Origin of the sequence: Lactobacillus crispatus (assembly GCF_018987235.1) — a bacterium.
Lineage (GTDB): Bacteria > Bacillota > Bacilli > Lactobacillales > Lactobacillaceae > Lactobacillus > Lactobacillus crispatus.
In genome coordinates, this window is the sequence record NZ_CP072197.1 from 1,903,157 (window position 1) to 1,960,827 (window position 57,671).

General features: G+C 37.2%; 58 protein-coding genes, 3 pseudogenes and 1 other annotated feature. Of the genes and pseudogenes, 18 read left to right on the forward strand and 43 right to left on the reverse strand.

Features of this window, described 5'->3' with window-relative positions:
• Positions 1–23: 23 nt before the first annotated feature.
• The 11 genes from J6L97_RS09215 to pnuC form a co-directional block, all read right to left on the reverse strand.
• On the reverse strand, positions 24–1,319 hold the full coding sequence (locus tag J6L97_RS09215; protein WP_057726833.1) for an MBL fold metallo-hydrolase: 1,296 nt from the start codon (positions 1,317–1,319) through the stop codon (positions 24–26).
• Positions 1,303–2,127, reverse strand: coding sequence for a carbohydrate ABC transporter permease (locus tag J6L97_RS09220; RefSeq protein WP_005720697.1), 825 nt, complete (start codon positions 2,125–2,127; stop codon positions 1,303–1,305). The genes J6L97_RS09215 and J6L97_RS09220 overlap by 17 nt, the downstream gene beginning before the upstream one ends.
• A gap of 3 nt (positions 2,128–2,130) precedes the next feature.
• Positions 2,131–2,997 carry a carbohydrate ABC transporter permease gene (locus J6L97_RS09225; protein ID WP_005720695.1) on the reverse strand — a complete coding sequence of 289 codons (867 nt, stop codon included), beginning with the start codon at positions 2,995–2,997 and terminating at the stop codon, positions 2,131–2,133.
• Positions 2,997–4,085, reverse strand: coding sequence for an ABC transporter ATP-binding protein (locus J6L97_RS09230; protein WP_005726585.1), 1,089 nt, complete (start codon positions 4,083–4,085; stop codon positions 2,997–2,999). Before J6L97_RS09230 ends, J6L97_RS09225 begins: the two co-directional genes overlap by 1 nt.
• A gap of 255 nt (positions 4,086–4,340) precedes the next feature.
• Positions 4,341–5,768 (reverse strand): C69 family dipeptidase, encoded by a 1,428-nt coding sequence (locus J6L97_RS09235; RefSeq protein WP_057726832.1) that lies wholly within the window; start codon positions 5,766–5,768, stop codon positions 4,341–4,343.
• 56 nt (positions 5,769–5,824) lie between these two features.
• Positions 5,825–6,679 carry a DNA/RNA non-specific endonuclease gene (locus tag J6L97_RS09240; protein WP_005720689.1) on the reverse strand — a complete coding sequence of 285 codons (855 nt, stop codon included), beginning with the start codon at positions 6,677–6,679 and terminating at the stop codon, positions 5,825–5,827.
• 9 nt (positions 6,680–6,688) lie between these two features.
• On the reverse strand, positions 6,689–7,645 hold the full coding sequence (locus tag J6L97_RS09245; RefSeq protein ID WP_013086811.1) for an exonuclease domain-containing protein: 957 nt from the start codon (positions 7,643–7,645) through the stop codon (positions 6,689–6,691).
• A 15-nt stretch (positions 7,646–7,660) separates the two neighbouring features.
• Complete coding sequence (locus J6L97_RS09250) at positions 7,661–8,482, reverse strand: SIR2 family NAD-dependent protein deacylase (RefSeq protein ID WP_057726831.1); 822 nt, start codon at positions 8,480–8,482, stop codon at positions 7,661–7,663.
• 1 nt (position 8,483) lies between these two features.
• Positions 8,484–9,131, reverse strand: a complete 648-nt coding sequence (locus tag J6L97_RS09255) for a DUF421 domain-containing protein (protein WP_005720683.1) — start codon at positions 9,129–9,131, stop codon at positions 8,484–8,486.
• Entirely contained in the window at positions 9,131–9,580 is a 450-nt protein-coding gene (locus J6L97_RS09260) for a DUF3290 domain-containing protein (RefSeq protein WP_023488319.1), read from the reverse strand. Before J6L97_RS09260 ends, J6L97_RS09255 begins: the two co-directional genes overlap by 1 nt.
• A gap of 103 nt (positions 9,581–9,683) precedes the next feature.
• Positions 9,684–10,424 (reverse strand): nicotinamide riboside transporter PnuC, encoded by a 741-nt coding sequence (gene pnuC / locus J6L97_RS09265; RefSeq protein WP_013086814.1) that lies wholly within the window; start codon positions 10,422–10,424, stop codon positions 9,684–9,686.
• Between the two features lie 254 nt (positions 10,425–10,678).
• Here pnuC and J6L97_RS09270 point away from each other — a divergent pair, with 254 nt between their 5' ends.
• Positions 10,679–10,990, forward strand: coding sequence for a hypothetical protein (locus tag J6L97_RS09270; RefSeq protein ID WP_057726734.1), 312 nt, complete (start codon positions 10,679–10,681; stop codon positions 10,988–10,990).
• Positions 10,991–11,033: 43 nt separating this feature from the next.
• Here the strand turns inward: J6L97_RS09270 and J6L97_RS09275 are convergent, their stop codons facing one another.
• Both J6L97_RS09275 and J6L97_RS09280 read right to left on the reverse strand, forming a co-directional pair.
• The gene (locus J6L97_RS09275) at positions 11,034–11,774 is read right to left on the reverse strand and encodes a PAS domain-containing protein (RefSeq protein ID WP_054832838.1); all 741 of its coding nucleotides are present in this window, start codon (positions 11,772–11,774) and stop codon (positions 11,034–11,036) included.
• Positions 11,775–11,922: 148 nt separating this feature from the next.
• The gene (locus tag J6L97_RS09280) at positions 11,923–13,527 is read right to left on the reverse strand and encodes an ATP-binding cassette domain-containing protein (protein WP_057726735.1); all 1,605 of its coding nucleotides are present in this window, start codon (positions 13,525–13,527) and stop codon (positions 11,923–11,925) included.
• A 121-nt stretch (positions 13,528–13,648) separates the two neighbouring features.
• Here J6L97_RS09280 and J6L97_RS09285 point away from each other — a divergent pair, with 121 nt between their 5' ends.
• The 5 genes from J6L97_RS09285 to J6L97_RS09305 all read left to right on the forward strand — a co-directional run bounded on the left by J6L97_RS09285 (position 13,649) and on the right by J6L97_RS09305 (position 17,960).
• Positions 13,649–14,566: a prolyl aminopeptidase gene (locus J6L97_RS09285; RefSeq protein ID WP_005722412.1), complete on the forward strand. Its 918-nt coding sequence runs from the start codon at positions 13,649–13,651 to the stop codon at positions 14,564–14,566.
• Between the two features lie 57 nt (positions 14,567–14,623).
• Positions 14,624–15,343, forward strand: coding sequence for a response regulator transcription factor (locus J6L97_RS09290; RefSeq protein ID WP_057726736.1), 720 nt, complete (start codon positions 14,624–14,626; stop codon positions 15,341–15,343).
• Positions 15,330–16,664 (forward strand): sensor histidine kinase, encoded by a 1,335-nt coding sequence (locus J6L97_RS09295; protein WP_191088330.1) that lies wholly within the window; start codon positions 15,330–15,332, stop codon positions 16,662–16,664. Before J6L97_RS09290 ends, J6L97_RS09295 begins: the two co-directional genes overlap by 14 nt.
• A 118-nt stretch (positions 16,665–16,782) precedes the next feature.
• Complete coding sequence (locus J6L97_RS09300; protein WP_013086824.1) at positions 16,783–17,331, forward strand: PepSY domain-containing protein; 549 nt, start codon at positions 16,783–16,785, stop codon at positions 17,329–17,331.
• A 17-nt stretch (positions 17,332–17,348) separates the two neighbouring features.
• Positions 17,349–17,960, forward strand: a complete 612-nt coding sequence (locus tag J6L97_RS09305; RefSeq protein WP_057726738.1) for a PepSY domain-containing protein — start codon at positions 17,349–17,351, stop codon at positions 17,958–17,960.
• A 61-nt stretch (positions 17,961–18,021) separates the two neighbouring features.
• Here J6L97_RS09305 and J6L97_RS09310 read toward each other — a convergent pair whose 3' ends face one another.
• The 3 genes from J6L97_RS09310 to J6L97_RS09320 all read right to left on the reverse strand — a co-directional run bounded on the left by J6L97_RS09310 (position 18,022) and on the right by J6L97_RS09320 (position 20,738).
• Complete coding sequence (locus J6L97_RS09310; protein WP_057726739.1) at positions 18,022–18,546, reverse strand: GNAT family N-acetyltransferase; 525 nt, start codon at positions 18,544–18,546, stop codon at positions 18,022–18,024.
• Complete coding sequence (locus tag J6L97_RS09315; protein WP_005723920.1) at positions 18,546–19,001, reverse strand: MarR family winged helix-turn-helix transcriptional regulator; 456 nt, start codon at positions 18,999–19,001, stop codon at positions 18,546–18,548. Before J6L97_RS09315 ends, J6L97_RS09310 begins: the two co-directional genes overlap by 1 nt.
• Before the next feature lie 90 nt (positions 19,002–19,091).
• Complete coding sequence (locus J6L97_RS09320; protein ID WP_057726740.1) at positions 19,092–20,738, reverse strand: peptide ABC transporter substrate-binding protein; 1,647 nt, start codon at positions 20,736–20,738, stop codon at positions 19,092–19,094.
• 300 nt (positions 20,739–21,038) lie between these two features.
• Here J6L97_RS09320 and J6L97_RS09325 point away from each other — a divergent pair, with 300 nt between their 5' ends.
• Together J6L97_RS09325 and J6L97_RS09330 are read left to right on the forward strand one after the other, a co-directional pair.
• Complete coding sequence (locus J6L97_RS09325) at positions 21,039–21,434, forward strand: DUF1304 domain-containing protein (RefSeq protein ID WP_013086828.1); 396 nt, start codon at positions 21,039–21,041, stop codon at positions 21,432–21,434.
• Between the two features lie 126 nt (positions 21,435–21,560).
• On the forward strand, positions 21,561–22,148 hold the full coding sequence (locus J6L97_RS09330; RefSeq protein ID WP_057726741.1) for a PepSY domain-containing protein: 588 nt from the start codon (positions 21,561–21,563) through the stop codon (positions 22,146–22,148).
• Here J6L97_RS09330 and J6L97_RS09335 read toward each other — a convergent pair.
• The 3 genes from J6L97_RS09335 to coaA all read right to left on the reverse strand — a co-directional run bounded on the left by J6L97_RS09335 (position 22,126) and on the right by coaA (position 23,994).
• A complete protein-coding gene (locus J6L97_RS09335) occupies positions 22,126–22,338 on the reverse strand; it encodes a hypothetical protein (RefSeq protein ID WP_068813322.1) in 213 nt (70 codons plus the stop codon). The genes J6L97_RS09330 and J6L97_RS09335 overlap by 23 nt on opposite strands.
• Before the next feature lie 48 nt (positions 22,339–22,386).
• Positions 22,387–22,962, reverse strand: a complete 576-nt coding sequence (gene efp, locus J6L97_RS09340) for an elongation factor P (protein WP_005723909.1) — start codon at positions 22,960–22,962, stop codon at positions 22,387–22,389.
• Positions 22,963–23,079: 117 nt separating this feature from the next.
• Positions 23,080–23,994: a type I pantothenate kinase gene (gene coaA, locus J6L97_RS09345; protein ID WP_013086830.1), complete on the reverse strand. Its 915-nt coding sequence runs from the start codon at positions 23,992–23,994 to the stop codon at positions 23,080–23,082.
• A gap of 59 nt (positions 23,995–24,053) precedes the next feature.
• Between coaA and J6L97_RS09350 the strand changes: the two genes are divergently transcribed.
• Positions 24,054–24,611 (forward strand): SGNH/GDSL hydrolase family protein, encoded by a 558-nt coding sequence (locus J6L97_RS09350; protein ID WP_057726742.1) that lies wholly within the window; start codon positions 24,054–24,056, stop codon positions 24,609–24,611.
• On the opposite strand, the gene J6L97_RS09355 is transcribed toward J6L97_RS09350, so the two are convergent.
• From J6L97_RS09355 to helD, 5 genes are all read right to left on the reverse strand, one after another.
• Positions 24,608–25,057, reverse strand: a complete 450-nt coding sequence (locus J6L97_RS09355; protein WP_054832839.1) for a GNAT family N-acetyltransferase — start codon at positions 25,055–25,057, stop codon at positions 24,608–24,610. The genes J6L97_RS09350 and J6L97_RS09355 overlap by 4 nt on opposite strands.
• A 1-nt stretch (position 25,058) precedes the next feature.
• Positions 25,059–25,874 (reverse strand): amino acid ABC transporter substrate-binding protein, encoded by an 816-nt coding sequence (locus J6L97_RS09360; RefSeq protein WP_057726743.1) that lies wholly within the window; start codon positions 25,872–25,874, stop codon positions 25,059–25,061.
• Positions 25,875–25,877: 3 nt separating this feature from the next.
• Positions 25,878–26,498, reverse strand: a complete 621-nt coding sequence (locus J6L97_RS09365) for an amino acid ABC transporter ATP-binding protein (protein WP_023488342.1) — start codon at positions 26,496–26,498, stop codon at positions 25,878–25,880.
• Between the two features lie 13 nt (positions 26,499–26,511).
• Positions 26,512–27,159 carry an amino acid ABC transporter permease gene (locus J6L97_RS09370; protein WP_057726744.1) on the reverse strand — a complete coding sequence of 216 codons (648 nt, stop codon included), beginning with the start codon at positions 27,157–27,159 and terminating at the stop codon, positions 26,512–26,514.
• 158 nt (positions 27,160–27,317) lie between these two features.
• Positions 27,318–27,550, reverse strand: a binding site (T-box leader).
• 42 nt (positions 27,551–27,592) lie between these two features.
• Entirely contained in the window at positions 27,593–29,899 is a 2,307-nt protein-coding gene (gene helD / locus J6L97_RS09375) for an RNA polymerase recycling motor HelD (protein WP_057726745.1), read from the reverse strand.
• Positions 29,900–30,051: 152 nt separating this feature from the next.
• Between helD and J6L97_RS09380 the strand changes: the two genes are divergently transcribed.
• Complete coding sequence (locus tag J6L97_RS09380; RefSeq protein ID WP_005727351.1) at positions 30,052–30,744, forward strand: M57 family metalloprotease; 693 nt, start codon at positions 30,052–30,054, stop codon at positions 30,742–30,744.
• A 60-nt stretch (positions 30,745–30,804) separates the two neighbouring features.
• Positions 30,805–31,455, forward strand: a complete 651-nt coding sequence (locus tag J6L97_RS09385; RefSeq protein ID WP_005718274.1) for a histidine phosphatase family protein — start codon at positions 30,805–30,807, stop codon at positions 31,453–31,455.
• A gap of 142 nt (positions 31,456–31,597) precedes the next feature.
• Here J6L97_RS09385 and J6L97_RS09390 read toward each other — a convergent pair whose 3' ends face one another.
• Positions 31,598–32,869: a TcaA 3rd/4th domain-containing protein gene (locus J6L97_RS09390; protein WP_005718273.1), complete on the reverse strand. Its 1,272-nt coding sequence runs from the start codon at positions 32,867–32,869 to the stop codon at positions 31,598–31,600.
• 140 nt (positions 32,870–33,009) lie between these two features.
• On the opposite strand from J6L97_RS09390, the gene J6L97_RS09395 reads away from it, so the two are divergent.
• Both J6L97_RS09395 and J6L97_RS09400 read left to right on the forward strand, forming a co-directional pair.
• A complete protein-coding gene (locus J6L97_RS09395) occupies positions 33,010–33,696 on the forward strand; it encodes a DUF4145 domain-containing protein (protein ID WP_057726746.1) in 687 nt (228 codons plus the stop codon).
• 179 nt (positions 33,697–33,875) lie between these two features.
• Positions 33,876–36,527 (forward strand): calcium-translocating P-type ATPase, PMCA-type, encoded by a 2,652-nt coding sequence (locus tag J6L97_RS09400; protein WP_057726747.1) that lies wholly within the window; start codon positions 33,876–33,878, stop codon positions 36,525–36,527.
• Between the two features lie 49 nt (positions 36,528–36,576).
• Here the strand turns inward: J6L97_RS09400 and J6L97_RS09405 are convergent, their stop codons facing one another.
• A complete protein-coding gene (locus J6L97_RS09405; protein WP_223876343.1) occupies positions 36,577–36,741 on the reverse strand; it encodes a PTS sugar transporter subunit IIA in 165 nt (54 codons plus the stop codon).
• 105 nt (positions 36,742–36,846) lie between these two features.
• Between J6L97_RS09405 and J6L97_RS09410 the strand changes: the two genes are divergently transcribed.
• Positions 36,847–37,704 (forward strand): IS982 family transposase, encoded by an 858-nt coding sequence (locus J6L97_RS09410; protein ID WP_216786108.1) that lies wholly within the window; start codon positions 36,847–36,849, stop codon positions 37,702–37,704.
• A gap of 10 nt (positions 37,705–37,714) precedes the next feature.
• On the opposite strand, the pseudogene J6L97_RS09415 reads toward J6L97_RS09410, so the two are convergent.
• The 5 genes and pseudogenes from J6L97_RS09415 to J6L97_RS09435 all read right to left on the reverse strand — a co-directional run.
• Positions 37,715–37,948, reverse strand: a pseudogene (locus J6L97_RS09415) (PTS sugar transporter subunit IIA); the annotation flags it as partial.
• A 55-nt stretch (positions 37,949–38,003) separates the two neighbouring features.
• Positions 38,004–38,297, reverse strand: a complete 294-nt coding sequence (locus J6L97_RS09420) for a hypothetical protein (RefSeq protein WP_057727029.1) — start codon at positions 38,295–38,297, stop codon at positions 38,004–38,006.
• Between the two features lie 286 nt (positions 38,298–38,583).
• The gene (locus J6L97_RS09425) at positions 38,584–39,576 is read right to left on the reverse strand and encodes an asparaginase (RefSeq protein WP_023488349.1); all 993 of its coding nucleotides are present in this window, start codon (positions 39,574–39,576) and stop codon (positions 38,584–38,586) included.
• A gap of 11 nt (positions 39,577–39,587) precedes the next feature.
• Positions 39,588–40,361, reverse strand: coding sequence for a MurR/RpiR family transcriptional regulator (locus J6L97_RS09430; protein WP_023488350.1), 774 nt, complete (start codon positions 40,359–40,361; stop codon positions 39,588–39,590).
• A 131-nt stretch (positions 40,362–40,492) separates the two neighbouring features.
• Complete coding sequence (locus J6L97_RS09435; protein WP_005718261.1) at positions 40,493–41,830, reverse strand: family 4 glycosyl hydrolase; 1,338 nt, start codon at positions 41,828–41,830, stop codon at positions 40,493–40,495.
• A gap of 819 nt (positions 41,831–42,649) precedes the next feature.
• Here J6L97_RS09435 and J6L97_RS09440 point away from each other — a divergent pair.
• The gene (locus tag J6L97_RS09440) at positions 42,650–43,483 is read left to right on the forward strand and encodes an SEC10/PgrA surface exclusion domain-containing protein (RefSeq protein WP_013086843.1); all 834 of its coding nucleotides are present in this window, start codon (positions 42,650–42,652) and stop codon (positions 43,481–43,483) included.
• A 457-nt stretch (positions 43,484–43,940) separates the two neighbouring features.
• The gene (locus J6L97_RS09445) at positions 43,941–44,192 is read left to right on the forward strand and encodes a TetR/AcrR family transcriptional regulator (RefSeq protein ID WP_225907785.1); all 252 of its coding nucleotides are present in this window, start codon (positions 43,941–43,943) and stop codon (positions 44,190–44,192) included.
• A 38-nt stretch (positions 44,193–44,230) separates the two neighbouring features.
• Here the strand turns inward: J6L97_RS09445 and J6L97_RS09450 are convergent, their stop codons facing one another.
• The 12 genes and pseudogenes from J6L97_RS09450 to J6L97_RS09505 all read right to left on the reverse strand — a co-directional run bounded on the left by J6L97_RS09450 (position 44,231) and on the right by J6L97_RS09505 (position 55,747).
• Positions 44,231–45,409, reverse strand: a complete 1,179-nt coding sequence (locus J6L97_RS09450; RefSeq protein ID WP_005728142.1) for an IS256 family transposase — start codon at positions 45,407–45,409, stop codon at positions 44,231–44,233.
• Positions 45,410–45,888: 479 nt separating this feature from the next.
• Positions 45,889–46,422, reverse strand: a complete 534-nt coding sequence (gene hpt, locus J6L97_RS09455; protein ID WP_023488353.1) for a hypoxanthine phosphoribosyltransferase — start codon at positions 46,420–46,422, stop codon at positions 45,889–45,891.
• A gap of 238 nt (positions 46,423–46,660) precedes the next feature.
• A complete protein-coding gene (locus J6L97_RS09460; RefSeq protein WP_035443364.1) occupies positions 46,661–47,224 on the reverse strand; it encodes a GNAT family N-acetyltransferase in 564 nt (187 codons plus the stop codon).
• Between the two features lie 20 nt (positions 47,225–47,244).
• The gene (locus tag J6L97_RS09465; RefSeq protein ID WP_057726983.1) at positions 47,245–49,398 is read right to left on the reverse strand and encodes a hypothetical protein; all 2,154 of its coding nucleotides are present in this window, start codon (positions 49,396–49,398) and stop codon (positions 47,245–47,247) included.
• A 120-nt stretch (positions 49,399–49,518) separates the two neighbouring features.
• Positions 49,519–49,995, reverse strand: a pseudogene (locus J6L97_RS09470) (SDR family oxidoreductase); the annotation flags it as partial.
• 13 nt (positions 49,996–50,008) lie between these two features.
• Positions 50,009–50,260 (reverse strand): annotated as a pseudogene (locus J6L97_RS09475) (MerR family transcriptional regulator); the annotation flags it as partial.
• A gap of 99 nt (positions 50,261–50,359) precedes the next feature.
• Entirely contained in the window at positions 50,360–50,665 is a 306-nt protein-coding gene (locus J6L97_RS09480; RefSeq protein WP_013086867.1) for a type II toxin-antitoxin system YafQ family toxin, read from the reverse strand.
• Positions 50,665–50,934, reverse strand: coding sequence for a type II toxin-antitoxin system RelB/DinJ family antitoxin (locus J6L97_RS09485; protein ID WP_013086868.1), 270 nt, complete (start codon positions 50,932–50,934; stop codon positions 50,665–50,667). The genes J6L97_RS09480 and J6L97_RS09485 overlap by 1 nt, the downstream gene beginning before the upstream one ends.
• A gap of 327 nt (positions 50,935–51,261) precedes the next feature.
• Positions 51,262–51,657, reverse strand: a complete 396-nt coding sequence (locus J6L97_RS09490) for a type II toxin-antitoxin system HicB family antitoxin (RefSeq protein ID WP_013086869.1) — start codon at positions 51,655–51,657, stop codon at positions 51,262–51,264.
• Between the two features lie 22 nt (positions 51,658–51,679).
• The gene (locus J6L97_RS09495) at positions 51,680–51,901 is read right to left on the reverse strand and encodes a type II toxin-antitoxin system HicA family toxin (RefSeq protein ID WP_041811057.1); all 222 of its coding nucleotides are present in this window, start codon (positions 51,899–51,901) and stop codon (positions 51,680–51,682) included.
• 130 nt (positions 51,902–52,031) lie between these two features.
• A complete protein-coding gene (locus J6L97_RS09500; RefSeq protein WP_057726984.1) occupies positions 52,032–53,999 on the reverse strand; it encodes a glycoside hydrolase family 68 protein in 1,968 nt (655 codons plus the stop codon).
• A gap of 569 nt (positions 54,000–54,568) precedes the next feature.
• Positions 54,569–55,747 carry an IS256 family transposase gene (locus J6L97_RS09505; RefSeq protein ID WP_005728142.1) on the reverse strand — a complete coding sequence of 393 codons (1,179 nt, stop codon included), beginning with the start codon at positions 55,745–55,747 and terminating at the stop codon, positions 54,569–54,571.
• Positions 55,748–55,818: 71 nt separating this feature from the next.
• Here J6L97_RS09505 and J6L97_RS09510 point away from each other — a divergent pair, with 71 nt between their 5' ends.
• Positions 55,819–56,364, forward strand: a complete 546-nt coding sequence (locus J6L97_RS09510; protein ID WP_057727093.1) for a DNA adenine methylase — start codon at positions 55,819–55,821, stop codon at positions 56,362–56,364.
• Between the two features lie 121 nt (positions 56,365–56,485).
• A complete protein-coding gene (locus J6L97_RS09515; protein ID WP_005728142.1) occupies positions 56,486–57,664 on the forward strand; it encodes an IS256 family transposase in 1,179 nt (392 codons plus the stop codon).
• Positions 57,665–57,671: the final 7 nt, after the last annotated feature.

Genomic DNA, 57,671 nt, shown 5'->3' on the forward strand with positions numbered 1-57,671 from the left:
AACAACAATATATTTTTGATTCACTAAAGCGTGATTGTTTGACCACGTTTAGGTAAAATCCGTTCTCCATATGGGTTCTCTTCCAGCTCCGGATGCAATGTGTGCACCGGTACTAAAACAGCTGGTTGAACCCCAGCAATGATTTCCTTGAGTTCTTTTTCATCGGCATGGCCTGAACAGCGCAACGCCTTATACTCAATATCATTGTTAGCTAAAGCCTCTACAAATGGTTTGTAGGCAGGATCAAAATCCCCTAATGGCTCAGCATTTGAGTGGATATACAAACCACCCTTTTGCAGCTTATCATAATCGGTGACAACTTGCCACATGTATTTATGATTATCTGCTAAAAGCTCATCATAGCTAACTTCTAGCTCTGGCTTAAGGTCAGCATAGTGCTCCTCATTAGGCATGTAATAGTAAGGATAGTCTTCATCCAAACTTTCCTTAATCAAATGGGCACGCTGAGCATGTAAAATGACCTTTCTTGGTGAATCGGCAATGATTCGCAATAATCGTTCAACATTAGTAGGATAAGTATTAAAAGTGATTTGGCGTTCAGGATTAGCCTTTTGCAGGCGCACGATTTCTTCAGTTAGTTCTACTTCATTCTTAGGGCCAGTAAACTCTTCACTGTTTTCATCATGCTTTTCTTCTGGCCAAGAAACACCAGTGCCTTCAATAATCAGCATATCGCTATTTTTAGCTGCCTGCATAAAGTCCCGCACCCAATCTGGATGATAACCATGCAAGCGAATGTCGCCAGTATAGGCGATTTGCTTATCCGGTGTCTTAACTAATAGACCAGTAGCACCGTAAGCGTCATGATCACTAGGATATATTTCCAGGATAATATCGCCCACCTTAATTGGTTTCTTGTATTCTGCCGCGATGATTGGACGAGTATAAGTCCGATCATGACCTGCAGCAGGAAGCAAGAAGTCGCCCTTTTCATTCAAGGCTGGCAATAAATGAGCTGTAATTGGACCTGCATAAAGTGGAATTTCTGGGGCCAAAAAGTTCATTGCCTTACTGTGATCCAAATGTAGGTGTGAAATATAGGCCGCCGCATGCTCCCAGCGGTCAGTATCAATTGGCTTACCCGTCAATTTAGGATCGTAAAAATTAGGCACATCCCCGATTAATTTATTTTTAATCAGAGTTTGATAACTTTCATCTGGCAATTTTAACTCTGGCCGATAAACTTCCCCCAAGTCAAACAATACATGCGACTTGTTATAGGCCACTTCAATCATCGGTCCACCAATTGTGGTTAAACCATTATAAAAAGTTACTGTCGTTTTATCCTTTAAGGTCATTGCGCACTACTCCTCGAATAATTTGCTTTCTAAAGATGAAGTACAAAATCAAGATTGGCAAAACAGTCAATGTGGCAGCAGCAAGTTGAAGTTGAGTTTCACTACCTGCATCAGATGCAAATGAAGTTAAACCATTGTTCAACAATCTCATGCTGTCTTCGTTAGTTACCAATAATGGCCAGAGGAATGAATTCCAACCAGAAATGAAACTTAATAAAGCAACGGTGAACAAGCCACCTTTAGACATTGGCACCAAAATTTTCCAAATATATTCCCAATCACTCGCTCCGTCAATCATCGCAGCTTTATAAATTGTCTGTGAGATTGAACCGAAGTAGCTTTGCAAGTAGTACATGTAGAAAATTGAAGTTAAAAATGGCAATACCAAACCAATATAAGTGTTCAACAAGCCCATTCTGGCAATGGTATTGTAGTTAGTAAAGATAATCGCTTCACCTGGCACCATCAATAACGATAAAAGTACCATTTGAACAACGCCTTTACCCTTGAACTTCAAGTTAACCATGGCAAAAGCACCAAGCAAGGCGTTAAACAAACTTACAATTGTCGTTACACTAGCTGTGATAAAAGTGTTTAGGAAGTAACGAGCAAATGGAGCTTGGGCGAATACTTTGGCATAGTTTGACCATTCAAAATGCTTAGGAATGATTGTTGGTGGAATAGTGGTTGTTTCTCTAAAACTCATTAATCCACCCAAAATCATGTAGATGAATGGAAAGACAGTAATGATTGCGAAAATCGCTAAAATAATATAAGCAATCAAAGTGCCCCAACGAATCTTCTTCATCCTTTACTGTCCTCCAATCTTCTTCATCATCTTGCGTTGCAAGAATGTGACAAACATAATGATGATAAATAAGACAACCGTTGCGGCCATCGCTACACCTGGAGTACCAACAATTTGGAACTTGTTATAGATGTAGAACACTGCAGTTGTAGCTGAGTTACCAACACCTGCTTGTCCATTGAATAAGGCATAAACAGATGTATAAATCTTAAATGCAGCAATGATATTCATTGTTAATAAGAAGGCGATCGTTGGCACAAGCTGCGGCATTGTAATACGCCAGAACTTTTCAGTACCAGTTGCGCCATACATATCCGCAATTGTGTAGTAATTAGGGTCAATGTTTCTCAAAGCCCCCATCAAGATAACGATGTTAAAAGCTAAAGAAGTCCAAACACCAAAGATGATAATTGTCGTCAATGACATCGCTGGATCATCAATCCAGTTTGGTGTTGGCAAGTGAACTGCCTTGAGCAAGAAGTTAAGCAAACCATAGTCACCGTTAAAAATATAACGGAATACGATACCAATAGCGATAGTTGACGTAACATATGGCATAAAGAAAGTCGTTTCAAAGAATGACTTATGCTTTATCCTGCTGAAAATAAACCAGGCCAACATGATTGAAATAGCCAAAGCAACTGGCACAGAAATTAGGGCATACAAAATAGTATTCTTGATTGCCCGCCAAAATTCTGGATCACTAAAGATATATTGATAATTGCTGAAGCCGCTCCAATTCAGATTAATTAACGAGCCGCTTTGAAAACTCATTACAAAGGCCCGCAAAATTGGATAAATACTAAAGAAAGTAACAAAGATAATTGTTGGCGCTAAAAAGAGCCACGCCTTTTTCTGATTGCTCTTCATTAGTAGACACGCTCTCCTTCCTTAGTAAACAGGAATACTCGATCAAGACGCATCTTCAAATTGATATTATCACCAGGCTTAATTGGTGTCTCAAGGTTGACTAATGAACGAGCTTGTACCCCATCATGGGTAAACTTCAAAATTCGTTCACGACCGATTAATTCGACATCATCAACCTTAGCTGAAACTGCACCATCTTCTTCGACTGGCAAAATATTTTCTGGACGAACGGATAAAACGTACTCGCCGTCAGTTAAGTCACGTTTAAAACGATCCTTGTCTAAATCGTCCACGTTAATTTCAAAATCTGAGCCAGTAATCTTGCCGCCATTAACCTTTACATTAAAGTTATCAATCACAGGATTACCAACAAAATTAGCAACAAAGTAGTTATTTGGTTCAAGATAGAAGTTTTGTCCTAAGTCATCTTGTTGGATCACACCATTATTAAAGAGAATAATCTTATCACCGATTGACAAGGCTTCTTCTTGATCGTGAGTAACAAACAAGGTGGTAATACCCACACTTTTAACTAAAGCACGAATTTCTTCACGAATCTTCAACCGTAAACGTGCATCCAAGTTACTCAATGGTTCATCCATCAGCAGAATCTTAGGTTGTTGCACTAAAGCACGGGCAATAGCTACACGCTGCTGTTGACCACCAGATAAATTGCCCGGCTTTTGATCAGCAAGTTCGGTAATCTGGGTCGTTGCCATATATTTTTCAGCAATCTTCCTCGCCTCATCCTTAGGCATCTTTTGCTTGCCCACAGTCAGAGGAAACATTACATTCTGAAGTACAGTCATATGTGGATATAAGGCATAGTTCTGGAAAACATAGCCGATCTGACGATCCTTAGGTGCTACGTTAACAACTGACTTGCCATCAAAAAGGATGTCACCGCTAGTTGGATTAAGCAAACCAGCTAGCATATTTAAGATGGTTGTTTTACCACAACCAGATGGGCCAAGCAAACATACAAGGTCACCTTTTTTTACGGAAAAGCTAACATCCTTGATTGCTTCATGACCGTTATCATAAACCTTTTTAAGGTTCTTTACTTCCACGAATTTCTCATCATTCATAAGTTTCACGCACCACTATATATTGATTTAAATTTTTAAATTTCTCTATTAATTCTAAGCTAAATATACGAAAATAACAAATAATTTTCATTTGAAATTCGGGGTTTCAACGACTTTGTGAAATGCTTCTCAGCAAGTATTCGGCTTTTGTTCGCATTTACTTTTATTTTTCACTTATTTCTTTTTTAAAATTCGGGTTTACTAAATATTGTGGTAGGTACCAAAAAAGCCATGAATTAGTCATGGCTTTTTGTATCATAAGTTATCTCCACGTTCAAATTGATATTTTGAACTATTCAAGGCTTGACGAACCAACTTGCTCATCAAGCTCTTAGTCTTTTTGGTAATCACACCAGCAGTTTCATCATTAGCGCTAGTTAAATATTTAATAAGCTCTCTGCCTTCCATATTTTTAGCTTTTTCATCAATAAGATCAATTCGGCCAATACCGTAGCTTTGACAATCATCACGATAGGCGTTTACCTCATAAATATATTGGTGATAGCGTGGTTCAACAAGCACTTGTAAAGTTTTATACAACCAGTAAGCACTACTATCTGGATCAACGATATGATCTGCCACCTTATAGTTAAGTGGTGTATCCTCAATATTGGTGTAGAAAGGAACATATGGTGAATATGCATAAAAGCCCATATTAATCCATTGAATTGCAGCCATCTTGGCAGGAACATCATTTCTAATTTGCAAGATGCTTGATTCTTGGTTTCTGTCTAAAGCAATAGAACGGAACATCTTTTGTTCTTTTTCTGAACCAGATGAAAAAGTGTCCATTGGATCGTATGGTGTACCGTTATAGTGACTAGTTAAAAATCTTTGCACATCTTCAACACCAATCTTCTTTTCGGGAACGCGCGTAAATGGCATTTCTTGACTAGTTGGGTCTTGTTCAATGCTTGGATTAAACAACTTCTGTCCATACCAAGTTCTTGGAGTATTGTAAAAAGCATCAGCTTCATCCTTAGTACCAAAAATATCTCTGAAAGAAAAGCTACCGTCAGTACTATTGTTTAAATGATTCTTTTCTACGAATTCTCGAATACCAGCTGAATACATAAAGTTATCTGGATCATCAAAGTCAACATTTTGAATCACCATGATGTTAGGACAAATTGCGTAAGAATCATCAGGAACACGAGCCGCAACCCATTGGTGACCCGCGCCAGTTTCCAGATACCAAACTTCCTTGTTGTCTGAAAAGGCAATACCGTTGCTTTCACCGGTACCATATTTTTCGATTAATTGCCCTAAGCGCTTAACACCTTCACGAGCAGTCTTCACGAATGGCAAAGTAATATAAACCATTGAGTCTTCGTTGATTCCATTTGCTACTAAAGGATCATGTCCTAAGCAGCGAGCATTAGTAGCTTCAGTTTCAGTGGCTGACATGGCAACGTTATATTCGTTAATGCCTTGCTCGTCCCAGCGACCTTCTGAATCATCAGCAGTAGGGACAGCAGTCCATTTGCAGCCATCGCCCTCAAGGTGCATCTTAAAGCCGTTATATTTTGATACATAATCTTCATCATAATGACGGGCTGGGTTTACCACAAAAACTTTTTCGTTAATGCCACCATAACCGTCTTCGTCACGCGCAATCATGGTTGATCCATCGATTGAAGCGTCCTTACCAACTAGCATTGCAGTACAGTTATCTTTTTTCATTATTGTTTATACTTCCTTTTTTATTTCAGTAATAATTTTTCATATTATTAATTCTACTACTCATTAACCTGCATTTGCCGATCAACTTTTGCTCGACCGTTATTATAGTTAAAAACATAACCGGGCTGCACGTTATAGAGATAGACATTGAAGTTTAAACTGCCATCAGTTGAAACGGCCTGCAAATTCACGCCGCGGGCCATTAACTCATTACCACGAAAAACAGCAGTTGCTTGATAAATTACACGCTTATTCTGCCGCAGTGCTCTCCTAACCTTAGCCTCAAAAATAGTCTGAATCTTTTGGTTAGAATAAGCGGATTGCGTAAATAAATTCTTAGGATTATTTTGGTCCCCTGATTGATTGCGTGGATCATAATTGCCGCTTTGATCAATTCCAGCTGAGACTGAATAGGCAATCAAGTGGCCCCGATTATAGATTTGGGTACCGTTACGGTGATTATAGTGCCAGCCAGTCGGTTCAACATATTGCCTTACTCGCAAGCTATCATTAGCCACATTGCGCTTTTCCAAAAAGGCTGTATTAGAGCGCGATGTTCGATTCAATGAATCAAGGTTAGAGTAAATCACCCGATTTATCTTCCATGCGCCTTTGACCAAAGTCGACTTATCATGGTTGACTTCGGTATAAGCGCGACTGCCACTCTTAAAATTCAAATTAGCTAATTTTTGATAATCAGTTGGCGATAGACCTCCATAATTGGTCTTGGCTTTTGATGCATCGCTAATTGTATTAGTTACATGTTCATCATTATTGCCAGTAAAGTCACGCAAAAACTGGCTGCCATTTGGATCGCTGCCAGCTTTAGTAAAAACTCCCCATAAAATCGCGATTAAGACAATTAATGATGAAACAACCGTTCCTTGTTTTTTTCGTCTTCTTCGTGTCATCTTTTTCCTCTAACTACGAGCCCAATCATCAAGCATGCTTAAGAAAAAGGTCTCCGAGAAACGTTTAATCTTAGCACCATTTTTGATCAAATCACGTGCTGCATTCAAATCCTGATTATCTTTTCTAAAGAAATCTTGATCACCCATGATTAAGTAATTAGTCGTTGCTAACACTGAATTGTCAACTTGGCCGCCCATATTGTTGATCATCTTGCCCGCTTCAGCTTCGTTCATATGAATATTGCCAGACAAAACGATATTCTTATTTTGAACCGGATTGTGCCAACCTAAGTCAACATAATCCAATTCGCCAGTAGTTAGGTCGATATTCTTAATCTTGCTTTGTGCCTTTTCCAATAAATCATCAGTAAAGTGCTGGGCAAAGTCATCATAAACCTTGATCGTATCAAGAGAATCCTGCAAACCGTGGTGAGCCTCAACTTGAGCAATTCCAGCCCGCTGCATGCAGTCAAGCAGACGGTTATGGCGCTCGCGTGGATAATATGTCCGCGCCAAACGCAATACGTCAACGTAATCATTATCAAGCACTGGTAAGCCATATTTTTGACTTAAATCATACAAAAAGTTCAAGTCAAAATTGACGTTATACCCAATGATAACGTCATCACCAATAAACTCACGAAATTCACGAATAGCCTGCTCAGCCGGAATCCCTTCCTTCACAATTTGCTCTTCAGTAATTCCATTTAGCTTAGTAATAAAAGCAGGAACAGAATTATTCTTGGAAAACTTCACCAAATTAGTATATTGATCAACAATTTGACCGTTACGTACCTTAACCCCACCTAATTCAGTAATTCGATCGCGGTAAGGATATAAGCCCGTTGTTTCAATATCAAGCATTGTATAATTGGTCAAAAAGTCAGGCTTTTCCTGTCCTTTTTTACGCAACTTGTCTTGCGCACCGGTTACATGTAAAATTCCATTTTTTATGTAAATACTCATTCTTCACCTATTTAATTATTTAATCAAATTCATCAGCATCTCGTGCGAATTGCTATCAAAACCCATTGCTCGTTTCTTAAGATCAGCTGGAAAATCTGCATCAGCTAAATCAGCGGCAATATAATGCCAATTAGGAAATTGCTGCACTAGCTTTACCATTGGATCAAGTAATTGAGGACTGGTCTCATCTACGCCTAATTCCAAAATTACGACATTCTTGTCCTCGGCTCCCGTTAGAAACCAACGAAAACGCGTATTAGCATCGGTATCAGGGAAGAAGTTAGCATTCAGCGGCATATGCAATTCCATTGGGCTATTGCAGTCCTCGCACTTTGGTACTAAATCTGTCGTTACGTTGCCGTTCTTAATTGCCGTCATAAAGCGTTCTACTACTTCACGGTTATCCTTTTGACCATGATTAATCCCGCTAGAACACTGCATTTTAGTCCAATCACCAAAGGCATTGAAAATTCGATTTTCATTAAAGCCTGCATTTTCAAAAAAGTGCCCGAATGTACTGGTCGCAATAAAATATTTTTTATCACGAATTAGCTTTTTTAGAGCAAGCATCGTCTCACTAGGCTCATATTGTAAGGAATATTCGTTGATTAGCTCACTCCAAAAAGCCCATTGCTCGCTCCAAGTATCAAACCTCTTATCTAATGCATCCCCAATTGTATGCACATCATACTTATCTGCAATTTTGCCAAATTGATCATCAAAGCCTTCTTCACTTAGGATATCTAGTCCCTCTTCTTTTGCCATGCCATTACCAGCCGTTACGATCACCGTGTTAGCATTTTTCAGCCATTTTTTTGCTGTCACTAAATCTGCCATTTTATCTCTTTCCCTTTGAATAACCTGTCAAGCGTAATTGTCCATTAATGTATTCTCCTAAGAAAACATCACTGATACTATTATAACCTGCCTCTTCAACTTGTTGCTGTAACCAAGCTTCGCTTTTGTGAATCAACTCTAAGACATCAATATTAGCCTGACCATCACTAATTATTGGGAAACGAATGTTAGCTTCATCATTTTCAATAATAGTTAATTGCCCGTTTTGCTCAAAGATACAATTCTTAATCTTTTCAACAGAGTAGATACCTCGACTGCGCAATTTAAACATTAATTCATTAGCGGAGATTCCTGCCTTCATGCAGTTGCCAACTAGCACCTTACCATTTTTGATTACCTGAACGGGTTTACCATCGATAATCCCTCTAATCCAATTATTGTGATCACGGCTGAATTTCAAAATAAAAACAACCAACGTCCAAACGATTAGAACTAGGAAAAACTGAAGAATTGTAATACTAGGATTGTAAATCAAGCCACCAATAATTCCACCTAAAACATAATTCTGCAATTGATCTAATGCAGTCGTAGGAGCCAGATTAGACTTACCAAAGACATTGATTTGAATGATTAAAGTTAAGATACCGAGAGCAAACTTAATGAATAATTGTGTGTAATCTAGCTGCATTATTTTATTACCTCTACTTTATGATCAATTACATGGGCTTGCGTTAATGTGTAAGTATTGCGATCATCATTAAGGTTTAACTGATAATCAATATTTTTAGAATCAATCCTTACGATCATGCCATTAGTTAAAACAGTTGAACTAACTAAAACATCAGAAGTCGAAACATTTTCATCTTTAGCAATCGATTTGATGAATGGCACGATTTGAATCGCCTGTGATTTTTGCGTATTAAGTTGCACATATTTTTCATATTGCGTACCGGCAAACAAAAGCAAAAATAATAAGGCAATAATACCCAAATCGCGATACTTGGTTGCAAAACGGTTATGTAAATATAGCAAAGCAAAAATTATCATTGCTAACGCCGCCACCAACATCAAAGCATATAATACTGCCTGATTAGTATTCTGGTTATTTTGAATATATTTCATTGTATAAAAGGTCATGCTCTACCTCACCCTTCATATTTTTCTTTCATTCTAACACAGAAAAAAAGTAGCACTTTCGTACTACTTTTACTAGAAATTATTCACTTTTCACTATTATTAATTATTTTTGAATTTCTTTTAATCCAGCTTTGCGACGGCCCATGTTAAACCATGGTGAAACAGTGAAGGCTAACACATCATTAATTACATAGATTAATGAATTAATTGCCATGGCTAAGTTTGCATCACCTTGAGCATAAGTTACGCCCCAAAGAATCAACTGGAAGACGCCACTAGCAGTCCACCAAAAGTATTGATTGTTGTAACGCATAAAGCACATGATCCCAGCAGTTAATGAAATAGCAAAACTAATAGCATCAATCCAAGGACGAGGATCATTGGTAAATTTACCAATCAAAAAGCCGGATACAACATAAACAAGTAAAGTTCCAACAATAGCAATAAGCCATTCCTTTGAACCAAATTTTCTCAAATGATTCTTAGTATCGTCATTCCATGATCTAACGGCAATGATAACTGGTAAATCTAAAGTTGCAATATAGGCAATCTGTTCAAAAATGGAAAGATAATTCTTAGCTGACCAACCTGCATAGATAAAACAAGCAGCTGAAATCAACCCCAACCAACCATTAATTGCCTTAGTAGCGTTAATTGCCAATACACAAAGTGTACCCAAAAGCGTACCAATAAAAGTAATCAAAGTTACGCTTGTAATTTTGCCTTGAATCAGCAAAGCTAATTGAAATCCAAACGCAAAAAACCATAAACAGTAATTTTGAACTGGCCAGCCTTTCAATTGATTAAATAGCCAAACAAAATAATTTTCGTGTTTTCTTTCCATCCTATTCAACATTCCCCTTTTTTATTTTAGGTCGCAAAATACAAGATCTTGTGCCTTATCCGTGCTATGCAAAAAAGCACATCGATATCTATCCTAATAGAAAGATAAATTTTATACAAGATTGAATTCAACCAAATATTGTGTTATTAGCATAAGCTATATCTATATGTTGTAGTCAAAATTAAAAAGTAGCTTAAAACTATGTTTTTTAGTAAAATGACACTATGTCACAAAAATGATAGAGGTGTATATATATGCTAAAAAACAAACTAATTTATGTTCCTCAAAAAATATTCCAACAAATTCTTCCTACTAAGGCAACTAACACTCCAAACTACCAATTGCCTATCAACTATTACGATCCTGAAGGCAACATGGTTGGCACTTATTCTGGAATTAACCTGGCGGCAAATGAAACTATCACTCACCACCAGCTCAAAAGATTTATCAACATTCATCTTCCTGAAAATTACGAAGTTTTTCCTTACTTTGCTTATCCTAAGGAGAATATCACCTGTGAAAATCTGCCTGATGAAATAATGATCGCAGTCAGATTATCTAATTAAAAAAGGCGACTCGATTGAGTCGCTTTTTTCATTGCAATTGATATTAATGTTGCGAAGCACCAGTTGTAGTATCTGGTTCTTCGTGCTTTTCTTCTTTAACTTCTGCAGCTTTAGTTGATGCACCAGTTGCGGCGTCTGGATCAGAATTTCTACGGTAAGTTGCACCAGTAGTTGCATCATCATCTACTACCAATTTTTGACCAGTAGTCTCACAGAAGTACTTAACTAATGGATACAGGTCTTGGACCCATTCATAAATACCAGCATAGTTGCCTTGGTCGTCTTCTACACGCTTATAATAGTGCAAAACCAATTTCTTTAAATTACCTGTTGGCACTGGCATATAAACATCATCATGACCTTCATGCTTGGTCCGCAAAGCATGAACCACCTTTTTAGCATCTGGAATAACATCGCGGACATCTGGGTGAACTGCTCCCATCGTATCACCAACTTGATCTGGCGTACGTTTAGCCAGCATCTTCTTGTTAGGATCAGTTGGACGGTTATACCACAAAAATTGGTTGTTATCGTCAACAAACGTCATTTCACCGATAGTATTTCTTAACATCCAATTAAGTTGATTAACAGTTAACAAACCTGCATCAAGTTTGACATAATCATCGCCTTCTGCAGCATGAACTTTCTTAGCGGCTTTATCTAACCAATCAGGATCATTTTTATCAATTCCCTCAACTGTATATTTAGACTTGCCCTTTGCATCAAAATCTTCTTTTAAGTATTCATCGGCATTCATATCTTTAAGCCATTTTGGTTCAGCCATAGTAAAACCTCCTCGTATGAACTCTGTTAACCTAATTATATGATGTAAGTGGTTTCAGTTCAACGATTTTAATATATTTTATAAAATATTTTCGCTAGCTAAATTATATATTATTTTATATAAAAAGAGCTGATCAACGATCAACTCTTTACATCTTTGTCTCAATTGTATGAGTGTCCAAATGAATGATCACGTCAAACATCGCTTTTTCTTCTGGTGAAATCTTATGAGCCACCTCAATAACAGCAATACGTGGATTCTTCAACAGAGTCTTATGAATGCCTAACGACAAGTTCGGGTCAAGTGCACTTGTCGCTTCATCAGCTAGCAAAATCGGCCGATCTGATAAAAGCGCACGGGCAATTTCTACTCTTTGGATTTGTCCACCTGACAAACCACTACCGTTTTCACCAACAGCCTTATCCAGCCCTTGTTCTTTTACTAATTCGTCTAATCCAGACTCATGAATAACTTCTTTCAAATGCTCGTCACTCACTTTACGTCCTAACGTAATGTTGAAACGCAATGTATCATCAAACATGAATGGCTTTTGATTAACATAGGAAAAATAATTGTGGGCAGCATCCCAGTTTCCCGTTACATCCGTACCATTGATCAAAATTTTACCGTCTTTGGGCTTTCTCAAACCTAATAGCAAGCGAAGCAAGGTGGTCTTGCCCCAACCACTTGGCGCCATCAATAGAACTTTTTCACCCGGCTTAACTGTTAAGTTCACATTCTCAAAGATGCGTTTGTGATCACTACTTGTAACATAAGATAGTTGTTCAACCTCCATACCATCAAAATGATCGATCTTCTGCTTATCATCTTTCAGCACGTGATGCAAAGCGCGCTGGTTTTTTTCCCACATTGGCACAGTCGACTTGACTTGGTTAAATTCGTTAAAAAGAGTCACGATTGGCGTGATAAAGTTCAAGGCCAAATCGACGATCATTACTAATGTACCCACCTTTAAATTTCCCTGCATCATCATAATACCGCCAATAGTACATGGTACGATGAAGCAAAACAATTCAGCAGCTGAATAAATTAATTCTAGTGCCCAAGCTTGAGTCAATGCCATATTACGCAGAGCGTTCTCCATTGCCTGGGCCGCACCAGCTGCTCGTGTAACGATGTTGGTGCGCACGTTATAAAGCTTGGTAGCCTGTGCCCCATTTAATGAATCGGACACATTTTGCGTATAGTTAGCGTTAGTCGTTGCCCAAATCTTGGACTTACGTGTAATGATAGGACTGGTAAGCATTTGAACTAATGCTGGCGCAAGCGTAGCAATCAAAAATACTAGGGTCATCTGCCATGAACTATAAAGAGCAAAAGTAATTGCCCCGAAAAACGACAAACCTTGGAAAATCATATCCAATTGTGCCGTTATCCGATTAGTTTCAATCTGTTTTAAATCGTTGGTCATCAGTGATAAACCGCTCTTGATATCAGGCTCACCTTGATCAACCAAATAACGCAAGTTAGCGCGCTTAAAGGTCATATTCACGTCACGAATAATGCCCATCTTTACCGTTTCATAGACAAAGTTACTGGCCATAAAACACATCTGACCTAAGGCAGTCAAAGCAGCCAGGCGAATCAAATGCAGATAATCATGTGATCCTGACGAAGCAACATTCAACATAATTTGTACCATATAAGCTACAAAGACGATGTTGCAGGCCTTGATTGCGGCCAAAATGGTATAGCTAATAATTTGGCTTTTTTTAGCGTACTTCAGGCTCATTAATTTCTCCTTTTCTATCCCGTTAGAAACATTATACCCGCTAGCTTGTCTTTTTCTCAATTAGATACGATAATTAGAGTAAACATTTTAATTTTTAATGAAAAGCAGAAAGGAACTTTTAATGAAGACTGGTACTAAAATTATTACTTTAGACAACGGTTATCACTTATGGACCAACACCCAAGGTGAAGGCGACATTCATCTTCTAGCTTTGCATGGTGGTCCTGGCGGCAATCACGAATATTGGGAAGACACTGCAGAACAATTGAAAAAGCAAGGCTTGAACGTGCAAGTTACTATGTACGATCAGCTTGGTTCGCTTTATTCAGATCAGCCTGACTACTCTGATCCTGAAATTGCCAAGAAATATTTAACCTACGAATATTTCTTAGATGAGGTTGACGAAGTCCGTGAAAAGTTAGGACTTGATAACATTTATTTAATCGGTCAAAGCTGGGGTGGTCTATTAGTTCAAGAATACGCCGTTAAATATGGTCAACACTTGAAAGGTGCAATTATCTCCTCAATGGTTGATGAAATCGATGAGTACGTTGCTTCAGTTAACAGAAGACGCCAAGAAGTTTTACCACAAACCGAAATCGACTTCATGCACGAATGTGAAAAGAACAACGACTATGATAATCAACGCTATCAAGATGACGTACAAATTTTAAACATTAATTTCGTTGACCGAAAGCAACCATCTAAGCTTTACCACTTAAAAGACATTGGTGGAACCGCTGTTTACAACGCTTTCCAAGGCGACAATGAATTCGTAATTACTGGTAAATTAAAAGACTGGCATTTCAGAGATCAATTACACAAGATCAAGGTGCCAACCCTATTAACCTTTGGTGAAAACGAAACTATGCCAATTTCAACTGCTAAGATTATGCAAAAGAAGATTCCTAACTCACGCTTAGTAACTACACCTGACGGTGGTCACCACCACATGGTTGACAACCCTGACGTATATTATAAGCACTTAGCTGACTTTATTCGTGAAGTAGAAAATGGTACATTTAAGGGCGAAAATTAATTAACAGATATTCAGGCTGGAATCGATTTCCGGCCTTTTATTTTTAAGGAAAATGATATGGATGAAAAAGATGTCAAAATTCTGCTAGTTGAGGATGAAGAAAGCGTCGCTAGCTTCGTCAAAACTGAATTAGAATTTGAGGATTACCAAGTTGTTTGGGCTGAAGACGGCAAAAAAGCATTAGAACTTTTTACTCAAGAAAAGCCAACTTTAATTTTGCTTGATTGGATGTTGCCGGTATATGATGGCATGACCGTGTTACGGCGAATCCGCAAGCAAAGTGATGTGCCGATTATTATGCTCACTGCCAAAAACTCTGCTTCTGATATAAGCTCTGCTCTTGATCAGGGACTAGACGACTACATCACCAAACCATTTGAAATCGAGGAATTGCTGGCACGAATTCGGGTAGTCTTGCGAAGACTGGAAAAAATGCGGCAGCAAAATGACGTCCCTGATACTTCCCTAGAATTTGGCCCATTAAAAATTGATCTGCTTAAGCACGAATTTTACTGTGACACCGAGCAAATTTATCTTACTCCTAAGGAATTTGCCTTAATCACTGAACTAATGCGGGACCCCGAAAAAGTCAAAAGTCGTGACGAGTTGCTTGATACAGTCTGGGGATATGACTTTGTTGGTCAAACCAATACTGTTGATGTTTATATTCGAACTATTCGCAATAAAATAGGCGAGCCCTATAAGAAAATCATCAAAACCATGCGCGGCTTGGGCTATTGTTTGAGAAAATTAGATGATAATCATGAAAAAAGCTGATCCTAAATCAACTACCCAACAATTAACATACTTATTCGTAAAGCTATTTGTAGCTATTTTAATATTAGTCAATGTAGCTTTCTTAATTATTTCTTCTGCTTACATCTATTATCAAGCTGAACGACAAAGTGAGCAGGTTGTTAGAGCTGTTAAAGATAATCTAGATTCACAATATGATTGGTCGGCAATGCTAGACGCATATTTAGCCAAGCAAGACAGCGATGCGATTACTCTGACTACGCCACATGGCAAAACTTACTACTCTGAAGATGCGCATGAAACTTTTAAGTATATTAACGAGCAGAGACACTATCAAAATTTAGTTTATTCAAACAAGCACATTTACTTTTTAAAAGATGAGCAAAAGCATAATTTTAAAATCAATGTTGCTCTAAACATTGATAGGTTATTTCATTTAATTATTTGGCTATTTTGCACAATGTTAATTATTAACTTAGCCGCTATTTTGATTAGTATCCCACTTATTCGACGTTTATCACATAAATGGAGCCGTCCAATTCAAACAATGAATAGTGAAATTCAAGATATTCAAAAAGATGGGGCTACAACTAAAATTACAGTTCCTAATCAACCACTTGAAATTAAACAGCTTGCTAAATCATTTAATAATTTGCTTACTTTTCAAAATAAGGCTTTACAGCGGGAACAACAATTTGTTAGTGATGCCTCGCATGAACTAAAAACTCCGATCGCTGCAATTCGCGGTCATGTTAACCTAATCAGACGACATGGAAAAGATAAACCTGAAATCATCCCCAAATCATTAGATTATATTGACGTTGAATCCAAAAAGATGGAAGGCTTAATTAATGACCTACTCGCTTTAGGCAGAATAGAGAGAAATACCAATTTAACGCAAACTAATTTGGTGAAAATTATTAATGAAATAACCGCTGAAATTCAAGCAGTTTATCCACATAAAATACACACTGACATGCCGCAAGAACTATTTTTCCTCATCAATCCAACAGATTTTAGAAACATTGTGCATAATTTAGTGGAAAACGCTGCTAAATATTCGCCTGAACATAGCGATATTAACATCTCATTAACTCAAAAAGAAAATCAAATACTCTTTCAAGTAGCAGATCACGGCATCGGTATTGCAGCGAAAAATCTCGAAAAAATATTTCAACGTTTTTATCGTGAAGACACTTCTCATTCGAGTAAAATTAAAGGATCTGGCTTAGGCTTGGCAATTGTCAAAGCTGAAGTTGATAAGTATCATGGACAAATTAAAGTTACAGATAACGCTCCTCAAGGAACAGTCTTCACAGTTTCTCTTCCACTAGAAAAATGAAGAAATCTTCATTTAAACTCTATTAAATCTTAGTTTTTTTAAGCCGCTTACCTAGTAAGATAAATATATCAAGTAAAGCAAAACAAAAATTATTAACGATTTTAGAGGAGAATTTTTTATGAAGACTATTAACTTAAAGAAAATTACTATTACCGGTGCAGCATTACTCGGCTTAGGAACTGCCGCAATTGCTACAATAAATTTAGCTAACGAAACTAATGTTGTGCAAGCTGTTTCAAGCAAAATTAAGGTTTCACAAAATACAGCTGTTAAAAAGTTTAAGGCAAAGTTCAAGACTGCCAAGATTGAATCAATCAGTTTAGATAAAGAAAATGGTCGCTACGTTTACGACATTGAAGGTTTCACTTCAAGCAAGGAATATGAAATGAAAATCAATGCTTCAACTGGCAAAACTATCTCATCGCATTCCGAAAAATTAGATCGCGATGAACGTGGCAAAAAGGCTTTAAGCTTAAGCAAGACAATTTCTCGCTCTACTGCTACTAAAATTGCTCAAAAAAGAGTAGCTGGAAAGGCAGTTGAATGGTCATTAGACCGGGAAGGTTCAAAGCATGTCTGGGAAGTAACCATCAGTAAGAATGGCCAAAAAAGTGAAGTTAAGGTTAACGCAATTACTAAAAAAGTAATTAGTGTTGACCGTGATTAATTACGAGAGGACATAGAATGAAATTTACTAAACTTACAAGTGTCGCACTACTAAGCGCAACTTTATTAACAACAGTAGTAGCTTGTTCTAAGCAAAACGACACTGCGACGACTACTCAAAAAAGTGTTACTTCCTCAAAAGTTACACACAATTCTGAGTCAGCAGTGAGCAAACAATCTCGAAAAGATAATATTCAAATCAAATTAAGCCAACAAGAGGCCATTGACAAATTTCAAAAACAATTTAGTGGTAAGCAGCTTAAAAGTATTGAATTAAGTCGTGAAGGTAATCATTACCTTTACGAAATCGAGGGATTCGATTCAACCAATGAATACTCTGTTAATATCAATGCAGAAACTGGTCAAATTGGCCACGTTCATTCAGAAAAATTAGATCATGATGATCGCAATCAAAAGGCCTTGGCCCTCAGAGGTGCCATTAGCCGTGACGACGCTAGCCGCATTGCAGAAGAACACGTTAAAGGTACTAGTGAGGAATGGAAACTAGAACAAGATGAAGATACCGGTAAAACATACTGGGAAGTTACAGTTAAAAATGGTCATCAAGAAACAGACGTTAAAATCAACGCCCATACTAGGGAGATTATTTTAACTGAACACGATGATTAACGAATAAGAACACATAGAAAAAGGCACAACATTATTCTTCAAGTTGTGCCTTTTCGTATGTTTAATTTCTGGTCAATTTCTTCACTAACAGCCAATCAGTTTGTGGGTCACTCCCCACTTGGAAAGTGTGTTGACTCACTTTACTAAAACCATGCCGCTTATAAAAATGCTGTGCTGGCACATTTTTTTCATAAACACCCAACCACATATAATCCTTACCTTCTTCACGCGCCGTTTTTTCCGCAAAATCAAGCAACACATTTCCTAAGCCGCGATGTTGAAAACTAGAACGCAAATAAATTCGTTCCACCTCTAAGGCATTCTCACGCAAATGTTCTGTCTGTGCATCCCCAACATTGATTTTCAAATAGCCTGCTATTTCATTCTGCACCATTAAAAAGTAAAAACGACTATTCGGATTTTCAATTTCTTTGACTAACTTTACTGTTTCATAATCTTCTTCCAAAAAGCGTGCCATATCATTTGGTGCAGTGTAAGGATCAAAAGTCGCCTTAAAAGTTTCACGTGAAACTTTCTGTAATTTTTCAACATCACTTGTAGTAATAGGCTTAATTGTATAATCCATCAATATTCCCTCTTTCCACCATTTTTAACAAAGCGCCAGTTTTCGCTGGCATTGTCTTCTACAACCTTTAGTAAAGCAGTTAATTCCGCTCTTTGCTTTAAACTTAATCCTGATAAAACTAGTTCATTTGAGTAAGTATTTTCTTTTTCAATTTTTATTGCTAGTCGCTTACCTAAATCAGTCACAAACAGATGCTTAATCTTTTTATTCTCTGCATCGTTTTCTTTCTTAATTAGTTGATTTTGCTCTAGCTTTTTAATGCTGCGGGCTGTCGTTGTCCGGTCAACATTAAGCATCCCAGCTAAATGATCCGAGATAATCCCTGGATTTTCCTTAATCCGCACCAGATATAAATATTGTCCCCGATTTAATTGCATTTCTTTAAATTCAATGTTAGCAATCGAATCAAGTGCCCGCGCAATTGTGCCAATTTGACGTAAAATATCTTCTTTCATTTTTTTCACCTTAGAAATTATTATATTAAATTTTGTTGTAATTGCAACAATAAAGATAAAAAAAGAAAAATGGGATTACTCCCTTCTCCTTTAATCTACATAAGCATATTTATATGACCATTGTGTACCAGCAGTATTATGAATAAGGCCGTGAACACGCTTATTTTGTAAATATGCAGTTGTTTGTTGATATATTGGTGTAATTGCCTGATTGCCGTTTACGATCTTAGCCGCCTTAACTAAATCATTCCACCGCTTTTCTGGATTGTTTGCATCTTCATTACCAGCTTTTTTAACCAAATTATCGTATGTAGAATTAGACCACTTACCATAATTATATGAAGTGCCAGTCATTGGAATTTGCATAAAGGTCATTGGATCGTTAAAGTCGCCGCCCCAATGTGATAGATAAATGTCAAAGTTGCCTTGCTGTGCTCGACTGGTGGTTGATTTATCAGGAATATTGGTAATATTTATCTTGATTCCCTTCAATTCTTTGGTCCATTGTGACTGCAAATATTGGGTCAATTGATCACTGTCTGTTTCATCATTTGAAGATAAAACATCAAAAGTCAAACTCTTTTGGCCAATCTCCTGTAATCCCTTTTGCCAATATTTCTTGGCTAGAGCTGGATTATAATCAACTGTATTTTTCACTGCTTGTTCTTTAGCAAAATCTATACCTGTTTTAGGATTTGAAGCTAAGTCATTTGCCACAAAACCTGTTGGCAAAGTTGAACCATTGCCTAAAACTTTTTTGGTTACAACATCGCGATCAATTGAAAGTGATAAAGCTAAACGAATATTTTTATTGTTTAAAGCTGCACGATTAATCTGATTTTTGTCTTTAAAATTGTAAAGTAAGAATCTAACAAGTGAATATGGATATTGAGTAAAGTCCTGATTACTCTTCAAGTTCTTAACTTGTTCACTTGAAAGTGGCGTTAAATCCAGCTTACCTTGTTGGTACATTTGATAGCCTGTATTGTTGGACTTAACTACCTGATAATTAATCTTGTTCAACTTGACTACCTTCTTGTCCCAGTAATCATTATTCTTAACAAATGACCAGGTATCATTAGTTCCATTCCATCCTTTAATCTTGAAAGGACCTGAGTAGACTTGGTACTGAGCCTTGGTTGCGTATCTATTGCCATACTTTTTCACAACTTTTTCGTTTTGCGGCCCAAATAGTGGATAAGCCATCAATACTCTAAAGTAAGCGATCGGGCGATTTAACTTAACCACTACTGTCTTTTTATCCGGTGCAGAAATTCCTAATGCATTAGGTGATTTCTTTCCTGCAATGATTGCGTCAGCATTCTTCACGCCACTAAAAAGATAGGCATACGGAGAAGCGGTCTTAGGATTCAAGCTTCTTCTCCAAGAATAAACAAAGTCCTGCGCTACAATCGGATCACCATTGGACCACTTAGAATCACGTATCTTAAACGTCCAGGTCTTACCATCTTTAGATACGGTCCCAGTTTTAGCTAAGCCGGCTGTTGGCTTACCATTTTTACCAAGACGATAAAAACTTTCGAATACATTGCCAGTTTGACCAAATCCGGTAGACTTACTGATATCAATAGTATCTAATGGAGCTGTGGTGCTTAAATTTAAAGTGCCACTTTGAGCTGCCGACTTACTACTGCTATTGCCATTACCACATGCTGCAAGAAGCATTCCTAATGAAATAGTAACGACTCCTGCTAAAACTCCCTTTAGTTTCGACATAAATTTTCCTTTCTCAAACAAAAAAATGGGATGTACTCCAACACGGAATACATCCCATTAAGAACCACAACTTTTTAACTAGTTAATCAGTAATAGTCTTAAGATGAACCACCACATCAGAGCATGTCAAACAAATGCTGTTTGTACAACAACATTCAGTGTATTGACATTGCATTTGACGCTTAAACATGTGATTCATCCTCCTTCTTACTTTTGATAAGAATAATCATAATTTATTCGATCACGATTGTCAACAAAAATCTATTGTATAATTATAGAAAAATATTTGGAGGAATTTTTATGGAAATTATAAAATATGGTCCTTACACTCTTTTCACACTTATTGGAACAATCCTAACATTTATCGTGGCTATTGAGCATATCGGTATCTGTTTCTTAGAAATGTTTGGTAAACCTGAACAACAAGCTAAGGCTTTCGACATGGATATCAATTTTGTTAAACAAGAAGCTGCTCAAGTTTCACTAGCTAACCAAGGTATCTACAATGGGATGTTGGGTGTAATTTTGATCGTTGCTTTCTTTATTTTTCCTATCCCTATTCTTTTTAACGTATGGAAATTAATTCTAAGTTTGATTGTCATAGTAGCAATTTATGGCGGATTCACTGCAACTAAAAAAATCTTCCTAGTACAAATGCTACCCGCGCTTTTAGCATTAATTTTTCTTTTCGTGTAAAAATATTGCATTTTTGTACCAAAAGCCATAAGAAAATTTAAAGCACCTAGTGATAAACTGTCACTTTGTGGTTATGTAATATATAATATCAGTAAACATATAGAACATAATAACGAGGTGGAATTCATGAGAAAATTTTTTATCATTACCAGCAGCATTATCACTGGGTTACTTGTTGGAATAATTGGGACAACGATCTATCTAAATAATCAGTCGTCAAAAGTAAGTAACTTTACCATTCGAACTACTAATTTAGCAGCTAAGCCGGAAACGATCAGCTATTCTAGCAATAACTTGCCACAGATTAATCTCTCACAGGATTCCGCCGTCCAGAAATTCAAATCATTATATACACATGCAGTAGTCAAATCGATCACGCTTAATTTAAGTAAAGATATCTATGTTTATGACATAGTGGGTTATGATGACCGTAAAGACTGCACTATTCAGGTTGACGCAACTAATAACAAGATTCTAGGTCAGTCTACGCAGGTGCTTGATTATGACTACGAAAAAGATGCGTCTTTGAACCTAAAAAAGACAATTTCACGCCAAGAAGCTAATGAAATTGCCCTAAAAGAATTCAGTGGAGGAACACCGATTTCATGGGAGTTAACTGATGACAATAATCATTCAATTTGGAAAGTTAAAATGATCCACGGTGAACACAAACATACCGTAAAAATTAATGCTAGAACAAAGGCTGTAATCTAAAAGAAGTTCTCATTATCAATGAAGATGTGAGGATTTCTTTTAACATTTCCAAGTCATTGCCACCATCGTAAAAATATTGGTGTAATGAATATATCTTTTCTTGTTTTCGCATTAAGGCACCATTTTCTGCAACGTAGATGACATCGGGATATTTAGTAATGCACATGTTTTGAACAGAAATTTTAGACAAAAAATAATCCCCAACTTATGCACAAGTTGAGGATTATTTTCTTATCTTTTATCTAGGTTGACTATCTGCACGTGACTTGTAATCACCGTTTTCAGTACCAATAATTAGCTTTTCGCCATTCTTGATAAAATCAGGAACTTGCACAACTAAGCCAGTTTCCATAGTAGCAGGTTTACCACCACCAGCTACAGTTGCACCCTTAATCTCTGGTTGTGTTTCCTTAACGGTCATTTCAACAGTTGATGGCAATTCAATACCGATAATCTTGTTATCATCTGTAAAGTCCATATCAACCATAATGTTAGGCATCAAGAACTTAACGTCATCACCCAATTGATCAGCTGAAACTTCATATTGATCATAAGTATCAGTATCCATGAAAGTATAAGTATCACCTTCGCCGTAAAGGTATTGAGCCTTTTTCTTAGTTACTTCAACTAAGTCTACCTTTTCAGTTGGACGCATGGTCTTGTGAACAACTGCACCACTCTTTACATCACGCAAATCCATTTGCATCACAGTATTACCCTTGCCAGGCTTATGGTGGTTAGCCTTCAATACCTTAATCAACTTGCCATCTTGGCTAAAAATCATACCTTTTTTCAAATTAATTGCTTGTACCATTATTTCTTCTCCCTTTAATTTAAACTTACCTTTCGACTAGTTTAAACACGCTGGAGGCAAAGCAAATTTTTTTATCAACAGTAAATAAATCGTATTCATAATACCTAGTATACCAAATTAGATGTGCCGCAGGTATATCCGATCAATCAAATGTCCGTCAGTCTTATGTAAAATCAGGCTAGCACGTTCCTTGGTTGGCGCAATATATTCACGCAAGTTGACCAGATTAACCATCTGCCAGGTTTCTTCAGCCAATTGAATTGCATCTTCCAGCGGTCCATTAGCCATTTTATAGTAAAAATTATCTGGCTTATTTTTATTTAATTTAAGTACTTTTCTAAAGCGTTGCATGTACCATTTTTCAATCAAATCTTCTTCAGCGTCAATATAAATTGAAAAATCGAAAAAGTCACTAGTCACAACTTGTCCACTCTCGGGCAATTGCAATGTATTAATTCCTTCAATAATCAATACATCAGGATTTTTTACATGACCATATTTCCCAGGTACTATATCGCTTAATTCTTGAGAATACAACGGATAAACAATATCGCTTTTGCCACTCAAGACATCACGCAAAAAGTTGCTAAGTAAAGCCATATCATAGCTTTCTGGAAAACCTTTGCGGGGCATTAAATTGCGCCGTTTTAATTCCTCATTAGGGTAAATAAAACCATCCGTGGTCATCAAGTGTACCTTTAATTCTGGATAGGTTCTACTGAGCAACAATTGTAATAAACGCGCAGTGGTTGATTTGCCAACTGCAACCGAACCCGAAATACCGATGATAAACGGAGCTGGTGAAAAACTTTTATGCAAAAATTTGATTTGTGCTTTTTGCGCATTCTTTTTTTGTTGGTAAACTAAGTGTAAGTAACTGATCAAACTGGTATAGATCTCATGCACGTCGGTTAGGTCAATCACGTCTCCTAAAGACTTGATATCAGCTAATTCTTCTTTGGTAATATTGACTTTATCTAAGGGAGCTAATTTAGCCCATTCATTTCTGTTAAAACTCGTATAATTTCTCATATATCGTATCCATATTCCTTCTAAAACACTAACTTATTATAATAGAAAGCGCTAAAAATATGAAAAAAATAATCCTATTCGGCGATTCCATTTTTAACGGATATCGTAATGGTCAAAATACAAACCTAATAACTAATTTATTCCAACAAGAACTTAAAAATTATGCACAGGTGGAAAACATTTCTAAAAGCGGTGCTACCACAGTTGAAGGCGTCGATTATTTGGAGCAAATTCCCCCAGAACATGATCTAGTTGTTGTTGAATACGGCAATAACGATGCCGCAACAGCTTGGGGCATTAGTCCAGAAAGCTACGAAAAGAACTTGGCTCAAATCCTTAGTGCAGTAGGCAAAGCCATTGTTGTGGGATTGTGCAATCCCAATCCAGAAAGTGACATTTTTCAATATTATGGTGCTGAAAGACTCGATCTTTTTAACAATATCGCCCAAAAAGTCGCAAAGGCACATGGTGCACAATTTGTGGATATTTTACCTGCAATGAGAAACTTAAAAGACAAATCGACATATTATCAAGCCGACGGGCAACATTTAACTGATCAAGGAAATGAGTTTTTAGTTAATCAAATCGTGCCAGTAATCAAAAAAGACTTAGCCTAAGCCAAGTCCCTCTTCATCATCACATGTTCTACGCCGCCTTCATCAAACGGTTCGCCTACAACTTGATAGCCCAAGCTATCATAGAAAGGCTTTACCCGCATTTGGGCGTGACAGTAAACTGCATCAATCTTATTTTGCCGTAAAAATTTATGCACAGCTGTAATCATTTTCGACCCTAGCTGTTGTCCGCGCGCTTCTTTTGACACAGCAACGCGTCCTAGCATCCATTTACCATCTTCTTGAAACAGACGACAAGTCGCTAAGGCAGTCGTCTGTTTTTGATTGAGTAAATAAACCTGAACAGCAATTAGGTCCTCATCATCTAAATCTGGTAAAGTTATCTTCTGCTCAGCTACAAAAGTCGTGTTGCGCAACCTTTCTACGCAATAGAATTCTCTTCCTGTCATTTCATCAATCTTTTTAAAAGTAAAATTATCTATCTTCATATTACTTGCCTAACCAACTATTGTTTCTGCCAAACCATTTTTCATTAAGCTTGCGCAATTGACCATTTTTTTGCAACTTAACCAGACCTTCATTAACCTTTTTGCGCAAAGTTTTGTCTCCCTTACGCATCCCCACAGCGAACAAGTCCATTGGCACGCGATCATTCTGAATTACCTTGTATTCGCTACTTTTAGCCATGTGAGCAATATAATAGTCGGCATAAACTTCATCTAATAGAATTCCTTGAATTCGTCCTGCATTCAGATCCAAGAACGAATTAGAAATCGTATCATATAAAACTGTTTTCTTAGCATGCAGCACATCTTGTTTAGTTTCATACCACTGCTCTGCTGTTGAACCAGTTTGCATTCCTAATTCATAATTCTTCATTTGTTTAAATGAACTAATGTCACTATCTTTTTTCACAACTAAAACCTGGCGATTACGTAAATATGGCTTGCTAAAAGCCACTTTCTTTTTACGTTCTGGCGTAATGCTATAACCATTCCAGAGTAAGTCGATCGTACCGTTACGCAGCTCTGTAACGTTCATTGACCAATCAATCGTTTGAAAAGAAACCTTAATGCCATATTGTTTAAAGACTGCCTTAGCTAAGTCGATGTCATAACCCGTCAATTGGCCGTTTTTCTTTTCAAAGCCCATTGGTACAAAACTATCGTCTAAGCCAACTACCACTTGCTTTTTGCTGGCAATCCTATTCCATGTATCTTGAGTATTAGCTTCTTTTTGTACGCTTTCGCAACCAGTTAAACATAATGTTAAGGCCAAGACGATACCTAAAATCCATTTTTTCATTGCCTAATCCTCGCTTAACGGTCGAACCTTGAGCATCTGATCCGCCACATTCTCTGCAAAATTCAAGTCGTGGGTGATAATCAGCTGGGTTAAACCCGATTTTTTTAAGCTTAAAATCATTTTCTCAACTTCTTTACGTAAATTAGGATCTAGCGCGCTAGTTGGCTCATCATAACAAAGAATCCGCGGCTTCATAGCCAAAGCTCTAGCGATAGCTACTCGCTGTTTCTGCCCACCTGATAACTCATAAGGATACTGCTGTTCACGCCCACTCATTTGTAGACGTTTTAACAATAATCGTGCATCCTGCTCTGCTTCAGTTTTACTCTTTTTTAAAACCAAAGTAGGTGCCAAAGTGATATTTTGTAAAACGTTCAAATTAGGAAAAAGATTATAATCTTGGAAAACAACGCCAACCTTGCCTGAATCATAAGGTTTACCGTCAATCAAAATTTCACCGGCATCTTTTGTTTCCAAACCGGCAATAATTCTTAGTAAGGTGGTTTTCCCCGCTCCAGATGGGCCTACAATTGTCATAATTTCTCCATCTTTCAAGGTAAAGGAGATGTCACGCAAAATTTGGTGACCGTTAAATTCTTTGCTCAAATTTTTCACTTCTAACATATTCTCACCTCAACTACTTGTAATAAGAAAAGTGGTTTTCCAGCTTTTTCAAAACAAAAGCACAAATACCGATCAACAGTAGATAAATTACACCTACTAAAACTAACGGTACCAGTGTTACATCTCTAGCCATTGCTACATTGCCTGCCCTAAGCAAATCACCTAAGCCAATGACATAAACTAATGATGAATCCTTAACTAAGTTAATTACTTCATTTCCAATTGAAGGCAAAACAATTTTTATTACCTGGGGAATAATGATCTTGGTCATCGTTTGCCAGCGATTCAAGCGCAAAACTTTCGCTGCTTCAAACTGTCCTTCATCAATCGATTGAAAGCCGCCACGAAAAATTTCCGCAAAATAAGCCGCATAATTCAAAATAAAAGCAAACAAGGCTGCTTGATAGCGGGGAAAGACGATATGAATAATTGGTAAGCCATAAAAGACAAAGATCAATTGCAATAATAAGGGCGTGCCCCGCATAATCCAAACATAAAAGTTAACCAACCAGCGTAATGGTTTAAACTTACTTTTTTCACCTAATGAGACCAAAATTCCTAATGGCGTTGCTAAAATTAAGGTCCAGAAAAAAATACTTAACGTCATGCCTGCTCCTGACAAAAGAGCGGGTAAAATTTCTGCAATATATTTTAATGACATACTCTCACCTTCATTTTTCTTTCCTAATAAAAAAGCCCTCTTAGGATTAACCTAAGAGGACGACTGCTCGTGATTCCACCTCATGTTCGCACCTGCTCACGCAGAAATGCCTCACTAGGTTGATTATTTTAAAAGAAAAACCCTCATAGCCAAACGGCTACGAGGGCGAATGTAATCGCGGTTCCACCTCATGTTTACAAATTGCTCACGCAACTTGCCTCAATAAGTTCAATAATCAACCTTTAGCTATAACGGGCTATCCCGGATTTTCCTACTTTTGTTCAGAAGACCAACTCACAGATGTGATTCATACTAGCAAATATCTTATTTCCACCAGCAAAGACTCTCTATTACTTTGACTAGTATTACTATTTCTGTTCTAAGTTGTTTTTAATGTTGAATAAATCTTAAATGATCTAGCAACTTTTGTCAATTATTTTTCTTCATAAGTATCTGGATCAACATCAAGCAATGGACTCTTTTCTCCAGTATAAATAATATCTAGCTTATACATTGCACGAGAGGTAATAGTATAAACAAGTTGAGTTTCATCCAATTTATGGTAAGCAGCTTTAGAGGCATCCCACATGACTACCGCATCAAATTCTAGTCCCTTAGCCAAGTAAGAAGGCACAACTAGAGTACCATCAACTAGTCGCTGATTAGCAGTCGCAATTAAGGTCGTGTTTTCACCTTTTTTAGCTAATTCTTCATGCACAAATTTAGCTGCAGCTAAGTCTTTGGTAATAACAGCTGTCGTACGCTTATTTTGTTCATTATTATGCAAAACGTTAACTAAAATATCAATTGCTTCATCATCGGTTTTTCTGCCCCAAATTATAGGCTTAGGACCTTTACGGTTAAAGGCTTCAATCTTTTCGCCTTGACGCAAAATTTGCTTGGTGAAATTGGTCAATTCCTTAGTTGAACGATATGATTTCGTTAATTGCACCACATCAGTTTTTTCAGGATCAAATAAGCCAGAGATCTGCTTAAGTAAGCTACGACTTTCATCCTTAGTAAAAATAGCCTGATTCAAGTCACCCAACATTGTAAACTTGGCCCGTGGGAAATTATACTTCAAGTAAGCTAATTGAAATGGAGTATAATCTTGAATTTCGTCAATGAAGGCATAACGCATCTCAAAGTCAGTCCTGCGACCAGTGATCATGTCATACAAATATAAGTAAGCTGAAACATCATTCATGGCAATATGGTGCTGCTTAAAGTTATTCTTAACTTCTTCCACATGAGCCAACCAATCATTTTCATCAATATTCCACTTAGATAGATCAACCATCTTAGGTACAGCTCGCAAAAAGCTCAGGTATTGTGCTCGCATATTCAAAAAGTGGTTGTGCAAAATACGCTTATGCACGCCCTTCAAGGCTGATAATACAATTTTTCTACCTAAAAAGGCCTCTTCCTTAGCCTCAGACTCAAATTCTTGATCAGGTCGATCATATAACTCATTTAATTCAGATTGGCTCATTCCTTCAATAGCGTGTGCCACCCAAGCCTTCTTAGTTTCTGGCGTAATCTTTCGATTCAACATCTTGATCAATTCTTCACGCGTTGCATCAATTCGGTTGGCCAACTTGTAATTTTCATTGAAAGAATAATAGATCTCCTTGATCTTTTCCTTATCAAAGTAAGGTTTCTTCTTATCACGGAAATAAATATTCTTGAAAATAACACCGCGCTTATTCAAGTGCTCTGCATAACGAGTCAACAAGTTAAAGAAATTAACTGAATCCTTAAACTTAGAAATATTGCTGTCTGCGGTTTGATCTTCAAACTGTCTGAATAAGTTTTCAACTTCCATACCTGGCAACCGTCGCGCAACAAACTGCCAGTAAGTCATTTGAACCATATTTTGTTCGCCCATTTCAGGCAAAACATTCTTAATATAGTCATTAAACAACTGGTTAGGACTGAACATGATTACATCACTTGAAGTCAGGTTGCCACGATAACGATAAAGCAAAAAGGCTATCCGCTGCAAAATCGCACTGGTTTTACCAGAACCTGCCGCACCCTGGACAAAAAGCAGATCTGCTTTGGTGTTTCGAATAATCTTATTTTGTTCGCGTTGAATCGTCGTTACGATTGACTTCATCTGCGTTGATGATTTTTCTGACAAAACTTCCAAGAGCATTTGATCACCGATTGACTCATCAGTGTCAAACATGTTCACAATCTTGCCATCTTCAATCATAAATTGGCGTTTCTTAGTCATATCAACTGTAATTTCACCTTCAGGCGAATTGTAAGAAACTTTACCCAATTTACCATCATAATAAATTGAAGATATTGGTGCCCGCCAGTCATAGATCAAGAAGTGATCGTCCTTGTCTGCAAAAGAACCTAGACCAATATAAATCGTCTCTGTTCGGTCCTCATTTTTTTCTTTAAAATCAACCCGAGCAAAATATGGTCGCTTCTCTAAACGCTCTACAGTCTCTAGCTGCTTAGCTGAATGTTGCCAAGCATGTTCACGTTCACTCAATAATTGTTGCTGCTGGTGGATTGACAGTGCTGTTTCCATTGAAGTGGAATAACCATCATAATCCAATTTAACATCGTCAAAAAAGTGTGAATTAAGCTCTCTTGCTTCGCCTTCAGCTGATTTGATAGATTTTTTTAAAGTTTTTTCGCGGTCCTTGATCTGACCCATAATATTATCAAGGTGCTTTTGTTCAAGTTCTTTTTCGTTTTTTTCAGTTTTGGCTGTAGCCATCTAATCACCTTTTCTTTAAAAATTCGCATACTATTTTACCATGAATAGCGCTTTCATAATAGTTTTCCTGCTCGTGAGAAAAATATAAATAAAAATTGATGAAAACTTTAACTTTAGAGACTATAATCTTGACATATTGGGGTGATATATACATGAAAAGATTTTTTAAATTACTGAGAAATGTTCTCTTGCTTGCTCTTATCGCTCTTGGCGTTTGGACTTATCAGAACAATCCCAATATTCGTATCGCAACGCAAGACTCCCTAGCTACACTTAGCTATCGAATTAACGAACTTCTAACTAACGAAACGACCATTTCTCCCAATAACGAAAAAAAGACTACTAATATCAAAACTGACACAGATAAAACAGAAAATGACGATTCTTCAGACAATCGTGTATGGTCAAATCCTGAAGCTAAGGTTTATATCGATATTAGCAATAATGCTCAACTAAGATCAGCTGCAGTCAATGCAATGAACGCTTGGAATCGTACCGGTGCTTTTACTTTTCACCAAATAAATGATAAAAAAGACGCTCAAATCGTCATTAATACAGTCGATAATAGCGACACTAATGCCGCAGGAGAAACAGCAACTACCTATAACCCTGCTACAGGACATTTGTTAAAGGCCACGGTCAACTTGAACCGTTACTATTTGCAAAACGAATGGTATGGTTACAGTTACAATCGAATCGTTAATACTGCTGAACACGAATTAGGCCACGCAATTGGCTTAAACCACACTAATAATGTCTCAGTCATGTACCCAAAGGGTTCGATCTATACGATTCAACCGCAAGATATTAAAACTGTTAAAAAGATCTACCACGAAAATAATTAACTTTAAAAGCTCACCTCTTTTTTCTACAATAAAGTGTGAGCTTTTTACGAGGAGAAAAATATGAAAAGAATTTATATCGTCCGTCACGGTCAAACTTATATCAATCGCTACAATAAGATGCAAGGTTGGTGTGACACACCATTAACTACACCAGGAATTGAAGGCGCTGAAGAAGCTGGTAAAGCTTTAAGCGAAGTACCTTTTGACATTGCATTGTCTAGTGATCTTAAGAGAGCAAGTGATACCTGTGAGATCATCATGAAATATAACGCCAACAAAGACGAATTGCAGCACATCGCTAGTCCATTTTTCAGAGAACAATTCTACGGCTACTTCGAAGGAATGGATTCCGAAATGGCTTGGCGAATGATTGGTGGCAGTCACGGCTACGGAACACGGCAAGAAATGTTTGCTCATGAGAGCATCGATACTATTAAGGATTGGATTAAAGAAGCCGATCCTTATCACCAAGCAGAAAACGCTGAAGAATATTGGGCTCGTCTTGATGATGGTTTTAAATTAATCAGTCAATTGGATGGCGCTGAAAACATTCTGCTAGTTACTCACGGCTTCACTATTAGAAGTCTCTGGTATCGTTATGGTGACCATATTCCTTTGGTTCCAGGTCCTAAGAATGCTTCAATCACTATTATGACAATGAGTGAGAAAGGCGAAATTAAGATACCTAAGTGGAATTTAATGCATTTATAGCAAAATAAGATTAGGCGAATCGGGCCTAATCTTATTTTGTTTGTTTAATTATTTTTGCAAAACAATATTTTTATATAGCTTCACTGTTATTAAAAAACTTCCTACTATTTTTAACAGTAGGAAGTCTTACTCTAACTAATCTTTAGTCACTTGTTTTAGTTTTTATTAACTTGCAGTCGCCCAAAGTCTGAATCAATTGTTTGCCATCTTTTTGGTGGAAAACAGCGTTTTGATACGACAATCGTTCTTTCTTTTTACTCTTATCTTTATACTTTTTAATAAAGGTTACTTCATAGTTAATCCGACTATAATTACGCTTACCTGGTAAAACAGAGAGCACCTTGATCTTTACACTTAATTTCTTGATACTCTTCTTTTTATGCCATTCCTTTAGTTGCTTAGCAATCTTCTTATAGTCTGCATTTTCTTTTCCATTTTCAAAGTCATCTGCATTTGGCGACTTAAGGGTGTTGTACAATAGCTTTGCTGCATCCCCAACCTTAATCAAGCCAGGCCAAATCGGGTTAACAATATAGTCACCTTCTGCATCCTGATAGACATCTTTTTCGCCATTGCCTTGATATTCAGCAGTACCATCATAATCAGTGACGTCATCCTCACTATTAGAAAATTCTGAACTAATCGATTGCGACAAATCCGTTACCCTTTCGGACTTAATAGTTTGACCATCTGCCTTACTCTTAATATAGATTTCCATTCGCTTAGCAATCGGATAATCCTTGAAAGTATAGCTACCATGCTGGTTCAATTTACCCGCCTTACGATCATTGATATAGATCGTACCATTAGGAACGCTGCGCACTTGGAAAGTGGCCGTTTTGATCTTCATATCAACAGTCTTATCTGACCAAATGTTAACAATCGAATCAGCATCTAAATGGCGACCATTAACCTTAGATTTAACTAATATATGATAGCGACCAGGAAAGACCATACCTAAATCTTGATAGTAATTCTGATTGCCACCTTCCATTTCACCATAATCCTTTTGGTTAACCGTCAAAGTTGAATTAGCGTGATTGGTCTTCACCTGTGGGCGATATACTTGTATCCACAACTTATATTTTGGAAAAAGCAAAAAATTGCGTCCATCTTGAATCAGTCTGATTTCACCATGATCGCGATTATGGCGCAAATTATAGGCTAAACGTTTAGCTGCACTGTGATGCTCTTTAAAGTAATTTTGAAGCGGCTTCAGCGATTTATCTGTCACATCCATATCAGGCGTTGAAGCCGTGACATACTGAGCCAGCTCAGTTTTAGGATCCTGCATTTTAGCTACAATGCGGTCAATTTGACGTTCTTTAGTGTAATAAAAATTGCCAATTAGCCATGCAATACCAATTAACAGGATAATAACTCCCGATATCCAAATTTTCTTATGTTTTTTCATTGATCAAAACACCTTTTCACAAATCCTTTTAACTTAGATTAACAAGTTGATCAAAAAAAGCAAACATCTTTTGTTCACAAATCAAGACGAAGTTCTTATTATATTTAGTAGCATTATTTTATTTTGGAGGGGATTGCACAGTGGAAGTAAATTTTGATTTTGTAAAAAATAGCAGCTTCAAGGAAGCCTTTCCTACCGCTGAAAAAATCCACAAATTATACACAATTGATGATTATCGTGACGTTATTTCAAATTCACGTCTTCTATTAGAGAGTCTAATCAAAAAAATTTTTAAGTTAGAAAATCTCAGTCCATATTACACAGTTCATGATGGCGAACACCGTAATTTGCGTAATAATACACATTATTTACGCAATGAACTAGATTACCCTCTTTCGATCATGGATTTATTTGACGAAATACGCCGCATGGGCAACGCTGCTGTCCACGATAACCAAATTGAACCAGATCAAAAGCAAGCCTGGCACTGTATTTGTGATTTACACGATATTCTTGTCTTTTTAATTAACAGCTATGACGGTCAAGACCTATATTATTTGCGTCCCGATATTGCGATGGAAGCACAAACTGATGAAGACCATTATTATGTGCGCCAAAATAAGCAACCAAAAATAATGAAATTGCATGATCATCAAAATACTAAGAAAAAACAGTCCGCATCTGCACCAAAAAAGGCGAAACATGTTAAACATTTTTCCAGTAAACAGCATATAGAGCAAACTAACTCTGCGTCACAAACGAAAACTACTCCTTCTACTAAAGACAATTGGTTAAGAAAAATTAAAGAACTCTTTCACCATGATTAGTTATATTGACAATATGTCACAATGCGATAAACTATATATTATATAATTTACATACCGAGAAGCGCCTATGACGCTGCCGATACGCAAATGAAAACTGAACAAGTTTCTCAAATGGGGAACGGCTTATGCTAGTAGGTCGTTTTCCATTATTTTTTTACGAAAGGAGTGGTTAGTCCGCTATGGATAATCACAGGCAAAAACCTTGGGCTGTCGAACAGTCTGAGGTATTAACAAATACAAAAACAACCGAAACTGGTTTAACTGAAGACGAAGTTCGAATACGCCAGCAAGCTGGTTTAAACGAGCTCGCAGCTAAACCTCCTAAAACAGTAATCCAAATGGTCAAAGAGCAGATTTTTGATCCAATGATCGGTATCTTATTAGTAGCTGCCCTCTTATCTGCTATGTTTGGCGAATATACCGAAGCCATTATTATCGCGACAATCGTGGTTCTTAATACCATTATTGGAGTAGTTCAGGAAAAAAAGGCACAGTCTTCTTTAGCTGCGTTACGTGACATATCTGCGCCAACTGCTCATGTAATTCGTAATGGCAAAGAATTAATCATACCGGCCAAGGAATTAGTAGTTGGTGATATTGTTACCTTGCATGATGGGGACATGGTTCCAGCCGATTTGCGCTTAATTGAAACAGCTAACTTGAAAATTCAAGAAGCATCCCTTACTGGTGAATCAGTACCGGTAGAAAAAGACGCAGCTGCTGTTTTAAATCCAGATTGTGCTCTTGGTGACCGCATCAATATGGCTTTTTCTTCCTCAATTGTGACTTATGGTCGTGGTCAAGGCGTCGTGACAGCAATTGGGATGCAAACAGAAATGGGTGCCATTGCTGGCATGTTAGAAGATCAAACTGAAGTACAAACACCATTGAAACGCAAATTAGCTAAAGCCGGCATGGTCTTAACGATTATCGGCTTAATTATTTGTAGTTTGGTCTTTGCAATTGGTGCTTTCTATGGCCGTCCACTTTTACCACAATTCTTGGTTGCTATCTCATTGGCAATTTCAATTATTCCAGAAGGTCTGCCAGCAACCGCGACAATTGTTATGGCCTTAGGCGTTAAACGCATGGTTAAGCGTAACGCTTTGATCAAAAAGTTGCCAGCAGTCGAAACCTTAGGTAACGCCACTGTCATCTGTTCCGACAAAACTGGTACTTTAACCTTAAACAAAATGACTGTTACACAGGCAGCAACGAATGACTTCAGCCAAAGTCACGCAGTTGATCAGCTTGCAGCAAACAAAACCAATCAAACTTTGGCCTATGCTAGCGCTCTTTGTAACGATGCCAGCTTGAACGGTGAAAAAGAAATTGGTGATCCAACTGAGGTAGCCCTAATTCCTTTTGCCCAAAAGCTTGGCTTTAACCAATCTAACTTAAAGAAAGAATTCCCCCGTTTGTTCGAACAACCCTTTGATTCGGACAGAAAACGGATGACAACATTGCACAAAATTGAGGGTCAATTAACGGTCTTCACTAAGGGTGCAACGGACGAAATGTTGCCGTTATGTACACACATTATGACTGACAATGGCGTGCGTAAAATTACACCCCAAGACAAAAAGCAAATTGCCCACTTGTCTCACCAAATGCAAGCTGACGCTTTACGAGTACTAGGATTTGCTACCAAAATAGTGGATAACTTACCTGAAGCAAATGCTGACTTGGAAAATAATTTGACTTTTATCGGGATTGTCGGCATGATTGACCCACCACGAAAAGAAGTTGCAGCATCAGTTAAAACCTGCCGTGAAGCCGGCATTCGCACAATTATGATTACCGGTGACCACAAGGTAACTGCCTTGGCAATTGCGAAAAAGTTAAACATTTATCAGACAGGTGACTTAGCAATCTCGGGAACTGAATTAGACCAAATGTCTGATGCAGAATTAGATCAAGCTGTTGAAAAGGCTACCGTTTTTGCTCGCGTTTCTCCTGCTGACAAACTGCGCATCATTCAAAGCTTAAAGCGAAATGGTGAGGTAACAGCTATGACCGGTGACGGAGTAAACGATTCACCTGCCTTAAAGGCTGCCGATATCGGTGTCGCTATGGGTGTAACGGGTACAGACGTGGCTAAGGACGTGGCTGATATGATCTTGCTTGATGATAGTTTTACCACAATTGCGCACGCTATCAAGGAAGGTCGCCGCGTTTACCGCAACATCCAAAAAGTAATTCAGTTCTTGCTAGTTGGTAACATTGCTGAAATTACCACTTTGTTTGCGGCAACTATTTTTAACTGGGATGCGCCATTATTGGCAGTACACATCTTGTGGGTTAACTTAGCTACAGCCACTCTACCTGCCCTTGCTCTTGGCGTAGACCCAGCAAGTAAAAACATTATGAAACACAAGCCAGTTAAAGCCGGTACTTTATTCGAAAAAGACCTAGTTATTCGGGTTATTACCCAAGGAATATTTGTTGCCCTGCTTACTTTAACTGGTTACTTCATTGGTAAAGAAACCGGCAATCAAGTTGTCGGACAAACCATGGCCTTCAGTATTTTAGCATTGGCCCAAATGATTCGTTCATTTAACCAGCATTCAAATACTGATCCCATCTGGAAAAGATCATCTGGTAATAATCCATGGTTAACAGTGTCATTCATTATCTCTGCATTTTTCATGGGTATTATTCTCTTTGTCCCAGCAATGCAAGATGCATTTCACATTACCAGTTTGTCAGCTGGACAATGGTTAATCGTAGTTACCCTAGCTTTACTTTCAATTGCACAAGTTGAGTTAGTAAAAGGTTGGGCAAAGTTTAGAAATATTTTTATTAATGACAATAATTTAATTGAAGATTAATTAGTTACAAAAAGACGGTAGCATTACAACGCTATCGTCTTTTTTGATATTAAACTTTGGCTGCTGCCAATTGGTCAACATCTATCTGACTACGACCAATCTGAATTGCCTTTTCGGTACTTTCATTCAAGCTAGCATTGATCATCTTATGGCTAAGCTCCAGCACCATTGGCAAATTAACACCGCTAATTACCCGTACTCGCTCAGGATACATATCTTCATACGCGTGGTGCTAGTTAAATCGTTTTAGTTAATAAAAAAGTCCAATCTTGTTAGACTCGACTTGTAAATAGTAATAATAGAAAAGAGTCTGATCTGATTGAACTGCCTTAAGCTTAAGCGTTTTAGCCACCATTTACAAGTTAGTTTTAAAGATTTAGTGATAATTTGTCGGCACTGGTATCGTTTGTATGCACCGGCTGAGTTTACTCATCGGCGAAATATTGATCAAATTAAAACTACGGACAGTCTGATTTTGGCTTTACTTATCTGGCAAGCTAAGACAGGAATTGAATCACAAAGAAGATTCTGTGAATGTTTCAATTGTTTATCACACTCACGTTTTAATCGGCGTTCACGTCAGCTATTGCAATTGATTTATCAGATACGGCAAGAAATGAATAAAAAGGTTGACCTGAATGGACATTTCTTGATCATTGACAGCTTTCCGGTACCTGTTTGCCAACCAATTCGCAACTATCGTGCTAAAATTTTTCGTGGTTATGCCAACATTGGTTATAAGGCCACCAAGAAAATTTACTTCTATGGTTTCAAAGTTCATGCCATTGTTAGCGATGACGGTTACATTCTTGATTATGTCGTAACAAAAGCATCAGTTCATGATGCCAAGGAGACAGTTGAACTGATGGAAAATGCACATCCATCTAATTACTATCTTCTTGGCGACGAAGGCTATTTAGGCAAAGAACTGCATCAACAGCTAAAACAAATGGGTTATGAACTTTGGACACCATATCGTAAAAATATGACAGGAGCTAAAAAGCACAATGATCATCAATTGATGGCTATTCGCAGAACAATTGAAAGCGACTTTTCGCTTCTGACCTATTACAATGCCGAGAACAATCGAACACGTAGTCTGATAGGCTTTCAAAGCCGGTTGGAAATTGCAATTTTAGCTTATAATTTGGCTTATTGTCTAGAACGATTTAACTAGCACCACGCGTATCTTCATATTCCGAAGCGACTAAGTGGGGTGTCCCATTTTTTAAATCAGTTAGCACCAAAATCTGACTATTCTGATATTTATTCATGACTTTAGCAAAACGAGCCTTAAAATCTCTGATTCCTGTGTCGTTTAATTCAATTGTCAGGATCTGATCATTCTTGCCTGCCAACATATCATGTGCAGACATTAGCCCCGCAGCCAACCCTTCATGAGTTGCAATTAAAAGTTCCATAAAACGCACCTCTTTGTAAGCGATTTCTACAGAACCATTTTAACATATTTTTGTATTAATTAAGCTGTTCAATATCTGCTAATAAGCTACTTTGTTCAGGTGTTAGCCGCTCATCCTTTTGCCGTAACTTAAGTACTTGTAGACAAGTGTGCAAAATCTTTTTTCCTTGTTCCGTCACTTGTTTGCCATCTATATCAGGCGTTACATTGGCTAAAAAGTCATCCATCTCATCAGCAGTAACCTTGAAAACATCATTTTCTCCATGAATCAAGGGCATCCGATTGAGCATTTCTTCAATCATTTGTAATTTATTTCTAGCTTCTTCAAAATCCATCTTGTTCACATCCAATTCTTTTTCTTTTATTATACAAAAAAACAGCCACCTAACTGACTGTCATCTTTATTTCGTATTAATAATTGCGTTTGAAATTGTAGTTGCATTAGATTCGATCAGTTGATGCGAATTGTTAACAAAAAGGGAAGCCCCAATTCCTATAGCAGCAAATACAAGCCAAACTTTCTGTAAAACTGTACTCTTCATGTTCCCAGCTCCTTATATTTCTTATTATATAAAAAGCCGATCGTTATGGTAATGGCTACGCTTACAATTAACATAATTGTAATATTATTTACCTTTACTTAAGAGTTACTTCTCCAGCAACATTTGTATCAAAAAAGTCAGCAATTTGATGGACGTCCATCCCTTGCCCTAAAGCCCACATTAATTTGGTAATCGCACTCTCAGAAGTCATATCACAAGCGGAAATAGCTCCTTCCAGCAAAGCCTCACGCCCCACCTCATATTTGGTCAAATCGCTACGTTCATACAAGCATTGACTGCTGGCTACAACGGGAATACCTTGACGAATTAGCTTACCAATTGCGGCTACCATGTTGCGGCGAATAAAGTTCATCCCGCCTAGACCATACGCTTCGATAACAATCCCGCGGCAACCACTATTAACCATCGCAAAAAGCAGATTAGGATCAAAACCTGGAAATAGTTTCACCAACGATACGTGCGAATTAATTTTGGTATTTAAGGTTGGCTGACCGTCATGTTCTTTTTGAAAATGTTCTGAATTAAAAACTAACCCATCGGAAGAAACGGTTGCTACTGGTGGTACATTCACACTTTCAAAAGCATCAAAGTTGGTAGTCCGCACCTTTACACTGCGGCAGCCCAGCATAACTTTATTATGAAAGGCTAAATAAACATCAGGTGGACAAGTTGCTGCAGCTGCAAAAGCCAACCGTAGGTTATCGTGAGCGTCACTTAGGACCACGTTAATTGGTACCTGACTTCCCGTCAGCACAACCGGGATATTAATATTTTTCAGCATAAACGACAACATTGATGCCGTATAGGCCATAGTATCAGTACCGTGTGAAACAACAATTCCATCGTAATCATTGCGGTATTTGTAAATATTTTCTGCAATAAATTTCCATTCTTCTGGTTGGATATTAGAAGAATCTAATTGCAAAATATCGCGGACTTGAATGTCGTACGGCAACTTTCCCAACATTTTAATTAACTCTTCACCGGTTTCCTTGGGTACTAGGCCTGCATCAGAAGCAACGGAAGCAATAGTTCCCCCAGTTGATAGCAATAATATTTTCTTCATCTTGTTCCCCTTTATCTCAAATCACAATGTCGACCATAACTATTCATGATTAGATCAATTAAAACATAAGCCGAACTAAAAGTTACCGCATTTTGCTTACTAAATTGAAATGGCGTAGTTTTGAAGAAAAAGCTATAGTCGCTAAGAGAGGCTAATTTTCCCGTTTGCCAGCTAGTCAGTGACACCAATTTCAGTTCAGTATTCACGACATCAATCTTCTTAAGTTCTTCAATAATTGTTTTATTAAAACCACCAAATGAAATAACAAACAGCATGTCATTTTCCCGTGCAGACCGCCCTAATAATGCCACTTCGTCGCGTGCACTAGGCAAAATAATTGCTTTTTTACCAATTAAGAAAAAGTTATGCGCCAAATATTCCGCGATAATTTGCTGCTGCCAGCCAGTAGAGTAAAGATAGATCGTTTCCGCTTGATCTAAATCCGCAAAAAATGGTTGTAAGTTTAATCCCTTAAAATATTTAAAAGTTTCAGCAATGATCTTTTGTAAATCCGTATTGAAATCTAGCGTTTGCTTGTTCTTAACGTTTTGCTCCTTTCGTGTGGCTAACTCGGACAATTCAAATTTCAATTCGCTGAAACCACTTAATCCCAATTTTTTGCTTAGGCGAAAAATAGCGGACTTAGAAACGTATAATTTCTGAGCTAATTCCAGCAAACTCAACTGACTTGCTGCTTCAGGATATTTCAATAAATAGCTAACGATTGCTTTATCGGTCTCATTAAAACTTTCCTTTTTCTTCATGACCGCTGTTTCTAAATCCATTCTGTTTCCTTTCTCATCACTGTTTCTTATTAAGAAAAGAATATCATGTCGTACTCAAAAAAGGTAGCCACCCTATTTGAGTAACTACCTTAATTTTTATTCTTAAATTGAAGTTATGTTATGACAATTAATTATTTAAGTTCTGGCCAGTATGGAGCATTAACTGGAATCATGTCATCCAAAATCTTCTTAGCAACGGAAGCATCTGGTACAGTCTTGTTTAATGCAAATGCTTGCAGCATCTTATTGTATGAATGTTCAACATAAGCATCAACAACCAATTTTTCACAAGTTTGTTGTTCCATCATCAAGCCTCTTTGGAAGCGACCTGCTTTACCCGTAGCCATTGGTTGAATGCCATCAGCACCAAACAATGCTGGTACTTCAACAATTGAATCTGGATCCATATTAGAAATTGCACCGTTATTAGCACAGTTAGCTAAGAACTTTTCATGAGTGTTAAATGCGATCGCATGACAAATATCTACGATATATTCAGAGTGCAAACCTGAAATATCCCAAATATTATTCTTAGCAGTTCCCACCTTTACGATTCTTTCACATTCGCCAAAGACAATCTTTTGCCGGTGTTCACGAATTTCATCAGTACGAGTATGCTTCGGATCAGCATTAGCAACTTCATATTGTGGGAAGTAGTAGTATTGCATGTAATTGTTTGGCAAAGTTTCTGGCTCTAGCTTATATTCATCGGCAACTTTCTTAAAGGTGGCTTCCCAAGAAGCTTCAGTATCCTTGTCGTAATCGCCACCTACCCAATAGCCGTGCTCTTTGACGTATTCCTTCAACTTAGGCATTAAGTCTTCGCCAGTCTTCTTGTTGCGGACTTCTTTCCACCAGCCAAAGTGATTCAAACCATAATAGTTAAAGTCAATATCATGCCAACTGTCCAAACCACAAATGGCAGCCATTCTGTCCATATCATCAATCGGCATATCACAAATGTTAATTACCTTAGCATTTGGACGAAGACGACGGCAAGCTTCTGCAACGATTGCAATTGTGTTGGAGTAGTTGATCATCCAAGCATTTGGTGAGTATTCTTCCATCCAATCAATAATTTGCAAAATTGCGGGAATTGAGCGAAGACCATAGGCCATTCCTCCGGGTCCAGTAGTTTCTTGACCATTCACGCCATATTTTAATGGAATCTTTTCATCCAAGCTTCTCATGTGATATTTACCAACACGAATTGATCCCATAACAAAGTCTACATCAGTAAAGGCCTCTTTAGGATCAGTTGTGTAAGAAAACTTAATTTGTGGTGCCCTTTCCTTCATGATAATTTCAACAGCTTTGGCAATCTTTTCTTGCCGTTCAGCATCGTTATCATAGAACTTCAACTGTCTTAATGGGAATTTATCCTGACTCTTGATTAAATCAAGGACAAATCCTGGAGTAAAAGTACTACCACCGCCAGCAATAACTACTGAATATTTCTTACCATCCATAATCTATTTTCTCCTTTAAATAAAACTAAGTTTTTATCTCTGTTTCATTTGCCTTACGCATATATTTATATCATCTTCTTCCACAAATGTATTCGTTTTCACCAGCTTCAGACTTTGTTTCAAGTTTTGGAACGCGTTTCACTACGCGAAATATTTTTAAATGTTGCCTTAAGCCTAACAAATCAGGTGTTTAACTGCCTTTATTAGTAATAGTGTAAACATGAAAAAAATAATCGTTTCATGACCAAGATAAACTATAATTTGAATATTCCTTTAACCACAAAAATAAATAGTCCGTATTTGATGATCGTATAGCTTTAATTACAAAATACGACTCAAACTAGTTTCACTTCCATATTTTGTAGTGTAATTTTGAAATTAATTATAATTTTAATATCTTTCTGCTATTTTCTATACAATATAACATTTTTAAAATATATCTTTGCTAAACGCTGATTTTATCCCCACTCTTAGTCATTAGTACTTGATAATTTACAGATAACTTAGGTTATAATTATATATTTTTTTATATAAATTTAGCCTTTATCAAAAAACTTTCGAATTATTTATTAATCGTATAGTTTTTATTTTACGTCGCCCTAAGTCTTGATAAACTAGTACTCTAAAAAATAACATCCATGTTTTTTATTTAACACGATACGTTATTAAAGCTTTTCATATATAGACTTTGTTTTTAATAATGTTAGTATCATTCCATGAATAGACATATAACAAGCTTTAAGGAATTGACTACTCCTTAAGCAAAAAAATGACTTATAAATTGGGAATTCTTTTCGTAATATAGGGGGATTGGGAAAAATGACAAAGAATGTTAAGTTATTATCACTTATCGGTATCGCAGCCGCTTTAGCAGGTGGAAGTGTTGCTATTTCAAATAATAACAACTCTACTGTTCAAGCTGCTTCTATCACATTACCTGCTGGTTACACCAAGAGTGCCATTATTAAATGGAACCAAACTGGTAAAGCAAGTAAGGCTTTGATTGATGCGTCTAAAAAAGGCATGAAGGAAAACACCAATAGTGATGCGGGTTCAGATAATACGTTAGTTAACGTGACTAAATTAACTGCGTCTCAACAAAAAGAACTGAGCCAATACACTTTAAGCTTAATTAATTCTGCACGTCATCAACTTGGCAAGCAAGACTGGACTTACAAGCGAGGTGCTTTGCACTTTGCAAATCGTGTAGCTAACGAATACTACAGCCATAACAGATCTTGCTGGGATGCCGACCACTATGTTACTGGAATTGAACGCGCAGCTAAGGCTTCTGGCCTTAACTCAAAAGTAGGTCAAGTCTACGAAGATGAAGCTGGCTTGCCTATCTCTTCAACATACAATACTAACTTACGTCCAATGTCAGTATTGAAAAACCAAATTTACTTTAACGTAAAGCAAATGCTTTTTGGCGGTTTTGCAGGCTCTGACAGTCAGATGAATGACTCATCTAGATACACTGAATGGGAACACGCTGGTGATTTACTTGGTTGCCGTACTAAGAGCTACGATGCTAAGACTAAATACTTTGGTATTAGTTTCAGTGGCTTAAAGGGTGACCAAAGCAAGGTTAGTGTTCACATGATGGGTGTTGCTAAATGTTACATCCAAAACTACAGAAAATTCAATCATTAAAACTAACGCTGTAGTTAAAAACTTAATACAGTTTCCTAATCCAAGAGCTCAAGTAGTTCAGTCAACTATTTGAGCTCTTTTATTTTTGCCCATTTTTCATCAAAATCCTGTCAAAAAAATGCAGATATTCACACATTTTCAATTAAGCTATCTAATTGTTTGTATACATTAGCTAATACTAATAGTGTGTTAAGTTATTATCTTATTACTATTTTGTCTATAATCCTTGATAAATCAATGTTTCCAGCAATAACTGTACATAATTAACAACAGTACAGCAAATTATGATTACAATTAATAAACTTTTTCAAAAGCAATTTTTACGTTATCCATGCGGGATTTTCGCTTACACAATCTATTACATTATTGTTATCTAAAAAAAGGATTGCTATATTAAATAGCAACTGGTATATTCTATATCAATATGTTCAATGAACATAAAAAAGGGAGGATAAAGATGTATTTCACTACTACAAGAAGAAAAACTAGGAAAGACAGGATACATATCCAATTCTTTGCACAAACCTTAAAAAAAGACCTATCACAAGGAACTGTTTACAAGTATTCAGTTCAAAGATTCTGTGAAGCTGCAAATATCTGTCGCGGAACTTTTTACCGCAACTTTAAAAATTTGAATGATCTATTTAGTCAAGTACTGCAATTCGAAATCAATTCTTGCTTCAACGAAACTGTCAAATCTTTTGTGTAAATAGATCTTTCTCGTAAATTGATTTTTTAATTATTTATTTAATCAAAGTAGGATTCTAAGGTGTCCTGAACCTGACCAAAGCCTTTATGAATTCGATTGAAATAACGGTCATTGTAGCTCATTGCCTGGATGCCAATAAATGCATCAAGCGACTGTTCAGTTGGAAATTCTGCCTTAGGCTTAGCTTTACGCTTGATGACGTTGTTAAAGGATTCAATCATATTGGTTGAATAAATTGAAGCTCTGATTTGTTTGGGATAATTGTAGAAGACTAGCAGATCGGGCTCAATTTCCTTCAAACCTTTGATGACATGGCTATAAGCTTTATTCCATTTGGCATAGAATTTGTGCAAGACAGCTGCAGCTTCTTTTTTGCTTGTCTGTTGATGTATCTGCTTGAATTCGTTCATGATCTTTTCACGATCGTCGACGCGTACTTTAGCGCAGATATTGCGCATGACATGAACCAGGCAGCGTTGAAAATGAGCTTTAGGATAAGTCCTGGCCAAGGCTGTTTTCATGCCAACAACACCATCAGAAAGAAAAAGCTCAACTTGCTTCAAGCCTCTGGACTTCATGTTTTGAAGCATCTCTGTCCAAACTTCAATGTTCTCACTAGGAGCAATGCAGTAGTCAATGACTTCCTTATGTCCATTAGGTTTAATGCCAATGGCAATATATACTGCTTCACGCTCAAACGTTTCTCGGCGCAAAGGAAGGTATGTCGCATCCAAATAGACACAGAAAAACTTGTCGCTTAGCTTGCGCTTGTGATAAGCCTCAATCTTGGGGAGCATCTGCTTGGAAATATTTGATACTTGAGCTGGACTATAATGACTGCCATACATTTTCTCAATCAAGTCAGCGATTTCTCTGGTAGTTACGCCTTTGGAGTATAGCTTGATAATCGTGCTTTCCAAAACATCAGAGTGCTGCTTGTAGTCAGGCAGCGTGTGCTGATGAAACTGACCGTTGCGGTCTCGAGGCACTTGCACTTCAATTGGTCCAAACTGGGTATCAACCTTGCGGAAATAAGCACCATTTCTAGAATTGCCAGTATTCCAGCCATTTCTGGCATAGGGATCATAGCCTAGAAAGGCAGTCAACTCAGCTTCTAGCAAGTTATTAACAGCCTGTTGTAGCTCTTTGCGCAATAAATCATTTATTTTGTCTGGATTGAATAGAGCTTGAGCAAAATCTTTGGTAAAATCATTCATGAAGGAGTTCTTCTTTCTGTATGTGTTTTTTTGTTCAAACCAATCATACGAGAAAGGAACTCCTTTTTCTAATGTTTAAAGAAATAAATTTAAGGAATCATTCATCCTTACACAAACTATTTTACAGTCTCGCTTCAACAATCCCCAATCAAGTACTTTACATAAAAAAGCACACAACTTACTGATAGAAATTGAAACTAATGCCACCTACTATCGAAATGTACATTCTCTTGCCTCAAGTCAAATTCGAACACAAGTTGACCAAGCTCTTTTTCGTGAAATGCAAAAATTGCTATTCAATAGTAATCTTTCTAATAAGCATATCCAAAGCATTTCCAGTTTGATTCTTATTCGAATTCTAGACTGGATTGCTCATGACTATCAGGACAATGTCATCACAGTTTATACTGACGTTGAATGCCTTTTTCTCCATCACATTAAAAAAAGTTGCTAGCAACGAATACTAGCAACTTTTTACATTAAGCATAAATTTCACGTTTTAAAATACCGACATAAGGTAAATTACGATATAAGCCGTTATAGTCAAGACCATACCCTACTAAAAATGCATCTGGAGCTTGAAAACCATAGTAATCAGCATGGAAATCAACTACTCTAGTATCTGGCTTATCAAGCATAGCTACCACTTCAACGCTGGCGGCACCACGGTCTTTCATCACTTCACTCAATGCTTGAAGCGTACGACCGGTATCAATAATGTCTTCCATAAAAATTACCGGTTGATCTTTAACATCAGATTTTATATCTTGAGTGATCTTTACCTTGCCTGTTGATTCGGTACCGGCATAACTTGAAGCCTTAATTGGATCAACTGTCAATTTAAAGTTAAGTCGCTTGATCATGTCACTAGCAAAAATCATTGCCCCATTTAAAACGGGAATGACAATCGGCTGCTTGCCCTCATATTTTTGATTCAATTCAGCAGCCATCTCATCCATGCGCTTATCTAATTGTGCTTGATCAAACAAAATTTTCTCAATGTCGTTATTCATTATCTGTCTACCCTTTGAATTCATAATTTTACCAATGATCCGATTCTAGCATGATTTTGAATTTATTTAAAGCTTTTCGGTGCTTAAATTGTATAATTTGTTCATTTATTGTCTATATTGACTATAAATTGTTCGGCTTTTAGTGGAAGATAGTGTTTTAGTAATTGAATATCACTTTTTTGGATAAACATAAAAACAGCATTCTTTCAGCCAATGCTTTAGGAATACTGCTTTTATCTTAAATCTTCTTAATCATATGGTCATAAGTACGATCGCCAATCGTCATCGATTTTTCAATTTCATAACCCTTATGCTTGTATAAAGCTTGCGCACGTGGATTTTCTTTGTCCACATTTAAGCTGATAATATGATAGCCATGAGCTAACGCTACTTGTTCTGCCTCGTCCATCAGACGACTAGCAATGTGTTCACCCCAATGGTCGGGATGTACAGCTAACGCATCAATATACCACTCGTGTGGCCAAGCTTCTTGATCATCAAAAATCACGGTTGAAATGGGTAAACCAGCATTTGCATAGTTATGGCGCAAGACAACATCGATGATCTTCTGGTCCTTATAAGGATACATATCTAAAATTCCGGTCACCTTACCATGATCTTCAGCTACCCAAATTCGGCGGTATGAATAGCGATAATCCTCGGAAATGAACCCTAATTTCATTAAGCTATAGAATTGATCTTCTGGCAAAGATTCAATCGACTTCATCTGCATTTCATCAAAAATCTGTTTTAATATCGGATAAACAAAGGGAAAATCCGACTTTCTTGCTCGTCTAATAATCATTACTTTCTCCTTAAAAACTATTCATCATCATGATCATTTTCAAACAAATCAACATCATCGACTACATCGAATTTGATTGGGTTTTCTACTTGATTTTTTAACAGGTCAAATATAGTAGTTGCCTTCGGTTCCAGCAATTTGCAGTCATGCATTAAGCGATATAAGGCGAAGAGCTGCGTATAAGTAGCTCGAATCAACAGTCCATCCACCTGATAAGCGGCATCATTATCATCTACTTGCATTGAAGTAGTCAAAAAGTCGCGCATTTTTCTTTCCGCATAATCATCACCCATCATTTCTTTAAGTGCTAGATCCATGTCAGCGTAGGTATGTGACAGCTTAGTAACTCGTTCAAAGTTGTAAGCCAAATCAATATTAATCCGTTCAAGACTGTCCTGGTCTAACTGGCCTTGGTTCTTGCGAATTTCATTAGCTAAATCATCGATTGCTTCACCAAAAGCACCAAAAACATAATCAAGTGTCAACTGGGTCTCCAACTGCTCTGGTTCCATATCGACTAATTGTGCTGCATTCTGTGCATTCCAGGCAAAAGATGGGTTCAAAACTCGTCCTGGTGTCTGGAACAAAATTCCTGTCAATCCTTGCTTAGCAGAATATTGAACGTTAATTGAACCAGGCTCAAAATCACAAAGTTTGGTTAAATTTCCTGCGGCAGACTGAATCTTAGGGTATAGTTTTGCTACAATTCCTGAGGTGTCGCCTTGATCACTGTCGATGACGATTGAACCGTTTTGCCAGGTATCATGCGGATTATTTTCATCCAAAACAGAGAAATTCGGGTCAGGAGTAAAACCGGCATCAATATCTTGATTAGGTACATAAATCAGGGAATGACCTAAGAAATTAGTGATTACATTTGCATCTTGATCGTCACCGATTGAGTCAATATAAGCCATCAAGCTGTAAAGATAGCCATAGCCTAACTTGTTGATAATCTCAATTAATTGATCCTTATCTTCGTTGTCGCTAGCTTGAACGTAGCTATTCAGCTTTTGCCGCAAATCATTCAATGATCTTTCATTAGTGCTAGCTAGGTAGTTGTCAACGTCAGGGATACTGAGAGAAAAGCCAAAAATCAAACGATATAAGTAGTCTAGATCGGCACAATAAGCATCCCAATCATCATCACTAATTTGTCCTGCGGTGTCTTGTAAATCACGGGCAAAATTAAGGATAAACGAAATGGCTAAATGAGCCGCACATTGCTCTACACTCTCATTTTCAATCATTGTTGCAATCTTAGTACCTAGAATATCATTTCGAAAAATCATCACATCATTAGGCGACTGCAAATACACAATCAAATCATGTTGTGCTTCATCATACTCTATTCCAAAGGCACCTACAGGAATAAGATTATTTTGTACTAATAGCTCGCTAGCCTGACGAAATTTAGTAGCCAATTTTTCAGCCTCTGGTCGCTCGATTGGATCACCTATCAAATTGCTTGAATTATCACTATCAGTTTGCTCAACATTAGCAGATGCATCTTCTAACAAAGAAAAGTCAGGATCTGGCTTGAACAAGTATGAATCATTGGGGATCTCCATTGTCATATGATGAACTAAACGACCAATTGCTTCAGCATCATCAGTTGAGCGCTGGACTTCCTTAGAAATAGCCAATAAATACGCGTCTGGCAGCTCTGCCAATTTGCTTTCAGTCTGCGCTAATATATCTGCTCCATATAAGCCACTAGCAGTTAAAGCCTTTTGCAAATTTTCTCGTATTTCCACTATAGAGGTACCTGCTGTATCACGATAGTAATTATTAATCGTTTCATTTTTTCGCGTCAACCTATACCAAACGTTGTAAAGATAATCCACATCCTGACGTAATTGTGTAGAATCAAGTTCAGCACGTCGTTCAGGAGCTGTGGCATCAAAAAAACTACCTGCTAAACTAACAATAATTCCTTCACCGTTAGAAGCGTCATCTTGCTCAAGTAAATAATCATAAGTTTGATCATTTAAAAACATGCTCGGAATTATTAAATTGTTAGGCGTTTGTAGGTAAAGATAAAGATCGTCTTCATCAGAATCGAGTTCAGTATTCAAAGAATTAGGAACAATGCAGCCAAGACTGTAAATCCACTCAATTGCATTATTGACTTTGTTAATTACTTGTTTTAGTTTTGCATCTTCAGTCATGGAAAAAACTCCTTTATTATCAAAAAAGCCGTAAGCAATTACATTTTCACATATTTACGCCTTGATTGCATTCCTTTTGACAATCAAAAAAAGATGAAGCATCAAATCCTCATCTTTGGTCTATTTCAACTCTTCAAAAAAACCTTGCTTCTTCAAAATCTCTAAATATCGGTGAACTGCATCAGGCCAAGTTGGTAAAGGCTTAAAACCATTTTCAACCAGCTTACTCTTATCCAAGCGTGAGTTAAATGGCCGCACTGCCTTTGACAAACCATACTCTGCAGTCGTTACTGGTGTAACCTTAGTATCATATCCTGCTTGACGATAAATTTCTTTAGTAAAATCGTACCAAGAAATATAGCCTGTTTTAGTACCATTATCGTCAAAACCGCTAACAGTCTCAGGCAATTCGCTATTAGTCGCATGGTAATAACCGTATTTATCAGTTTCTATCATATCAACCAGCAAGCGTGCTAGATCAAAAGTATAAGTTGGCGTACCAATTTGGTCATTAACCACCTTAACTTCATCATGACTTTTGCCTACTTTAAGCATCGTTTTGATAAAATTATGACCATTAATGCCAAAAACCCAAGCGCTTTTGAATTTACAAGGAACCCAGTAAAAATTGTGCATCCCCCGCCCCAATCGTCATCTCCCGAATCTCACTAAGTGAAAAGCCCAGATATTTCAGTAGCAATATCTGTTGCAATTTAGCAAAATCTTGGTCTGTATACCGCCGCGCACCACCCTTGGCACGCGCAGCTGGTTTTAATAAATTCTTCTGTTCATAATAGCGAATCGTACGAATCGAGACATGCGCTTTTTCCGCAAATTCGCCGCTTGTGTAGTATTTAGTCATGTTAATTATCTTTATGGAACGCAAATTAGTCCAAGAATTTATTTTTCTTCATTCATTAGTTCTTTAAATCTTAAATCCGGGAAATTCTTTCATTACAGATTAATCATTAAATATCTTAGAAATATGTTCAATTAAATTATGATTACCTAATGCTGACAAGTAAATTTTGTTATTGTCACCAAAATAAAACAATAGCCAATCATCATTATAAGCTCGATCAACATGAACATGATACAAAGGAGGATGCGTTCCATGGATGACACCTAATTTATGTTTAGTATATAATTGGTTAAAATCTTCTTTTTCGATTAGACTTACTACTTTATTGACTTTTGATAAGTCATAATGTTTCTTTTTATACTTCTTGGCTGTTCTTAAAAAATATTTCTTCGGTATTACTTCCATTAATTCAAATCCTTTAACCAATTTTTAGCGAAATCTTCTGCCGAAGAATAAACTCTGCCATTACTTTCTTCATCGTGCATCTCTTTAATGACTTGTAATGCACCATCATCAGCTTGGGGAGTAAATGGCAACTTTTGTTGTTGAATTACAGCAGTATAGAAAAGTCTGGTAGCTGTTGCCATATCCATTCCCATTGATTTGAAGGTAGCTTGTGCCTCCTCTTTCATGCTCTTAGGGAGCTTCATATTAAAATTTGCTGTTTCGCTCATATTCATCACCTCTTACCTACATATTATATATTATATATATAAGTAATGCATATAAATAATATATGTAAATGATATATATTATGCTTATTGGAGACTGTAAAATAGTTTGCGGTGACGCTTAGCCACAAATTAAAAGGAGCCAAATCCAATTTAGGACTTGACTCCAAAACAAAAAGACCAGTAGCCTGATGTTAAGCAAAAATATCACCCTTTTTCCTAATTATTTTTATATCATATCTGCTACGCGTATATAATCATTAAACAAATGATAAGAGTGTAATTCAAAAAATCCACCTCAATTTACACAAATTAAGGTGGATCACATTTTTATGCTCTTTGTTCTTGCAATGCTTTCAATGCATCCGAAGCAACTCTAGAAACATTAATTTTATTTTCTTTGGCCCAGTTTGCCAAATACTCAGGCACACTAATATTCTTGCGAACTGTTTTTCCATACTTCTTATAAAAATTAGTCAAATTTACGGGAACATATACTAATTTTTCATCTTTTTCAAGATGCCATTTTGAAGGATCAGCCACCTTTTCAATTTTGCCCTTGACTTCAAACCAATCCGCAATATCAAATGATGCCTCTTCAATAGCTTCTTCTAGTGTATCGCCTTCAACAATCATTCCCTGAACATTAGGTGAAGTTACAACAAAATAATGACCATCGTCATTATATTCTTTGGCAATTACAGGATATAAAACTTTATTTTTCATAATATAATATGCCAAAAGCACGTTATTCTGAACGTGCCTCTTCGACTAAGCCGGCTTGTTTTAAAATTCCCTCTTGTATTCCTTTTTTTAATTCTTTTCCTTTATGCATAGGAACCTCAGTATATCTACCATTCTGATGATTAATTAATTTGATATGACTTGTTCCTTTACGGGTATACCTACTTATTTCAACAAAACCGTGCTTCTTTAGAAACCTCAACATTCTAGCTGGTTTCCATGGCATATGTTTCCCTCCTTTCTTTGACTTTATTCATTATAATACACACTATAATACACATGTCAAATTATTTGAGGAGAAACTACTCACCAAAAAAGCCCACCCCAAAATAGGATGGACTCTCGTTAGCAAAACCTTAAGCATTCTTAAGCAAACTATGGTCAATCGGTTCGCCCTTTAAGTGAGCGCCACGAATGTTCTTGGCAATCATTGACTTGCGCTTGCTCTTCTTGTCGTAAACCCAGTCGCCTTGGGTTGTAGCGATATTCTCAACTTTGGTAGTATCACCATCAATTCTGACTAAGAATGCTGGTGCCATTGTTGAGCGCTTGTTAGGCCCCGAAGCAAAACCACGGTTTGTCATGTATGAAGTTACTAATACTTCTTTCTTGTTGCCTTTAACGGGAACAGCATAGTATGAATAAGTTGAAGCTCTCCAGTTAAATGGAACACTAGCCACTAAGACTGCTGCATCGCCATTAAGTGGTTTATAACCATAAGTCAAATGGTCTGAAACCCAGCCGAGCATGGCAACATTGTCACCGACTTTGTCACCGACTTTGGCATCTGCTTGCTGCCACAAATCATCACCAGTACCACGGTTCAAGCGAGTTGTAGCAAATAAATAGTACTTGCCGTTCATTGGAATGATATTTGGACGTTCAATTTCATCAGATACCATTAAGCTGTTAACTAATGGTGGTAAAACTTCAGCAACTTTAGGATTATTCTCATTCTTAGTCAGGCGAATGATACCAATAGCAGCGTTAGCCCATGTTGCACGACTCTTCATGTCGTCATTAGCAGTCACCTTCAAGAAGTTTTGTAAAGATTGCTTAGGCGTACCACCATAGTTCTTCCAGTTATAGACTTGATTTTCTCCTTGGTAATTATTGCTACCGGTTGAAGCTTCAAAAATTAAGTAGCGTTGACCACCAACAGAAATCACATGCGCATCACGCATAGCAACGTTATCTGCACCTTTGTTGGTAGACTTCCATTGCTTGTATGTCTGATAGTGATAGCCGTCACCTTCGAATAAAACATGGCGGTGACTTCTCTTAGCTATCGAAATTGTGTTTTTCTTCTTGTTAACCTTCAGCTTCAAGTTAACTGTTGCAATTTTTTGATGATTAGTATTCTCACGAGTGTCTACATCAGCGTAAAACAATTGAATACTGCCATCTTTGTTTACCGTAGCTGAACCTGACCATTCTTGATCAGTTGGCTTAGCATTAAAACCAAAGATTGGACCAGCACATTTCCAATGGTTAAGATTATTGTCATTGTACTTGTTATAGAGCAAATAAATGTGGGCATCATTTTGCTGAGGGATTCCCATCATGGCGATCATTAATTGATAGCCTTTATAGTTAACAACTCTACCAGACTTAGCATCTTGTACTGGCCATGAATCCCAAATTTCCAATTCTGCCACTTTACCCGTTTGCGCATCACGAGTTACAGTTGCTGGCATATTTTTAATCTTCTTAGCATTAAAATATGGCACACGATACTGGGCATCCTGATCAATCATCTTTTTAGCAACGCCAGCATATTGATCATAGCTCCAGTGAGTACTGGTATCTTTATCAAGATCGTTAAAATTCAGCTTTCTTACTTCTTTAAGTTGAACTTCAGTTAAATCCTTAGGATTAACATCTGCAGTTTGCAATACACGAATAGTTTGAGGATCTAACTTGTAAACTGCTGCGTCGTTATTTTGGCTATAACTAGTATTACTAAAACCATTAGAAACATTATCACTAGTTACTTGGTTTTGAGTGTTTTGATCAGTATTAGTAGTATCTGCAACACCAGTGTTGTTTTGATTGTTTGTATTATTGGTGGTTGTCCCAGTATTATTTTGCGTTGTTTGATCTTGGGCCTGATCAGTAGCTACATCATTATTTTGGTTAGTTTGTGCTTGATTTTGATCTGATTTATTGTTTTGATCATTAGTGGTTGCAGCTTGAGTATTTCTCTGACCAACTGCGGGTTGCTCTACTGTATCAGCTTTAACTGTTAAGCTGTTATTTATATTAAACAAGCCAAGTAAAACAGCTGCTGATGCAAAGGTAACTAATGTGCTTCTCTTGTTCATCTCTGTTCAATTTCCCTTCTGTTATTCCATAGCCAGTTTATTATAATATCTTGTTCGGATTTTTGGAACCTTCTTAATCAAATTGAAATATTAGACTAAAGGCTGAAGATCTAAAATTAGTAGTGAGGTAAAAACTATGATGGCTTATAAGCACACGAAAAAAGTGGCTCAACTTTTAGGACTTAATTTAAGAACATTGCCAACGCATCAAACAGTCCTTTAAAGATGTTAATTTTCTTCTTTCTTAATTTTATTTAGATAGCAAACAGAAGACAATAGGCAAACGCACTTAATAAAGTCCCCTTTGGTTAATCTAGAAGGATTATACCTGCCATGTTGAATACTATGCCTAGTAAATCTTGTTCGATCAATTCCGTCGCTGAAATTAGAAGATACCAAAAAGCTCATTAAAGCTTGCTCACTAGAAATAGCCATAAAATCTCGATATTCTTCCCGCTCATCTTCCCTTTCTAGATCCTCAATTTTTTGGTATCTTGTTATCTCATTGAAACTGTCAAATCTTTTGTGTAAATAGATCTTTCTCGTAAATTGATTTTTTAATTATTTATTTAATCAAAGTAGGATTCTAAGGTGTCCTGAACCTGACCAAAGCCTTTATGAATTCGATTGAAATAACGGTCATTGTAGCTCATTGCCTGGATGCCAATAAATGCATCAAGCGACTGTTCAGTTGGAAATTCTGCCTTAGGCTTAGCTTTACGCTTGATGACGTTGTTAAAGGATTCAATCATATTGGTTGAATAAATTGAAGCTCTGATTTGTTTGGGATAATTGTAGAAGACTAGCAGATCGGGCTCAATTTCCTTCAAACCTTTGATGACATGGCTATAAGCTTTATTCCATTTGGCATAGAATTTGTGCAAGACAGCTGCAGCTTCTTTTTTGCTTGTCTGTTGATGTATCTGCTTGAATTCGTTCATGATCTTTTCACGATCGTCGACGCGTACTTTAGCGCAGATATTGCGCATGACATGAACCAGGCAGCGTTGAAAATGAGCTTTAGGATAAGTCCTGGCCAAGGCTGTTTTCATGCCAACAACACCATCAGAAAGAAAAAGCTCAACTTGCTTCAAGCCTCTGGACTTCATGTTTTGAAGCATCTCTGTCCAAACTTCAATGTTCTCACTAGGAGCAATGCAGTAGTCAATGACTTCCTTATGTCCATTAGGTTTAATGCCAATGGCAATATATACTGCTTCACGCTCAAACGTTTCTCGGCGCAAAGGAAGGTATGTCGCATCCAAATAGACACAGAAAAACTTGTCGCTTAGCTTGCGCTTGTGATAAGCCTCAATCTTGGGGAGCATCTGCTTGGAAATATTTGATACTTGAGCTGGACTATAATGACTGCCATACATTTTCTCAATCAAGTCAGCGATTTCTCTGGTAGTTACGCCTTTGGAGTATAGCTTGATAATCGTGCTTTCCAAAACATCAGAGTGCTGCTTGTAGTCAGGCAGCGTGTGCTGATGAAACTGACCGTTGCGGTCTCGAGGCACTTGCACTTCAATTGGTCCAAACTGGGTATCAACCTTGCGGAAATAAGCACCATTTCTAGAATTGCCAGTATTCCAGCCATTTCTGGCATAGGGATCATAGCCTAGAAAGGCAGTCAACTCAGCTTCTAGCAAGTTATTAACAGCCTGTTGTAGCTCTTTGCGCAATAAATCATTTATTTTGTCTGGATTGAATAGAGCTTGAGCAAAATCTTTGGTAAAATCATTCATGAAGGAGTTCTTCTTTCTGTATGTGTTTTTTTGTTCAAACCAATCATACGAGAAAGGAACTCCTTTTTCTAATGTTTAAAGAAATAAATTTAAGGAATCATTCATCCTTACACAAACTATTTTACAGTCTCATTAATGGTGGTCCAATTGGTGGTAAAGCCCAGAAAAGTAAATATAAAATAGATTGTAGATATAATAAAAAAGTTTTAATAAATAAAGTTAAAAGGATTGCGTCATGTAAAGAGAAGATTATTTTAAGAAATTTAGATGCAAATCAGCTCATAAAGGAAGAAATTCCTAAATTTTCTCCAAAAGATACTTTCATTTTTTTTGATCCTCCTTATTATGCGCAAGGAAAAAATTTGTATTTATCTTTTGTAGATAAAGATAAACATGAAAAATTAGCTAAAAATATAATAGGCTTAAAGAATTATAAATGGATTACAACTTATGACATTGAAGATAAAATATTGAATCTATATAAAAATAGGGTGAAATCATATACATATTATCTGAATTATTCTGCGAATAGAAAAAGAAAAGCAAAAGAATATATCTTTGTAAATAACAATACTAAAGTTGATTCATTCGATAAGATTGAATTAAGGAGACTGTAAAATAGTTTGTGTAAGGATGAATGATTCCTTAAATTTATTTCTTTAAACATTAGAAAAAGGAGTTCCTTTCTCGTATGATTGGTTTGAACAAAAAAACACATACAGAAAGAAGAACTCCTTCATGAATGATTTTACCAAAGATTTTGCTCAAGCTCTATTCAATCCAGACAAAATAAATGATTTATTGCGCAAAGAGCTACAACAGGCTGTTAATAACTTGCTAGAAGCTGAGTTGACTGCCTTTCTAGGCTATGATCCCTATGCCAGAAATGGCTGGAATACTGGCAATTCTAGAAATGGTGCTTATTTCCGCAAGGTTGATACCCAGTTTGGACCAATTGAAGTGCAAGTGCCTCGAGACCGCAACGGTCAGTTTCATCAGCACACGCTGCCTGACTACAAGCAGCACTCTGATGTTTTGGAAAGCACGATTATCAAGCTATACTCCAAAGGCGTAACTACCAGAGAAATCGCTGACTTGATTGAGAAAATGTATGGCAGTCATTATAGTCCAGCTCAAGTATCAAATATTTCCAAGCAGATGCTCCCCAAGATTGAGGCTTATCACAAGCGCAAGCTAAGCGACAAGTTTTTCTGTGTCTATTTGGATGCGACATACCTTCCTTTGCGCCGAGAAACGTTTGAGCGTGAAGCAGTATATATTGCCATTGGCATTAAACCTAATGGACATAAGGAAGTCATTGACTACTGCATTGCTCCTAGTGAGAACATTGAAGTTTGGACAGAGATGCTTCAAAACATGAAGTCCAGAGGCTTGAAGCAAGTTGAGCTTTTTCTTTCTGATGGTGTTGTTGGCATGAAAACAGCCTTGGCCAGGACTTATCCTAAAGCTCATTTTCAACGCTGCCTGGTTCATGTCATGCGCAATATCTGCGCTAAAGTACGCGTCGACGATCGTGAAAAGATCATGAACGAATTCAAGCAGATACATCAACAGACAAGCAAAAAAGAAGCTGCAGCTGTCTTGCACAAATTCTATGCCAAATGGAATAAAGCTTATAGCCATGTCATCAAAGGTTTGAAGGAAATTGAGCCCGATCTGCTAGTCTTCTACAATTATCCCAAACAAATCAGAGCTTCAATTTATTCAACCAATATGATTGAATCCTTTAACAACGTCATCAAGCGTAAAGCTAAGCCTAAGGCAGAATTTCCAACTGAACAGTCGCTTGATGCATTTATTGGCATCCAGGCAATGAGCTACAATGACCGTTATTTCAATCGAATTCATAAAGGCTTTGGTCAGGTTCAGGACACCTTAGAATCCTACTTTGATTAAATAAATA

Excerpts from the sequence above, each read along its gene's own strand:
- J6L97_RS09235 (WP_057726832.1), bottom strand. The coding sequence starts at position 5,768 with ATGAAAAAAGATAACTGTACTGCAATGCTAGTTGGTAAGGACGCTTCA.
- J6L97_RS09240 (WP_005720689.1), bottom strand. The coding sequence starts at position 6,679 with ATGACACGAAGAAGACGAAAAAAACAAGGAACGGTTGTTTCATCATTA.
- J6L97_RS09360 (WP_057726743.1), bottom strand. The coding sequence starts at position 25,874 with ATGAAAAAATGGATTTTAGGTATCGTCTTGGCCTTAACATTATGTTTA.
- pnuC (WP_013086814.1), bottom strand. The coding sequence starts at position 10,424 with ATGGAAAGAAAACACGAAAATTATTTTGTTTGGCTATTTAATCAATTG.
- J6L97_RS09385 (WP_005718274.1), top strand. The coding sequence starts at position 30,805 with ATGAAAAGAATTTATATCGTCCGTCACGGTCAAACTTATATCAATCGC.
- J6L97_RS09485 (WP_013086868.1), bottom strand. The coding sequence starts at position 50,934 with ATGAGCGAAACAGCAAATTTTAATATGAAGCTCCCTAAGAGCATGAAA.
- J6L97_RS09495 (WP_041811057.1), bottom strand. The coding sequence starts at position 51,901 with ATGCCATGGAAACCAGCTAGAATGTTGAGGTTTCTAAAGAAGCACGGT.
- J6L97_RS09435 (WP_005718261.1), bottom strand. The coding sequence starts at position 41,830 with ATGGATGGTAAGAAATATTCAGTAGTTATTGCTGGCGGTGGTAGTACT.
- J6L97_RS09430 (WP_023488350.1), bottom strand. The coding sequence starts at position 40,361 with ATGGATTTAGAAACAGCGGTCATGAAGAAAAAGGAAAGTTTTAATGAG.
- J6L97_RS09315 (WP_005723920.1), bottom strand. The coding sequence starts at position 19,001 with ATGAAAGAAGATATTTTACGTCAAATTGGCACAATTGCGCGGGCACTT.
- J6L97_RS09370 (WP_057726744.1), bottom strand. The coding sequence starts at position 27,159 with ATGTCATTAAAATATATTGCAGAAATTTTACCCGCTCTTTTGTCAGGA.
- J6L97_RS09230 (WP_005726585.1), bottom strand. The coding sequence starts at position 4,085 with ATGAATGATGAGAAATTCGTGGAAGTAAAGAACCTTAAAAAGGTTTAT.
- J6L97_RS09380 (WP_005727351.1), top strand. The coding sequence starts at position 30,052 with ATGAAAAGATTTTTTAAATTACTGAGAAATGTTCTCTTGCTTGCTCTT.
- efp (WP_005723909.1), bottom strand. The coding sequence starts at position 22,962 with ATGGTACAAGCAATTAATTTGAAAAAAGGTATGATTTTTAGCCAAGAT.
- J6L97_RS09215 (WP_057726833.1), bottom strand. The coding sequence starts at position 1,319 with ATGACCTTAAAGGATAAAACGACAGTAACTTTTTATAATGGTTTAACC.
- J6L97_RS09365 (WP_023488342.1), bottom strand. The coding sequence starts at position 26,498 with ATGTTAGAAGTGAAAAATTTGAGCAAAGAATTTAACGGTCACCAAATT.
- J6L97_RS09400 (WP_057726747.1), top strand. The coding sequence starts at position 33,876 with ATGGATAATCACAGGCAAAAACCTTGGGCTGTCGAACAGTCTGAGGTA.
- J6L97_RS09280 (WP_057726735.1), bottom strand. The coding sequence starts at position 13,527 with ATGAGCCTGAAGTACGCTAAAAAAAGCCAAATTATTAGCTATACCATT.
- J6L97_RS09355 (WP_054832839.1), bottom strand. The coding sequence starts at position 25,057 with ATGAAGATAGATAATTTTACTTTTAAAAAGATTGATGAAATGACAGGA.
- J6L97_RS09295 (WP_191088330.1), top strand. The coding sequence starts at position 15,330 with ATGAAAAAAGCTGATCCTAAATCAACTACCCAACAATTAACATACTTA.
- J6L97_RS09300 (WP_013086824.1), top strand. The coding sequence starts at position 16,783 with ATGAAGACTATTAACTTAAAGAAAATTACTATTACCGGTGCAGCATTA.
- J6L97_RS09225 (WP_005720695.1), bottom strand. The coding sequence starts at position 2,997 with ATGAAGAGCAATCAGAAAAAGGCGTGGCTCTTTTTAGCGCCAACAATT.
- J6L97_RS09445 (WP_225907785.1), top strand. The coding sequence starts at position 43,941 with ATGTATTTCACTACTACAAGAAGAAAAACTAGGAAAGACAGGATACAT.
- J6L97_RS09465 (WP_057726983.1), bottom strand. The coding sequence starts at position 49,398 with ATGACTGAAGATGCAAAACTAAAACAAGTAATTAACAAAGTCAATAAT.
- J6L97_RS09450 (WP_005728142.1), bottom strand. The coding sequence starts at position 45,409 with ATGAATGATTTTACCAAAGATTTTGCTCAAGCTCTATTCAATCCAGAC.
- helD (WP_057726745.1), bottom strand. The coding sequence starts at position 29,899 with ATGGCTACAGCCAAAACTGAAAAAAACGAAAAAGAACTTGAACAAAAG.
- J6L97_RS09275 (WP_054832838.1), bottom strand. The coding sequence starts at position 11,774 with ATGGCTGAACCAAAATGGCTTAAAGATATGAATGCCGATGAATACTTA.
- J6L97_RS09270 (WP_057726734.1), top strand. The coding sequence starts at position 10,679 with ATGCTAAAAAACAAACTAATTTATGTTCCTCAAAAAATATTCCAACAA.
- J6L97_RS09260 (WP_023488319.1), bottom strand. The coding sequence starts at position 9,580 with ATGACCTTTTATACAATGAAATATATTCAAAATAACCAGAATACTAAT.
- J6L97_RS09510 (WP_057727093.1), top strand. The coding sequence starts at position 55,819 with ATGTTTAAAGAAATAAATTTAAGGAATCATTCATCCTTACACAAACTA.
- J6L97_RS09500 (WP_057726984.1), bottom strand. The coding sequence starts at position 53,999 with ATGAACAAGAGAAGCACATTAGTTACCTTTGCATCAGCAGCTGTTTTA.
- J6L97_RS09350 (WP_057726742.1), top strand. The coding sequence starts at position 24,054 with ATGAAAAAAATAATCCTATTCGGCGATTCCATTTTTAACGGATATCGT.
- J6L97_RS09325 (WP_013086828.1), top strand. The coding sequence starts at position 21,039 with ATGGAAATTATAAAATATGGTCCTTACACTCTTTTCACACTTATTGGA.
- J6L97_RS09480 (WP_013086867.1), bottom strand. The coding sequence starts at position 50,665 with ATGGAAGTAATACCGAAGAAATATTTTTTAAGAACAGCCAAGAAGTAT.
- J6L97_RS09425 (WP_023488349.1), bottom strand. The coding sequence starts at position 39,576 with ATGAAGAAAATATTATTGCTATCAACTGGGGGAACTATTGCTTCCGTT.
- J6L97_RS09220 (WP_005720697.1), bottom strand. The coding sequence starts at position 2,127 with ATGAAGAAGATTCGTTGGGGCACTTTGATTGCTTATATTATTTTAGCG.
- J6L97_RS09285 (WP_005722412.1), top strand. The coding sequence starts at position 13,649 with ATGAAGACTGGTACTAAAATTATTACTTTAGACAACGGTTATCACTTA.
- J6L97_RS09490 (WP_013086869.1), bottom strand. The coding sequence starts at position 51,657 with ATGAAAAATAAAGTTTTATATCCTGTAATTGCCAAAGAATATAATGAC.
- coaA (WP_013086830.1), bottom strand. The coding sequence starts at position 23,994 with ATGAGAAATTATACGAGTTTTAACAGAAATGAATGGGCTAAATTAGCT.
- J6L97_RS09440 (WP_013086843.1), top strand. The coding sequence starts at position 42,650 with ATGACAAAGAATGTTAAGTTATTATCACTTATCGGTATCGCAGCCGCT.
- J6L97_RS09250 (WP_057726831.1), bottom strand. The coding sequence starts at position 8,482 with ATGGCAGATTTAGTGACAGCAAAAAAATGGCTGAAAAATGCTAACACG.
- J6L97_RS09320 (WP_057726740.1), bottom strand. The coding sequence starts at position 20,738 with ATGTCGAAACTAAAGGGAGTTTTAGCAGGAGTCGTTACTATTTCATTA.
- J6L97_RS09290 (WP_057726736.1), top strand. The coding sequence starts at position 14,624 with ATGGATGAAAAAGATGTCAAAATTCTGCTAGTTGAGGATGAAGAAAGC.
- J6L97_RS09330 (WP_057726741.1), top strand. The coding sequence starts at position 21,561 with ATGAGAAAATTTTTTATCATTACCAGCAGCATTATCACTGGGTTACTT.
- J6L97_RS09405 (WP_223876343.1), bottom strand. The coding sequence starts at position 36,741 with ATGTATCCTGAGCGAGTACGGGTAATTAGCGGTGTTAATTTGCCAATG.
- J6L97_RS09245 (WP_013086811.1), bottom strand. The coding sequence starts at position 7,645 with ATGAGTATTTACATAAAAAATGGAATTTTACATGTAACCGGTGCGCAA.
- J6L97_RS09305 (WP_057726738.1), top strand. The coding sequence starts at position 17,349 with ATGAAATTTACTAAACTTACAAGTGTCGCACTACTAAGCGCAACTTTA.
- J6L97_RS09515 (WP_005728142.1), top strand. The coding sequence starts at position 56,486 with ATGAATGATTTTACCAAAGATTTTGCTCAAGCTCTATTCAATCCAGAC.
- J6L97_RS09505 (WP_005728142.1), bottom strand. The coding sequence starts at position 55,747 with ATGAATGATTTTACCAAAGATTTTGCTCAAGCTCTATTCAATCCAGAC.
- J6L97_RS09310 (WP_057726739.1), bottom strand. The coding sequence starts at position 18,546 with ATGGATTATACAATTAAGCCTATTACTACAAGTGATGTTGAAAAATTA.
- hpt (WP_023488353.1), bottom strand. The coding sequence starts at position 46,422 with ATGAATAACGACATTGAGAAAATTTTGTTTGATCAAGCACAATTAGAT.
- J6L97_RS09255 (WP_005720683.1), bottom strand. The coding sequence starts at position 9,131 with ATGCAGCTAGATTACACACAATTATTCATTAAGTTTGCTCTCGGTATC.
- J6L97_RS09390 (WP_005718273.1), bottom strand. The coding sequence starts at position 32,869 with ATGAAAAAACATAAGAAAATTTGGATATCGGGAGTTATTATCCTGTTA.